This is a genomic window from Paenibacillus sp. MDV22-iso6, from assembly GCF_058408365.1.
Map to the genome: position 1 here is coordinate 356,951 of NZ_JBZVDZ010000002.1, position 57,671 is coordinate 414,621.

Consider the following 57,671-nt stretch of genomic DNA (forward strand, 5'->3'; position numbering starts at 1 on the left):
CGCCTCGACATGAGCGCAGATTTCGGCGGCAAGTCCTGTCAATTTTTTCTCCAAATCCTCTAACGAGTCGTAGGAAGTGATCCTTGGAAGTTGATTAACCACGTGATGAATGCCAAGTTCCGAGGCCGTTTTGAGCATCGTATTCAGAATATCGAAGCAGATGCAGCGCAGCAATGGTACAGACGGCATTTCGGATTTCAGGGTATTCAACGCAGTTGATACCATCTGAACTGCCACATCGTAACTGCCCTGTTTTAAGCTTTGAACCAGCTTCAGCAGCACATCCTTAGGTACCCAGAAGGAAGAATCCTGTGCACCGGAACCGGAAAGGGCGTTAAAGAAGGTAGTGCTGCCCTGTCCGTGCAGCATGGATGCTTCCAGCGCGGTTGATGCCTCGATGTAGGATTGGTTCAGCTGCAATGGAGAACTATAGCTGTTACCGATCCCGATCGCGGGAGCGAGTCCGACGTGTTCTGCCACCATCAATTGTAGTGATTCAACAATAGACTCCATACGAGCATTCAAGCTGGATTCATGCCCGACCTCGGCATCAAATCCGACGATGAGGGCCACTTGGTCTGGCTGTGGAAGCTCCACGCCGTAAGCATAAGCAGACAACTCGGGCAGTTCCATATCGTTGATCAGCTGCATAACAGTACGCTGTTCGGGATAATCTCCGCGGGGAAGATCGTGCATTTCCAATCCCAAGGTCATAACAAAATAATGGGATCGGTTAAAGCGTATGCCGAGATTATCCGTAAACTCAGAAGGGAGCTCTCCGGTATGACCATGCTTCAGTAACATAAGCAGAATATGATTACGAGCGTAGGGCTCCTGAAGGTCCACACGCTGGCTGTAATCATGCAGCGTTTTCTTGATCCATTCCAGCTCGTTGCTGGTTGTGGAAGGTTCAGGATTATTCTTTAAACGGATAAACTCCATCAAGTCTGAAATCGGATGGTATTGTCTTCGGGCCAACAAAATGGCGAGAAAGGTGCCCATCACCACCATGAAGGAGAAAACAAGAACAACAAAGGTACGAATATGGACGATTCGGCTGAAAAATTGATTGCTTGGCATAGCGGTTACATAAGTCCAGCCCGCGTCTGATTTGACGGATACCACCGAATGCGGTTCTTGATTCAAGGAGAGGCTGTGTGTTCCCGGCTCAAGTTCAAACAGGGATTTGACTTCCTGTTCGGTAATGGTTTCCCCCTTATAATTAGCGGCCAGCACCTGCCCATAATTATCGAAAATATAAGTCATCCCATGGTAGTCGCTGAGAATGGAATCAATCAATCCGGTCAGATTGGACTCGTGAATCAGGTACATGACAGTGCCGTGGGCGGGCGTATTGTTAGGTGCAATCGGTACAAGGTAGGCCAGCATGGAATTGGGTACTTTGGTTCCTTGAACGACTTGTTCAGCTGGTCGTATCGTGGGAAACTGAACGTTATTCAAATCCCGGATCATGTCCGTTTTGTTCCATGTATTAAATTTGTAGCGGCCCGTGAATACATCCAGGTTCTCAGAGCCCTGAGACGAGTAGATGCTATCATCTCCGCGGAAGAACAGGAATAGCTCATCGATAATGGAACTGGTGGCTTTGTATTTGACCAAGGCAGCAATTGATTCCCGGCTATAGTAGGGATGGTGAGTCCAATAACGGGTTAGCTGCTCATCATAGGCGATACGAAATGCGATGTCCTGTAATTCCTTCATGCGGTCATCAATGACCGTTTTTGCTTGGGTCAACTGATTGACATTGGTCTGTTCAATCTCTGAACGGAGCGTGTCCACAGCATTGTGATAAATAATAATAGTTAAAATAACAAGAGGTATAAGGAAAATGGAGATATAGGATAGTGTGTACTTAAGCAGAAGCTTGGACTTGAAGTGATTCCATTTCATATCTGCAACCTCCCGTTTTTCTTTAGAGCTGCAGCGATAGCGCTCTCATAAAGACAGTGAAGTATTACCATGATGCCGAGCCGCTGGGTGTTCCTACTAAAAATATTAGGAGAACTTCTCCAATAAATCAATGAATCTTTTCTAAGTTTCAGAGCAAACAGGAAGAAAGTCACATGAAAGAAGAGGAACTCGGTGAGAATAACAGGTGTAAAGCTATGGAAGGGCTTTTTTTATGAGAGGTTCATTTGCTTCTGTACATGAGGAATTATATCGATCCAAGGATCAGCAAACCTTGATTTTTCGGCCATGGAGTAGCATGATATAGACATTCATCCCAACATGAACTATGGAGGGCGAATTGTTGAGTAACGCCTATTTGAATTAGTTTAAAGCCAATTTTCTAATGAATGCGGGTTTAACGATAGCAATTATTTTACCCGGCAGTTCACAAAGGCGTATGGCATGTCTCCCAAAACGTACAGGCAATCTCTATAATAATCCGCTGTGGTGTGATGAACGAAAGAAGGAGGGGTGAGTATGAGAGAAACCTGTGTTCCAACTGGCGTAGCTCTAAAAGATACCGGCTTTGGATATACGCTGTCCTTGGTAAACGGTAAATATAAAATGGTTATTCTGTATTGGCTGTCTGAAAACAAGGTGATGCGACATAATGAATTGAAGCGAAGCATTGGTACCATTTCTCACAAAACATTGAGCGTCATGCTTAAGGAGCTGGAGGAACATGATCTGATTCTACGCAAAGAATATCCCCAAATTCCACCCAAAGTTGAATATTCATTGTCGGAACGAGGACAATCAATAATGCCACTGTTAGATATGATGTGTGATTGGGGAGAAGCCAATATGGTGTCTGCCCCGGGGTTAATGCAAGGCTAACGATCAGGTTGTGAGATTAAAAAATTAAAAAAAGCAGTATCTTCCTGAATCGGAGATACTGCTTTTTTGATCTGCTTGGAGTGAGTATTATAGGTTATCCATGAAACGTAAATAGTTTTGTGCGCTTTGTTCCAATTCATTTGCCGCAGGCTCGTGTTCTGCACCATAGAAGGCAAAGAATGGTCGATAATCGGCATCGCAGTAATAGAAGGTCGTCTCAAAAGGAGTTAGCAGTTGTTCAAGGGTATAGCGATATTTGCCCTCTTCCGTGTAATCCGCCTCTTTAATTCCGGCAGATACGGCCAAGGCGACTTTGCGTTGCTGCAATTTGTCGCCCTTGGAGCCGTAAGCCCAGCCATAAGTAAAAACTTCATCCAGCCATTGTTTAAGAAGGGGTGGGCTGCTGAACCAATAGAACGGAAATTGCAGGACCAGATGGTCATGAGCTTCAATAAGCTGCTGTTCTTGCTGCACATCAATACGTCCATCAGGGTAAACTTTATATAGTTCATGTATCGTATATTTTTCCGGATATTGTTGGAGTTCTTCTATCCATCGTTTGTTAATGACCGACGTTTCCAGGTTGGGATGTGCTACGATGACAAGTGTTTTCAAAATGAATTCTTCCTCCCTAAGCTATAATGTTTCTTGAGTATAAAGGGAGTATTGCCGAGATGTAAGTACGCACTTTTAGTACATGTACTTACCTCAAGGTAAGCACCCTTCCTGAAGAACATCTTGGCGAGATTGGGTGAAAGAAATGAATATAGCCGTCAGTTTCTCAACTGACGGCTGTTTTAATGCTTTATTTTATGATGACAATGTCTATTCGTTGATCTATTCCTCTTGCACATTATAGAGTACACGCGCAAGCAGGTTCTGGCCGTAATTGCCGAAATTTTTACCAAAGATCGTCAATCCCCGTTTGTTCACTGGTCCGTCCGTTACAGCGATTCGAAAGTGGATATCGCTTTTGTAATCCAGGCCAATCTGGTCCAGAGTAACATCGGAGATGCGGCATCCATCAATATAGCTGCCCTCTTGGGTGATGCGGATCAGCTTCAGCATCCCGTATTGATTCAGATGTGGTGGCCACCAGTCTGGATTGAACGTACCTCGGGTATTGCCAAAATCTCCTGGACTCGTCCAACAGCCAATCTCGATGCCGTTGACGTAGAAATAAATATCCGAAGGGTAGTTATCGCAAAAACCTGGTGCTTCTGAACCCAATTCCATGGACAACTGGATTTCGCTGAACGTCTGGTTAGGCTTAAGGTAGTTGGGAATGCGATATTCCAGATAACCTTCGGCCAGCCAAATCATCTCCGCATCAATACGGAGCGGATCAGCAAAGTAACGCGGATCATCGAACTCACCGACGATGCTGTCTCGGGTAGCGAGACCACATGTAGGAGCTGCCTGATAATCGCTATAATGACCTACCTGAATTTCAACCTCGTATCGGTTAAAAATCTCCTGTGAACGCAGGTCTACCATTAGTTTTTCCTCATTGAGATAACAAATCTTCTGAATTCCATGTTTGCCAACCGCAGTATTGATCTCAATCAGGCCGCTTTCTTCCAATTTCTTAATATGCATTGTAATGGCGCCATTGCTGAGCCCCAGTTTGGTTGCGAGATCATTGAGGTTAAGACTCTGGTTCTTGGCAAGCAACTCAATAATCTGGATTCGGATTTCCGAACTGAGTGCCTTGAAAATATTAACGCCAGACATCAGATCTTTAATATAAATCATAGGTGGTTTTCCTTTCCACGTTCTGAACAAAGCCCTTCTGATCCAGGCTTCTGCACATTTATATGGTTTGTTTTAGATAATTATAAATGATTACCGGATGGAAGGGAAGGGCGAGAAAAGAAAGCCGAATCCCTTGTATACATAGCATAAATGAGCGTATTATTCATAAAATTTTGAATATTTACTTTAAAAAATAACTTAAATCATTTCATATATATTTGAAATATACCATTGAAATGTAATGTAACCGCTTTTATAATCCTAGTATACCTAAATTGATTTAATACTTCATGAACCAAATTAACTATTTGATCAGGAGAGGTGGAATTCGGTTTGGAAAAGTTCAAAGGAATGACAGGATTCAGGAAGAAACGTTGGGCATTACCTGCACTGGTTGTACTTGTTTTGCTATTGGCGGGCCAGTCCAGGGCATTCGCGGCATTTTGGAATCTGACCGGCGATATTGCCGTCCACGATCCATCCATCATCAAAGAAGGCAGCTCATGGTATACCTTTTCAACCGGTGCTGGCATTCAGGTACTGAAATCGGATAACGGGTCCTCATGGTACCGCGTTCCGCAGATTTTTCTGAGCAAGCCATCCTGGTGGGCCTCTGCCGTTCCGGGACAGAGTGGTCTGGATGTATGGGCACCTGACGTTGAGCAGTATAACGGAAAAGTGTGGCTTTATTACTCTATCTCTACCTTTGGCTCCAACAGATCGGCGATCGGGCTTGCGTCTGCAACCAGCATTGGAGCAGGCCAGTGGAAGGATGAGGGGTTAGTGCTTCAAACCACAACCGCCAACGATTATAACGCTATTGATCCGAATCTGGTCATCGATGCTTCAGGCAACCCTTGGCTCGCTTTCGGTTCTTTCTGGAGCGGTCTGAAGATTGTGAAGCTCGACAAAACCACGATGAAACCGACTGGAAGCATCTCCTCCATTGCGGCGCGTCCGAATAATGGCGGGGCCATCGAAGCACCAAGTATTGTATACCGTAATGGTTATTATTACTTGTTTGCCTCGATTGATTCCTGCTGCCAGGGCGTGAATAGCACGTACAAAATGGTCTATGGACGTTCAACGAGTATTACAGGTCCGTATGTGGACAAAAACGGTGTGAACATGTTGAATGGCGGCGGAACCATATTGGATTCGGGGAATGCCAAGTGGAAAGGGCCGGGCGGTCAAGATGTGTATAACGGTAATGTAATTGCGCGCCATGCCTACGATGCTGACGATAACGGCAATCCGAAATTACTAATCAACGACTTGCTGTGGGATTCCAGCGGATGGCCAACGTACTGATTTGTTTTAAATAAATATAAAATGTTTTAATAAAGTATTGACTAAAGTGATCTGGATTTGATAAATTTAACAACAGAAATCTTATTTCACCTAATTGAATACGGTTACAAATCCAGATCAGGAGGGGTTCAGATGGTAAAGAAAAAGAGTTTAGTCACACTTATGCTTCTAATGCTGGTAAGTGCACTCGTGTTTGCGGGTTGCGGAGGAAGCAGCGGTTCAAGCGGGGACAAGGAATTGACATTTATGTTCCGGGGCGGCACGGATGAACAGAAGGCATATCAAGCCGTTGTTAAGAAATTCGAAGAAGAGCATCCAGGTGTCAAAGTTAAAATTATCGTTACAGCTGCGGATCAATACGCAACCAAATTGAGAGCTGCCATTACAGGCAACAGCTTGCCGGACGTGTTCTATTTTAACCCTGGCGATATTAAAGCCTATGTGAACAGCAATGTGTTGATGAATCTGACACCTTACGTTGAAAATAATGCGGATGTAGATCTGAATAACATCTGGAAATATGGTTTGGACTTGTATCGCTATGATGGCAAAATGGCAGGTCAGGGCGATATCTACGGAATGCCGAAAGATCTGGGTCCGTTTGCACTCGGTTATAACAAGACATTATTTGAAAAAGAGGGCATCCCATTCCCTGATAAGGACAAGCCTTACACATGGGAAGAATTCATCAAGGTCAACCAACAAGCGACCAAGGATACGAATGGAGACGGTAAACCGGACGTATTTGGTACAGGCTTCAACGTACAATGGGCGCTGCAGTCCTTCGTATGGAGCAATGGTGCAGACTGGTTGGATGATAGCAAAACAAAGGTAACCATTGATGATCCGAAATTCGCGGAAGCATTGCAGTTCTTTGCGGACATGCAAAATAAATACAAAATCACGCCTTCTATTGAGGAAGCGCAGACATTGGATACGTACCAACGCTGGATGAAAGGAGAAATGGCTTTCTTCCCAGTAGGTCCATGGGATATGAGTACATTCGAGAAACTGCCTTTCGAATATGATTTGCTGCCTTTCCCTGCGGGCTCTACGGGTAAATCCGCAACGTGGATCGGTTCACTGGGTATCGGTGTATCGGCCAAAACGAAACATCCAGAAGAAGCCGCAGAGTTGGTGAATTACCTCACAGCTTCCAAAGAAGGCATGCAGCAGTTGGTTGATGCCAAAGTGCAAATTCCGAATCTTCTCGACATGGCTGACGAATGGGCCAAAGATACTTCAACGAAACCAGCCAATAAACAGGAATTCATTGATATCGTAGAAGATTATGGCCGTTCTCTTCCAGGGAACTACACGTACAATGCGGAATGGTATGACCTGTTCTTCACTGACATTCAGCCGGTATTGGATGGCAAAATTACAGCCGCAGACTATGTGAAACAGCAGCAGCCGAAAATGCAAAAGCTGTTAGACAAAGCAGTAGAACAAGAGAAGAAATCTCAGAAATAAGCATTTTATAAAATGCTGAAAAAATGTGGCTGGAAAGATTGAAACATAGGTTCTAGAGAGAATCAGCCTACGCCAAATGGATGAGTAGTAGATTCCGTTTTCAAAAAAAGCCGGTGCCAGCAGCCTGCTATTAACGCTGCTGGCATCATTTTTGGATTCCATACGGGCATGTTGCATGAATTGATCAAGCAGGCATCCATCGATTCATGCAACATGCTGATATTAGAAACAGGGGTGAGCGCAGTGATTACAAAATCTAGTTTGTATCGCAAAGAGAGGCTGTACGGATATTTGTTTATTTTGCCTCCGGTTCTTGGTTTGCTGATCTTTGTTCTGTTCCCTTTCCTTTATTCCTTGTACGGTTCGTTTACGGATTGGGATGGCTTGGGACAGATGAACTTTATTGGTTTAGCCAATTTTAAGGATTTGCTCACGGATGATTTGTTTTACAAAGCGATGTTCAACACCTTTTATTTGATGCTGGGTATCCCGATTGGTTTGTTGCTCGCATTGCTGCTGGCGATGGGTCTGAATCGTAAAATCCCCGGCACAACGACGTTCCGTGTAATCTATTATATTCCGGTCATTTCTTCCCTCGCAGCGGTGTCCATCATGTGGAACTGGGCGTACAACGGGGATTACGGATTAGTGAACCAATTCCTGGATCTATTCGGTATTGAAGGCCCTAACTGGCTCGCAAACAAAGACACAGTTAAACCGGCCCTGATTATTATGACGGTGTGGAAAGGTCTAGGTTATACGATGTTATTGTATCTGGCTGCACTGCAAAGTGTATCACGTACATATTACGAAGCGGCTGAGTTGGATGGAGCAAACGGGTTCCAGATCTTCCGCAACATCACCTGGCCCATGGTGAAGCCGGTTACCTTTTTCCTCGTTGTTACAAACATTATTGGTGGTTCCCAAATCTTCACCGAAATGAACATTATGACCCCGACGGGTGGTCCTGAATATTCATCCGCATCCATTGTCTTCTACATCTGGCAGAAAGCATTCAGCAACCTGCAAATGGGTTATGCCTCTGCGATGGCCATGATTCTTGGTATTTTCATTTTTGTCATTACCTTAGTGCAATTCAAAATGAACGAAAAATCAGCCTATGATGGGGATTAATGGTCTAGGAAAGGAGTGAACCGGAGATGTCATACAGTCAAAAGAGGAAATTAACAAACTCTATCATTTTTATCGTTTTGGCGCTTGGTGCTATTGCGATGATTGCACCACTGATCTGGATGTTGTCCACTTCCGTGAAGGAGAAGCAGGATGTGTTCGCGCTTCCGCCCGTGTGGATACCTGAAGTGTTCCAATTCGGAAAGTATAAGGAAATTTGGGAAGCAGGTCCGTTACTCAGCGGGGTCAAAAACAGCTTGATCGTGGCGGTCAGTGTTACCGTTGTCGGGACCTTTACGTCAAGTATCGCTGCCTTTGCTTTTGCCAAATTGAGATTTCCGCATAAAAACAAACTGTTTCTAGCTTTGCTCGCATCGATGATGATTCCGTATCCGACAGTCATGATTCCGCAATTCATCATGTTCTCGAAGCTGGGCTGGGTGGACACACTGCTGCCGCTTATTGTTCCAGGATTATTTGGTAACGTCGTCATGATCTTCTTCCTTCGTCAATACCTGCTTAGTGTGCCTGATGCCATTATTGAAGCAGCGAAAATTGATGGCAGCTCCTATTTCCGACTGTACTCGAGCATTACGTTTCCGCTCATTAAACCGGCGATTGCAGCTCAGCTGATTCTCTGGTTCATGGGCATCTGGAACGATTATCTAGCACCAATTATTTATCTGAATTCACCTGAAAAACAGACCTTGCAGCTCGTTATAGCAAACTTCAATGCCACATATGCGATCCAGACGGATTACCCGCTAATTATGGCAGCGTCCATTGTTGCTCTGTTGCCGGTATTGATCATCTTCCTGATCTTCCAGAAACAGATTATTGAATCGGTAGCAATCTCTGGAGTGAAAGGATGAATCTGCGGAGAACATTCCGCGGGTGGACGAATTCAGGAAAAGGAGTTGTTGCTTCGATGTTGCTGCTGTTGTTGGTTGGGGCTACAGGCTGTTCTGGAGAAGGAGCAGGGGAAGCGGTGTCCCCGCCGGTCTTTCCTGAGGCTCCCCAAGATACCCAATTGTATGACACCTCCATTCTGGACGATGAATCCCGTTGGACGGTGAACAATGCGCATGATCCGGCCATTATCAAAACAGATCAGGGATATTACGTTTATTCGACCGATGTTCGTGTAGCAGGAGAAGCGAAACCCGGCGTCATGGTACGCAAATCGGATGATCTGATCAACTGGTCATGGGTAGGTCAGGCTTTGCCGGGTATTCCGAAGGAAGCCCTCGATTGGACTGGGGCAGTAAATCTGTGGGCACCGGATGTGATTCAGGTTGGTGACACCTACCGGATGTATTATTCGGCTTCATCTTTTGGTAGTACGCGTTCGGCTATTGGTTTGCAGACATCCTCGTCCCCAGAGGGTCCTTGGACAGATGAAGGGTTGGTTGTTAAAACATCTGAGAACGAAAAGGATAAGTTAAATGCCATCGATGCCAATCCGGTATTGGATGCCGAAGGCAATTCGTGGATGGTCTACGGTTCCTTTTTTGATGGGATATACATTGCACCTCTCGATCCGGAAACCGGAAAGTTCAAGGAAGAGGGGTATGGTACACGCATTGCCGCCCGTGATCGTGCTACGGAAGAAGGTGCGGTGGAGGGGCCATATATTGTGTATAACCCGGAGTTCAAAAAGTATTATTTATTCGTCTCGTATGATTCTTTATTCGAAGATTATAACGTGCGTGTAGCCCGTGCTGATTCGATTACAGGCCCCTACACGGATGTAAATGGCATGAACATGCTGGATACAGAGCATCTGCCTCAATACGAAGTCGGGACCAAAATTCTGGGTGGCTATCGCTTCACCGAAGGTGAGGGCTGGGTTGCACCTGGACATAACTCCGTCCTTAAGGATGGAGACGATTATTATATCGTGCATCATGCGAGAGGTGAGACCGATAAAAACTGGCCGTATCTGCATGTACGTAAAATGCTGTGGACCAAGGACGGCTGGCCTGTTGTGTCACCGGAACGTTATGCAGGTGAGTACGCACAGGACATTCCGAAGTCGATGATCGCCGGGGAGTGGGAAGGCCTAGCTGTTGACCCGTCGGTGGACGGACAGGTGCAGGCAGTGCCTTACACTTTGCAAGCCAATGGCAAAGTGAAAAGCGAAAACGGTTCAGGCAAATGGACGTTTGACGGCAAACAAACACTGACGTTGGAGTGGAAAGAAAGCCCGTGGGGCGGAGCTTCCACAGAGGAGCTGAAGCTGCTCCCATCCTGGGACTGGGAGCGAAGCCAGCCAGCCCTTGTAGTTACCGGCCTGAGCGACCGCGGAATTGCCGTCTGGGGCAAGCAGATTAGCGCAGCGGAGAAATAGAGAGCCGTAGATATGGCTCGAAGTTTGGAATTGGAGCTGGCCGAGAAAATACGGCCAGCCATGCATTTAGTGGGGAGAGTCGCCTGAGCGAAGTGGGCGACCCCATAGATACAGAGCCACACTGATGGCTCGGAGTTAGATTTGATTCCAGCGAGCGCGGTTAGAGCGAAGCTGTTGTTTTCAAGGTGCACAAGCAGCGAAGGGGGAGGAAGGAGCCGAAGGAGCGTCTTTGGCATCCGATTTCAACCGCCAAGAGCGGTGGGGAAAAAGAAATCGGAGGACAAGAGAGCGACAAGGCCCTGCCACCCCCGAAGCGTCCGCGGTGCACCAAGAGCTGGCCCGAGAAAAAAGGCCAGCCATGCATTCAGTGGGGAGAGTCACCCGAGCGAAGCGCGACCCCATAGATACAGAGCCACACCGATGGCTCGGAGTTGGATTTGGTTCAGCGAGCGCGGAAAGAGCGAAGCTGTTGCTTTTAAGGTGCACAAGCAGCGTAGGGGGATGAAGGAGCCGAAGGAGCGTCTTTGGCATCCGATTTCAACCGCCAAGAGCGGTGGGGAAAAAGAAATCGGAGGACAAGAGAGCGACAAGGCCCTTCCACCCCCGAAGCGTCCACGGTGCACCAGCAAAATAGTTTTTGCACTTTATCCATCAACTGTTTTCAAATCTTCACTCCGAGCCATACACACACATTTGAAAGGGGAGCATTCCCATGACTGATTCCATTACATTTACCAATCCCATCTTGGAGCAGCGAGCTGATCCGTGGGTGTACCGTCACACAGACGGGTACTATTATTTCTCAGCTTCGGTGCCAGCCTTTGACCGGATTGAGATTCGGCGTGCACAAACCCTGGAAGAGTTGAGAGATGCCGAGCCGGTAACGGCGTGGCACAAACATGATACAGGACCGATGAGTGCCAACATTTGGGCACCTGAAATTCATTTTATCGATGGAAAATGGTACATACATTACGCTGCAGCCCATACCAGCGAAACCAATGAGGGCCTTTTCGACCACCGCATGTATGTGCTGGAAAATGACTCGGCCAACCCGCTCGAAGGCGCGTGGGTAGAGAAGGGACAGATTCGGACGCGTTGGGAGACGTTTGCCTTGGATGCAACGACGTTTGAACACAAAGGTACCCGTTATTTGGTATGGGCGCAAAAGGACCCGGACATTCCGGGTAACTCCAACCTGTACATTGCTGAAATGGAAAATCCGTGGACTCTCCGTGGTGAGCAGGTCATGATTTCTACACCGGAATATGATTGGGAGATCATCGGCTTCAAGGTAAATGAAGGGGCAGCAGTGTTGCATCGCAATGGGCGGATCTTCATTGGCTACTCAGCGAGTGCGACCGACTATAATTATTGTATGGGTTTGCTCACTGCGGATGAGGATGCCGACTTGCTTGATCCAGCGAGCTGGATGAAATCGCCTAAGCCGGTATTCCAAACGTGTGAAGCGAATGGTCAATATGGTCCGGGTCACAACAGCTTTACGGTATCACCGGACGGCAAAACAGATATTCTGATCTATCACGCACGAAACTACAAGGACATCGAGGGAGATCCTCTCTATGATCCAAACCGTCACGCCCGCGCGCAGGTTATTCGCTGGAACGAAGATGGCACACCTGACTTTGGAGTCCCTGTTCCAGATGGGAAGGCTGCGGCTGAAGCGAAATAATAATACTGCTAAAGTTTTAATATAGTAAGCCCTTAGTCAGCGAGCCATGCTGATTAGGGGCTTTTACTTATGTACACATTGAGAAGGGAGACTTGAAGACATAAAGACGGATACGAGGGTCTGCATATTAGCAACCATCCCGTGACCAATGCGTATGAGGAGTATACAATTCACTATACACATAATATTAGGAGGCCATATATGGATTCACGCGAGACATTGGACCGGGAGCTGGAACAGATTTTAAAATGGGAAAAAGGGCAGAAGGACTTGTTTATTTGGGACAAAATTGGACGTTTGCCATTTGCCATGCTGGATAAAGTTATGCCCAAAGCGCTGAAACAGAAGATTGGAGACTCGCTGAACGAAGTTGGTCAGTATGTGCAGAATGGTGGGAAATTTCTCGTCCAGAAAAAGAAGGTAGCGGAGCTGCTCCAAGAGGAAGCGATCAAATCCGGTTATTCCATGAAGGCCGATACCTCTTACGATGAACAGGATGGAGAGGCGAAGAATACGACGAAAATCCACAGTGTGGAAGGTTTACCGCTTGAAGTATTGGATCGCACTGCTGATAACATTACGGACAGTCGAACGAGGTTTGCTGCTGCACAAGGGGCCGCAACAGGTATCGGCGGCATTGTAACGATTGCGGCGGATATTCCGATGGTGATGGGGCTTTCCCTGAAGGTGCTGCAGGAGATGGCGTTATGCTACGGATATGATCCCGACGAACCCCAAGAGCGCATATTTATCGTCAAATGTCTGCAATTCTCCTCTGCTGATATTGTGGGCAAAAAAGCAATAATGGATGAACTCGCCGATTACGATAATCCGGACAAGCAGGTTGAGGTTATCTCTCAAATGCAGGGCTGGCGGGAGGTTTTTAATTCCTACAGTGAATCGTTTGGTTGGAAAAAGCTGTTTCAGCTTATTCCGATTGCCGGCATGGTATTCGGTTCGGTAAGCAACAAAAATACGATTCGTGATGTTGCGGAAGCCGGAAAAATGCTGTACAAAAAACGGCTCATTCTTCAGCGTTTGAAATAATGTTACAGAAAACTTAACTGGAAGAGATGCATTTACATGTTAAACAAACAAGGTTTCTATGATCTTTTAAACCGCAATAACATAGTTTACGAGAGCTTTGAACATCCAGCAGTATACACTATGGAGGAAATATTCTCTCATAATGTTCCACATACAGAACATATCGTTAAAAATCTATTTCTACACAAAGCGGCGACCTCTCCCCGATGGAATTCGGGAAAAGGTCGCCGCTTTTATCTTTTTTTATTGCTAACTTGAGGAGTTATGACTAAACCAGATTGAGGCGAAAACCCCTTTTCAAGTGGCTGAATGTCTATATTCCTTATTCTTCGCTACCGTTCTCTTCAGCCCAGCGGTTCAGCAACTTATCCGATGGAAGCAGGAAGGTGAAGATACCGATCAGTGGCAGGAAGCTGCACATCTGCATAACTGGAGATACGCCGAACACGTCGATCCAGTTCCCCAGCACGAGTGCTCCCAGACCGCCCATACCAAATGCCAGACCAGTAATCAGGCCGGAGACGGTTCCGATTTTGCCTGGAATCAGCATTTGCGCATACACAACGGTCACCGAGAAACTGGACAACATGATGAACCCAATAATACTCAGCAACACGGCTGTCCAGAACAAATTGGCGTAAGGCAGCAGAAGCGCCAGTGGAGCGGCCCCGGCCATCGACAGGAAGATCATGTTACGTTTACCGAAGCGATCCGCCAGTGGACCACCAAAGAACGTACCAAGAGCCCCAGCCGCCAGGAACAGGAAGATATAGATCTGTGCGTCCTCTGTGGACAAGTTAAATGTATCCTTCAGGTTAAACGCATAGAAGCTGCCGATCGAAGCGACATACCACGAACGGACAAAGACAAGCAGAATCAAAATGGTTATGGCAGCAGCAATCTTTTTACGTAATGCTGGATTGGGTGCACGACGAGCTGCCGCCTGTCTGCGCAAATATCCTCCCGATTGCAGCATGCGTCCATACCAGCGAGCGATATAGATTTGGACCGCAATTCCCGCAGCTGCAATGCCCGTGAATCCGATGGCACCAAACAACCCAAACGGGATGAAAATCCATCTGGTGAGCAATGGGGCCAGAGACTGACCGGCATTACCACCCACCTGGAAGATCGACTGAGCCAGACCTCTACGAGGCCCTGAGGCCATATGGGATACCCGTGAACCCTCTGGATGGAACGCCGCCGAACCGAGACCAACAAAGATGACGGAGATCAGGACGGCCATATAACTGTCGGCGAAGGCAAGCAATAGCATACCGGTAAACGTAAAGCCCATGCCGATGGGCAGAATGGAGGGTGTCGGTTTTTTATCAGCAAAATAGCCTACAACAGGCTGCATGATGGACGCAGTAAAGTTTATTGCAAACGAAATCCATCCGATCTGTGTATACGTGAGATGCATGGAGTCTTTCAGAATTGGAAAAATAGCTGGAATGACAGATTGGATTGAATCGTTGAACAAATGGACCAGACTGATGGCAATTAAGATCCGATAAACGGTACCTTGAGCATCCAATCCGGGTGGAGCTTTTGAACGCGCAGCGGCGTCTTTGGATAATGAATTTTGCATGGACATGAACAGTTCTCCTTTGGTCGCGGTCACGAGGGATCAGCGCCTGATGATGTGATGTGCCTAAGCATATTGTTACATAATAGGACAGATTTGAAAGGTCGACAAGGGGAACAGGGGAAATTAACATTCTCATTTTAATGTAAACTATTGATATACTTTAAAGAATCTACTATTAAATTTCTACTAAATCAGAAATGATAAAGGACTGATCCATATGAAATCGCTATCACCATATGTTCTTGCCAAACGTAATTTGGCGATGACCATTCTATTTATGGCAGTCATGACTTTTCTGGCTATCTATGTTGCATCGACGTCTCTGTACTTTGCTATCGGATTTTTTGTGGTTGTTCAGTCTATAGGTGTACTTATGCTGAGACATTACATCAAAAAAGTGAAAGAACTGAAGGAAGACAGTAACCCTTGAATGCTAGTCCAATCCATACGATTGGTTGCAAACGCTCACGTTCCATAGCATACAAAAAAACAAAAGCCGAACTTCTTCAGATCGAAGAGTTCGGCTTTTGTGTGTTCAATAATTTTATTTTGTACAAAGCATAATTGGTGTATCTACCAAATCAACGATTATCTATCGTCTCTGGATACATATCATGGTTCATCATGCGGTGCTCGGCCATTTGCTCATACTTCGTCCCCGGTTTACCGTAGTTGGTGTACGGATCGATGGAAATGCCGCCGCGCGGCGTGAATTTGCCCCATACTTCAATGAAGCGTGGGTCCATCAGCTTAATCAGGTCGTTCATGATGATGTTCACACAATCCTCGTGGAAATCACCATGGTTGCGGAAGCTGAACAGGTACAGCTTAAGTGACTTGCTCTCCACCATTTTCACATCAGGGATGTAGCTGATATAGATCGTTGCAAAGTCCGGCTGACCCGTGATCGGGCACAGGCTGGTGAACTCCGGGCAGTTGAATTTGACAAAATAATCCCGGTACGGGTGTTTGTTATCGAAGTTTTCCAGAATACCTGGATCATATTCAAACGTATATTTTACGCCCTGGTTACCCAGCAACGTTAGATCTTGCATTTCATCAGGTTGTCTCATGGATTCGTAAACGCTCCTTATTTCCGGCGACGCACGAAGCTGACCGGTATATATGATAGGCCATCTTAGCCTTAGTATGTTCCCAAAATTACATCATGCCGCCCATTATTCCATCCAAATAGCCCATCAGACGCCGCGTTTGTTGCCCCAAACAAGGGTATGCAGCTGTGGCAGCACACGAACGTCGTTCAGATCATCGGAAGCACTGACTTGATCAATCAGCCACTCATAGCGAGCAAGCAGCGAAGACGCCAGATCTGGCGTATCGGCAGAAGTGACATCCGGGTTCCCGGTTTGCAAAAATAAATCCGTGCCCGGATAACGTGCATGCACACGGCGGGCATAGTCCAAGTCTGTCTCATCGAAAATTACGATCTTCAGACTGTGGCTTCGTTCCACCGGACGAGCAGCCAGTCGGTGGATCAGATCATCCAGCACAGCCCAGTCAGTGTTCATGCCTGAGCTGAGAGGCTTGGGCGAGACGGTGACTTCGTCAATGTCCGCCAGCCAAGACTGCCAACGAGAGCCCTGCGTTTCTACAGCGGTGCGGATGCCGTTCTCCCGAAGCAGCTTAACCAATCCGCCCAGCGAAGCGAGCAGGGCGGGGTTGCCGCCTGAGATGGTCACATGAGAGAAGCGTGAGCCGCCAACACGACGCAATTCCTCCCACACATCCTCCGGAGTAATCATCCGAATCAGGTCCTTGCCACTGCCGTCCCAAGTAAAGGCCGAGTCACACCAGGAACAGCGATAATCGCAGCCCGCGGTGCGGACGAACATCGTTTTCTGCCCGATAACCATGCCTTCACCTTGAACCGTCGGGCCAAAGATCTCCATCACAGGAATACGAGCCTCTTTGCTACGTTCCACGCTACTCATCGATCATCCACTCCCGTCTGGCCTCAGCGTAACTGGTCGGTGTCTCATATAAGCGGACAAACTCTGTTCGACCACCCTCGGTCAGTGCTGAATACGGTTCGGTCTGCAAGGCGTGTTCCATCTGCTCGAACAACCAGACGACCATATTTTCAGCAGTTGTGTTCATGAGGGGAAGGGTTTCATTCAAATACTGATGATCCAGATACCCTTCAATTTGTGTTTTCCATATATCCTTGATATGTCCAAAATCAACCGTCAGTCCGGTCTCACCCGGGTAACCGCTAATGCCAAAAACAACTTTATACGTATGTCCGTGCAAGTTCTTGCACTTGCCTTCATAACAATGCAGATGATGCGCAGCGTCAAACGTAAACTCCTTGCTGACAAGCACGCGTTTGCGATGATAACGAAGCTGGGCAGGAAGGATATCTTCCCCAATCCGCTGCAACCGCTCCACAATACGGAATGTTCCAGGCTCTCTCATCAAACATCCGCTCCCGCAGTTCCAACAGTAGCAGAATTCGTGCGTTGCTCCAGATAGCGATCCAGTCCGGCTTTGCGCAGTTTGCAGGCAGGACATTCTCCGCAGCCATCGCCGATAATTCCGTTATAACAGGTCAGTGTGCGCTCCCGCACATAATCGAAGGCACCGAGCTCATCCGCCATTTTCCACGTCTGGGCTTTGTCCAGCCACATCAGTGGGGTGTGAATGACAAATGGGTAGTCCATCGATAGATTCAGCGTAACATTCATCGACTTTACAAACGAATCCCGACAATCCGGGTATCCGCTGAAATCCGTTTCGCATACACCTGTGACGAGGTGACGAGCCCCTTTTTGCTTCGCCATAATGGCTGCAAAACTGAGGAACAGCAGATTCCGTCCATCGACAAACGTACTTGGCAGTTCGCCTTCTTCATGCGTAATCTCCATATCCGTACGGGTGAGTGCATTAGGCGCGAGTTGGTTTAACAAACTCATGTCCAGTACCGTTTGCTGTACACTCAGATCGCGAGCGATCTCTGCGGCGCATTCAATCTCCAGCTTGTGACGCTGGCCGTAATCGAAGGTAACCACTTCAACCTCGGCAAATTGCTGTTTGGCCCAGAACAAACAAGTTGTACTGTCCTGACCGCCGCTAAATACAACGACTGCTTTTTCTTCGTTCAACATAAAAAAACCTCTCCATCTTCTTAAGATCAATCCATGCACATAGGCACAGAGTGTCGGAAGAACAGAGAAGTTCATGAACTGGCATCCATCAAAAAACACACCTTCTCGTAGGCTGCTTCAAAAAAGCAGGACGATCTAGTGTCCTTAGTTTTTTACGTACGTTGTTACCTAAAATGTACGCAAGACTTAATGACCTTAATGAAGGTCGAGTCTTATAGAGGGAGTTCGCGAACCTCTCCCATGCCATAGGCATGGATTTTCTTCTGCAATTGTCCGGTACAGTATATCACATTTCCAATACGGTGAGCATGCTTTCCATGAGAACCCATTTATAACCGAGCCTAACGTCATCTGGACTTATTTGATTAATACATTTCCAAAAGGAATGACTTCCTTCAGAATTCGCTTAAATAAGCCTTCATCGTTCATATCCTGTTCCAGTCTATGATTTTCACGACCGGCCTGAAAGAGTACAGAGCCATGTCCTGTCATCTTCCAATGATAGTTCATATGCTGGCTGGCAAGGTTGTTCCCGTATACGGTAAGTTCCAGCTGCGCGTTCTCAGGATAGGCGATAATACTGCCTGCATCCACGTATAGTGGGGCGGTAGGGTGCAGTTCCTGTTGGCAGACCTGACCTTGTGTCAGCAAACCAATTTTGCCTTTGCCCGAAAACTTCATTTTCACGGCATCCCGAGTGATGAGCATGTTTTTGATTTTCTGAATTTTGGTATGCATCGTGACGCCGTCGGAGTAGAAGAAAAGGTGACGGAAGTCATACAGCAGATCGCTGTTCTCACTCAGTTCAACTTCCTTCATGGTGAATCCGGGAGGCAGGGCGGCCACAAATTGACAAGGACCGGTAATTTCGGATTTGATGAGCTTTTTTTTGCGATAGATACCCGAAATATTCATGAATTTATCATTGCGACTGCTGCTTGGGCCGCGAAAAGCGACAATTTGCTGGGGGTGGAGAATATGCAGGCGGTCGTCCTGAATCAACGAGAACGTGACCACTTGTCCGGCTCCGCCAGCTTCGGCATTATTCAGGTGTATGTGCATGCGGTTGCTCCTGTTCTTTTATACTCGGCCAGAACGGCGACGCATTCCCCAGCGCATCACCCGAATCAGAATAAAGTATCCCAATATGAGTGAAACGGCTGTGATAATCATCGTTTGAATGCGTTTGGCAGTTGCCGTTTTGGCATCCTGATCATTTTGCAACTTGCTCACCATGTCGGTCAGTTTTTCGTTTTGTGCCAGCAGCAACTCGTTCTGGGCCTTGAATGCTTCGACATTTGCCTGGGCTTGTCCCAATTGGGCAGAGGTCTGATTTAACTGCTCCAGCGTCTGTTTATAGCTTTCCTGCAAGGCGTTCACTTCTCCAGGAAGCTCGGAGACTCGTTCCCATCCACTATAGATATCGGAGAATATATTGGCATTTGCTGCACTGACTGTAGAAGTCAAAGAAACAGTAAACAATACACATGTGGTGAATAACACCCGAATGAAATAACCCTGAATGGGTTTTGGCATGAATGGCACCTTCTTTCGGTTACATAATCGTTTGCCGATTTCGTCGTCATTTGTTGAAATACGGCTCTTACATTATACGTCAAAACCGGGACAATGGGTTCAAGATGATGTAGTTTTAATTACCCTATATGAGAATAAATCAATACATGTGGACAGCTGTTTAATTTCTAGGGCGCCGGGGTAATAGAAGGACAGGGCAGCACTTCGGACGGTCTTGATCTCATTCTTTTACTTCAGCTCCGGGTGCCTGCTATTCATAATAACGAAATTTGTAATTTAATGAGAGAAAACAATATATCCGATTTTTATGAAGATCGTGAATACGAAGGGGTAGAAACGTATGTACACAACTGAACAAGCTGCAACAACCAAAACGATTATGATCACTGTAAATGGTGAGCCGATCGGGCGTGAATTGATTATCGACAGTATTACTTATGCTCCAATCACAGAACCTGATTCTGTACAAAGTTTACACAAAATGGGAATTGATCCATCTACGATTTAAGATAGGACTTGTCATATAAAAGTGGTCTAAAAGCTTGGCATACTGCCAAGCTTTTTCGTCGTTTATTGTCGTAATTACGCGGATTTAGGGATGAGAAACTAATATTATGGAAAAATTTCCTACGAACATATGTTCCGTGACAATATAGTGTCCATTTACCCTGATAACTTAGAAGATAATACATATAAATCGGGGGAGAGACTACCAGTGAACTCAGTCTTTGAAGTATCTTATTCGTGGAATAGAGAGGCCATACCGACAGGGGGAGCCGACCCCGTATATATGATGGTGGAGTGGCGTAACGGAGCCCCTGCCAAAAGACTCAGGAAAATAGCACCCAAAATTGTGTCACGAGACTTGGAACTTTTGCTCAAACCGGAATTTGGAATTCAGCTCAAGGGCATCTACGGCTGTCGTTCCAAAGAAACGGATATCGGTTGGGTTTTAAGACTTGGTGATGTATACAAGGGAGAGAGTAAACAAATCTTACTCGAATTCGCCATGGGACCGCGTGTATCGGGGAAAAGTGCCGTATGTTCAGCTTATTGGAGTACGCGAAAGTTGAAACAAAGCCAGAGAGTGCTGCTGCGCAGAGAACAGTTGTATATTCAGTATACAAGTCATCTGGGCATGCTGCGTCAGCCGGAAGATCCCAAGGTAGAGAAGACAATCAAATTAAACGAAACAGTTCCTCTGATTAAACAAGCTTTGCGTGCTTATGAAAGAGGCCGTACACAAGAGGGCAGTGATATGCTGCGTCGTCATGCAGATGCTTTGTTAATTGAAGCGGCTCGCAAACAGGATCTAGATTATTATGAGGAAGCCGAAATATTGGAGAAACTTCGGCACCATTACGGGATTACTTTTAATTCCATGGTTCATAATCGCGGAAAAACGATGTTAGGTGAATAGGGATAAAGAACTAGGGAAGATGGGGCGGAAAGGAATGTTTCTACATAATTTTTTGAAGGTGAAGTCAAGGAATAAGTCGAATGTACTAAACAACATAATAATAAAAAAATGGATGGAGTTGTATCGAATTTATTGAAACAACATCGTGGAGGGTCCGGCAAAATGACAGACCGACTGATCCGATTAATGCGCATTATAACTCTTGTGCAGGCCAAACCGGGTATTCTGGCCCGTGAGCTTGCCGAGCGGTGCGAAACAACGGAAAGGACGATATACCGAGACATGGAGGCCCTCAGTGCAATGCATATCCCCATCGCCAATATGGGACACGGGAGAGGATACATGTTTATCAGCCATTTTGCCATGTATCCGCTGAATTGGTCTGATGAAGAAGCTCAAGCCTTTATGCACCTGGCAGAAGTCATGGAGAATATTCGTCCGTTGCTGAAGCCTGCTTTTGAGAGCGCGTATGAGAAAGTGGTTGCTTCGAGTCAGAAGAACAAAACAGAGCGAGTGGAATGGTCTGAGCAAATTAGTGGGTTGTTCAAAGTGGGTACATCTGCTTGGCAAAATGAAAGTACCGAACTTCTGAATCATTCCCTGGTGACCTTGCTTCAGGCCGGAATTTCCCAGAACACTATTGAAGGAGAATATCTGTTTCAAGGTAAAAAGGGGATTGCGCGAATGGATCCCTACTGTCTTATTCCTCGTGAATACCGATTTGATCTGTTGGCATATTGTCACCTGTCAGAAAGACTAAGAATATTTCAAGTGAATCGTTTGCACAGGGTTCGGATTTTGCCACGCACGTTCCGCAAAGATGATTACCTTTTACAATCTCACTTCCGCACGCCACAGGAACTTAGCGGCAGTACGGAGTGGACTGCATTCAAGATCAGATTCTCGCCGCACGCCGTGGAGCGTGTCATGCAGGAGCAGTTTTTTGCACGCCCCATCTTGACGATCGAACCGGAGGGTACGCTGTTATTTGAGGCCATACTGAGTGATGAACAAGGGTTTCTAACCTGGTTGTCTCAATATGGACCCGATGCCGAAATTCTGGAGCCTCAGAGCTACCGTCTTTTGATGAAGGAACGTCTGGAACGTTGGAGAGAGATCTACAACTGAACGTCAGTGCAGATCATGGCTGGTCTGCCTTTGTTCAACATGCGTTGTATGCAATTACTCTTTGGTCTTGAACAGGTGTGCAAGGTTACCAAAAGGGGAATCTTTCTCGTCATCTTCTACACTGCTGGAATAGACCACTTTGGATGTGATGCCCTCATCATCTGCGGCGCAATTGGTTTCCAGTTTGAATTGATCAAATTGATGCATGAATACTTTGGCTGTATTAATCGCATCATCCAAAGCGCGGTGCTGAGTGCCATCGAATTCAATACCACAAAGTTCCAGAGCCTGAGCGAGTCCAAGCTGACGGAATTTTCCTTCCTTACGCACAGTTCGCGACCATTGCTGCTGAAGATCATTGTGGTTGGTGATCCAGGCTACATCGAGCTGATGAGTGCGACAATGAGAGATCAGTTTGGTGCGGTCATCCGGTCCCCAGGAGCACATGTAATAGGATTCACTTCCCATCCATGCAATAAATTGATTCAGTGCTTCCGGAAAAAGAGGGGCTGCGTCGATGTCTTTCTGCGTAATACCCGTAAACTGAATTGTATCGGCGGATAGCACCGATTTATTGGATGGACGAACATAAGTGTGGAACGTATCCGACACGAACAGGCCGTTCTCACCTTCCGTTACTTTGACGGCACCGATATCTATAATTTCAGAAGAGTAACGTGTATTGCGACTTACCGTGAATTCAAGATCGTAAATAATATATGGCATAGGACAAACTCCTTTATCAATTAATACATGGTTTCTATTTCTCTATATTACAGGGAACGCACAGCCATGTCAGCCATCGCCCAGCAATTCATTTTAACGTAAAGCTGACAACAGTGTGGTTGACAACTTCTTGTAAATACACTATGGTGATCAAAAATGATAACAGCGATCAACGAGGACACAATTACGTTAGCCAGCTTCTACAGAGAGGAAACCGCTTAGTGCAAGGTTTCTGTTGCTGTTTCGTTATTCCTACCTCGCGAGCTGCGGAGGAGAAGGCCCGAACGGCCTGTAACCTTCGCCGGATGGGCCCGTTATGCCCTGAAGGACTGCGCGTTCACGTTTTGCATCGGTTGCAAACGTAGAACCGGTTTATGGCAAATGACCTGATGATTTGAAGTCAGGTCAACCGGCAAAGTGCAGTTAAATAAGGGTGGTACCACGACACATTCGTCCCTTGACGGATGTGTTTTTTTGCTGTTTATAACCAGATTTACAATATCGATTAGAAGAATAAGGGGTGTGACAAGATGCGTCAAAGTGAAATGCTTGTTCCAACATTACGTGAAGCACCAGCAGAGGCAGATGCAGCAGGGCATCGCTGGTTATTGCGCTCGGGTATGATTCGCCAACTCGCAGCAGGGATATACAGTTATCTGCCCTTGGGGCGTCGTATCTTGCTGAATGTCGAACGAATCGTTCGGGAAGAAATGGACCGTGCAGGATGTCAGGAAGTATTGCTGCCAATCATGCAGCCTGCTGAGTTATGGGAAGAATCCGGAAGATATACTCAGTATGGCCCTGAGCTGATGCGTCTGAAGGATCGCCATGCACGAGAATTCGCCTTGGGTCCAACCCATGAAGAGGTTGTGACTGCACTGGCTCGTGACGAGGTTAATTCTTATCGGAAGCTGCCGTTTACACTTTACCAGATTGGAACCAAATTCAGAGATGAACGTCGCCCAAGGTTTGGATTATTGCGGGGACGGGAGTTCATCATGAAGGATGCGTACTCTTTTGCTTCCGATTGGGAAGAGCTGGATCGCACCTATCAGGCCATGAATACGGCGTATTCGCGTATTCTGGAGCGTTGTGGACTGGAATATATTCGAGTGGAAGCCGATGCAGGCACTATTGGTGGTCAGGGGGAGACCCACGAATTCATGGCACTTGCTGATGTGGGAGAAGATACGATCGTAACCTGCAAACATTGTGGATATGCCGCAAATCTGGAGAAGGCGGGATATCGGACTTCTAAATCTTCTGCTAAGAATCCAGAAAAAGCAGAAGCTTCTGCTGACCTGAAAACGGTTGAAAAAGCTGATGGGAATACCGAGGGTGACACGTTGGTTCGTATCCAAACGCCAGGTGTACGTACGATCAATGAGTTAAGCGTCTTTGTGGGCAAGGATGCCCAGCATATGATCAAAACATTGCTTTATCAGGCTGATGGTCAACTGGTCGCTGCGCTTGTTCGTGGGGATCATGAAGTGAATGATATCGCGCTGAAGCAGGTATTGGGTGCAGAAGAGCTAATTCTAGCTGATGAAACTGCCCTTGCAAGTCATCCGAATTTAACTGTAGGTTTCCTGGGTCCTATTGGACTGGATCTGCCGATTGTAGTAGATGCGGATGTAGCTGCAATGGAATATGCCATTACAGGAGCGAATGAAGTTGATGTACACTATTCGAATGTACGTCCGGGTAAAGATTTTGCTTTGGACAAAGTAGATCGAATCCGTTTTGCTGCTGAAGGTGACGGCTGCCCAACCTGTGGAGAATCGCTTGTATTCACAAAAGGAATAGAAGTTGGGCATATCTTCAAACTGGGAACCAAGTACAGCGACGCTATGGGAGCATCCTTCCTGGATCGCAATGGACGGCAGTGCGCACCTGTAATGGGTTGTTACGGTATCGGTGTGTCTCGTCTGATGGCCGCTATTGCTGAACAATATGCCGGAGAGGAAGGCATCCGTTGGCCAGCAGCCATTGCGCCTTATCATGTACATCTGATCGCAATGAGCTGGAAGGACGAACAGCAACGCGAACTCACGCTGGAACTGGAACAACAACTAGTAGATGCCGGATACAGTGTACTGATCGATGATCGGGATGAACGGCCAGGGGTGAAGTTCAAGGATTCGGAATTGATTGGATTGCCTGTCCAGATTGTTATTGGCCGAGGTGCGGCGGAGGGACAGGTGGAATTTGGATCGCATGTTCTTGCAGCACAAGGTGAATCCAAACGAATCAGTATGACGGCACAAGAGGCTGTAAGTCAGGTGAAGGAACAACTATAGTCCAGAATTAAAAAAAATCCTTATGAAAACCATGCTACGTGTCTCTATATAATAGAGCGATGTATAATAGGTCCAGATATTATGCGGTAAGAGATGTTTGTGGTTATGTAACGGATTAAAGCGTTAAAAAGAGGGCTATAGTCATATAAGTATGCAACACTATTTGCGTATTGTCATACCAAATTACTAGAATTTGAAAAATTGTATTCTGTATACAGTCGGTTTGTCCATAAGAGCTTCTAGCGAACCATGTCAGGAATCTATGCATGTGCAAATACGCAAATCATGGAACGAGAAATATATCGTTTGAATGTGAAATAACCGCATGAGAGTGGCAATTTTGGAGATAGCTTCTATAGTCCATGGTAGAGGGCATGGGATGAAGTGATTTCTTAAAGTGGCTTTGGGGATTTATTTTTGCAGCAAAGCTATATTCATGTAAACATGGATGTGCAACTCGGTAGGTTAACTACTGAGTGATGTAATTTGTAAAATAAAAAAGGGTGTCCATCAGCCAGTTATGGCTTGAGGGACACCCTTTCTTTGAATCTTATTGGTACAACTATCTGCTCTTCTCAGAACTTAAGAGGCTGCAGGCAGTTTCAATTGTTGGCCTGGATAAATCCAGTGTGGATTTTTGATCTTATTCAGCTTTTGCAGAGCTTGCCAAGTGGTACCGTATTGTTTGGAGATGGAATACAGGGAATCTCCGGATTTTACAACATGCACTTTGGCTGGAGCTGGTTTACTTGGCGTCGGTTTCGACGGTGTTTCTGGTTTTGGTGTAGTTGGAGCTGGTGTTTCCGTTACTGGAGCTTCCGGTTCAACCGCAGGAGCCTTTGCTTCCTTGATTCGACCGTCTGTTTTGATTTCTACAGCGCCCAGTTTTTGCATGTATTCGATCAACGCTTCATCCATAGCACCGTACATGCCGGACGTTGTGTATTTCGCAAACATCGTGTACTCGTCACCACCAACAGCAGTGAAATCATTCGTAGCCATTGTGTACGTTGCTTTTGGATCAAGGGCTTTATCTCCGATCATGACGGAGTGTACACGGCTGCCTTTTGCAGCGGAAGAATCAATACTGAATGTCATGCCGGATACTTGTGGGAATCCGCCACTTGGTTCTGGATAAGATCCTACTCCGTTTTCAAGGGCTGCGAGTACATCGGAGCCTTTTACTTCAAGCGTTACAACCTGATTACCAAAAGGAAGTACAGTGATAATATCACCTTTAGTTACGATACCTTTTTCAATAGAAGAACGAATACCGCCACCGTTTGTGAGTGCGATATCGGCTTTGCTGATGTCACGGATGGCATCTGCCAGCAGGTCACCCAGGTTCGTTTCACCTGCACGTACTTGTTCACGTTTGCCGTCCAGCAGAATCGCTGTATTGGCTACTTCTTCTTTCAGAATGGGTTCTTGCTCTTTCTGAATGGAGTTTACCAATGCGGCAACTTTCTCATTCGGTTTGATGTCTTTTGCTTCCGTTTCATCAATCAGTGTTGCTTGTTTTTTCGTTACTTTGCCGCCGTCAACCCACAGGTCGATCACGCCTACAAAGTTTGTATATTCTCCAGCGCTGGCGATCAGTGTTCCGTTATCCGATACAAGTCCATCTTGCAGAACCGTATGGCTATGACCGTCGATGAATACATCAATGCCAGGCACTTCTTTTACAACTTTGAAGCTAGTATCGGTGCTGGACGCGTCTTGTCCAAGGTGTCCCAATACAACAACAACATCTACTTTGCTGCGAATTTCGTTCACGAGAACTTTGGCTTCTGCAGTTGGGTCTGTAATATCAAGACCTTCCACATTTTTCGGATTCGTTTTATACATCGTTTCCGGTGTAGTCAGCGTAATGATACCGATCTTCACGCCGTCTACTTCTTTAATGAGGTAAGGATCGAAGAGACGAGTTCCGTCTTTCTTTTTCACATTGGCACTGAGCATGGGGAAGTTCATCATATCCGCAAGTTCGATGAGGCGCTCGGAACCGTAGTTGAATTCGTGGTTACCCGGTACAATCGCCTGATAACCGATTTCATTCATTACTTTGACAATGCTCTCACCGTTAACGAGTGTAGCAAAGGTTGTACCATGCACTGCATCTCCGGCATCCAGCAGAAGGGTATTTGGGTTTTCGCTACGGTATTTGTCCGCAATTCCAGCAACTTTGGCGAAACCCATCGCAGGTGAGGACTCAACTGCGCGTGCGTGTGTGTCATTCGTATGTAGAATAGTAATGTGCTTACCTGTGCCCGGAGTGGTATCCGTTGCAGCAGCGGCAATGCCCACACTGCCAAACAGCAGACAGAGCGTTAGCACAAGTGAAACATAAGTCTTCCAGATTTTCATATGAATCAGTAACCTCCCCAAAATAATAATCTACCTGAGCGTTTGCACAACTCATGTTGTATTTTACCAGACTACTATTAGGAAATCTCGTGATTTGTGTAAAAATAGGTAACCTGAAAGTGACATCTGATTTTCATAGTGGAAGATTAAGAGAGAACTTCACTTGTAAGGAACGTATGTTCTTAAAATGGCTAAAAAAAATGCTGCACTTCACGTGGCAGTCCTGTACGCAAACAAAATTTCTCCAGTGATTCATCCGGCTCTGGCATCAACCCTGAAGTTAGAAGCTGTATGGCAAAACGATTGGCCTGTCTTTCCAGCTTGCCTGGGGCAAAATAGGAGTGTTCCTCCAGAAAGAACCGGTTTATGCCTTTGTGCAATCGGTCATGTCCAAGTTCATGGGCACACACGAAGCGCTGCCATTCCGGCGGTAAATCATTGTGAATGACGATAAATCTGCGACGGAGCTTTCGGAAATACAGTCCTTTGGTGGACTTGCCCAGATTGGTGAACCGGATCTGTATTCCAATGGCTCTGGCAATGCTAAAAGGGCAGTTTGTCCGGTGTTTTCGAATCAGCTTTGTTACAATGTCATCCATATCATCTCACCTGCTGCTTTAGTTTGTTCAGCTTGAAATGCTTCATGGGCGCTCGTCCGGATCGTTCGTTTTTTTGCGTTTGTTCATCTGTTTGGCTTCCCAGAACAGACCTGTCAGGACATCCTTAATTCGTTTCTTATCCTCATCATCCAGCGGGATGCCGTCAAACATCAGATCATCCTCGTCCTCGAGCATCTTTTTAAAGTCCCGACGGTCCTTATAGGTTGCCCATTCTGGAGCGTCATGGAGCTCACTTGCTGTATTTCCGGTTTCCAGATAGCCGGCCTGTTTCATCATATCCGCGTATGGAACCGAGAGTGCGTCCGAGATTTTGCGGATGGTAGCAGGCTTGGGAACTCCGCGAACCCCATTCTCAATGCGTGAAATTTGCGAGTTGCTGATTCCTGCTGCTTCGGCGAGCTGATTGATGCTGTATCCCTGTTGCTCGCGCAGTTGTTTCAGATAAGGACCAAAAGTGTGCTCCACCATTCATTCCACTCCTTTGATTCGTACAAGTGCTTGAATTATAAAGAAGCTAGTTGGATGAGGGAGATAGATGTGCGTTCTATGCCCGTTCCGGATTCGGATCGTTCTTTTGATCGCTGTTATCCCCGGATTTCCTATTTCACTTTCTAAAGGGAGAAATCCGGGGATAAAGGCGAACGCTTCGCTTCTTCAGAATCGATTCCGTCTCCTTCACTGCGTATGCGCGTGACCATACTTCTAGCCCATCGTCCAAAACGGAGTAGCTTCTTTATAAAAGTCAAATGACTTATACGAGGATCTTTAATTATCTGTACTATATCGTATATATACCATTAGGTAAAGGGATATGAAACAATTATGCCAAAAGGTAAAGGAAATGAGAGCGCGGGTTTTATTTTATAGTTAAAACGACCCAAAATGAAGGTTTACGCCGATCCCCAGAAAGTGGTATCCTCAAATAGAAATACGAACAAAATACGAACAAAATGTAAAGTTGAGACAAGTTGGATGATGAGGAAAATGAATTATTCCTGCTTCATACCTGACTTTAACTGATTCCAAAAGGCAACAGAAAAAACTTGAAGAATGCCGTTACTATTTGAGAGAACTGGATAACTCTAATAAAAGGAGTATTTTGTATTAATCCCAAAAGCGATTCAAATTAGCAATAGGTAGATCGAAAAGCTTCTATTCGTCTAACTATTGTACCCGTAAGCGACTGGAACCGAATAATACAAAATACCAAAGATGAGATGAATGCGAGTTTAACTTTTATAGAATGAACTTTAAGTTACGCAAACGAAGAGGACAGAAAAAAGCTGGAGAAGCGTAGCGTTCGCATTTATCATCGGATTTTTACATTAGAAAATATAATCAAAAAAATCTGGGGATAACAGCGATCGTAAGATTTTTCTGTCATCAGAGTGGAACATGCGAAGCTAATAGACTTTCATTCTATAACGAATGTTAAAGGAGGAGAATGAATATGGAACTGATGCTGCCCGAATTGGACCGACGCAAAACACAGACTGCTGTTGAAGCCGCGCTGGAAAAATACCGGATTTATAAAACGATTGCTTTTGAAGAACGAGAGGTGATGGTGACGGCGAGTTACGCTGAGCGTTTCCATGGTGCAACGAATGTGACCGGGGATTCCACTGCCAGAACGGCAATCTATAATGTGGATGTACAGCGCGCACGTCAGGCGTACTGCGATACGATTGATTTTGTGGTATCTCGACTGAGTGAGAAGGAACGTGTACTTGTCAGAGAACGTTATCTGAAGGATGACGATGTATTTGACTATAAAGTGTATAACCATGTGTTTGACCCGCCTGTCAGCAAGGATACGTATACGAAGATTCGGACACGTGCTTTCTATAAAATGGCGCTGGCTCTGTCGGATCGGGGTCTGATTAATATGGAGCCTTTATCTGCATCTCGCAAAGAGCGACAGAAGCTGGGCTAGAGGTGAAGCAAGAAGTTCATCCTTTTATATCCTTCGCTGATTGTATACAATAATTGAAAACAATATTAAGGATCAGTCAAAGGAGAGGAATCCGCATGACGGAACAAGCCGGAATGCAGGAGATGTACACACTGAAGACGATCGCGGAAACGCTCAATACATCCAACGACCTGAATCTGATGCTGGATACGGTACTCGGTAAATTGTTGGAACTGACGGGATTGACTACGGGCTGGGTATTCCTGATCAATAATCAGGGAGAGTACTCCTGTATTGCTGATTACAGTTTGCCTCCTGCTCTGCTGCATCATGACAAGGAGCCGATGCGCTGTGGGTCTTGCTGGTGCGTGAATCGCTTCCGGGACGGGAGATTGGATAATGCCGTCAATATTATTAATTGCAAACGCCTAGAGGATGCCGTCGATCATCAATGGGGAGATACCCATGACATCACCCATCATGCAACGGTTCCGCTCCGCTCGGGGGAAAAGATGCTGGGACTGCTGAATGTTGCTGCACCCGGGAAAGAGCATTTCAGTGATAGTGAGCTGGCGCTTTTGCAGGCTGTAGCTTATCAGATAGGCAGTGCAATGGAGCGGATGCGATTATATAGCGCAGAGCAAAGGCGAGCGGATCTGTATGTCAGGCTGGGGGAGTTCAGCCGATCGCTGGGCGTGACGGTCAACGATTGCAGCAGTGGAGACGATATGGCCAAGATGGTTGTAAAGCTGCTTGGGCATCATTACGATTGGCCTTTTGCCGCACTGTTATCCCAGAAAAACGGAAGTTTTATGGTACAGGCCGCTTATGCTCATGGCAGGTCCGAAATGATGACAATATCTGGACTCTCTCCAGAGTTGCAGACTCGCATGCATCGTGTGATTGATTCTCATCGGGCTATGGTATTGTCGGCAACGGAAATCCAAGATGTTTCTGCCATCTGCAATACCGGGCTCCCTAAGTCTGTTTTGGCTTCGGGCTTGGCTGCTCCCATCCCATTAAGTTCTCCTGGCGAAACGGCAGTACTGGTGGTTGGATTGGGCTCGGCCAATGGCTTCCTTCAGGCAGATCGTGAGGTTTTCGATGCACTCGCTGAACATATTACAGCCTCGTGGGAGAGTCTGAGACTGGTATACAAACGGCGGGAATTGACCCGACTGGAGGAACGAAACCGTTTGGCTCGGGATTTGCATGATTCGGTGAACCAAATTTTGTTCTCCCTGTCTCTCACAGCCAAAGGGGCAGAGAGCATGTTAGCCGGATCACTACAGCTGCATCCGGCTGCGGAAGCGATGAAGGATATACGTTCCTTGTCGCAGGAAGCATTGAAGGAAATGCGTGCCTTGATTATGCAGCTTCGTCCGGCGGGTTTGGAGTCTGGTCTGCTCAGTGCATTGCAGGAATATGGTACAGGACAGGGATTGCAGGTCGTTGTACATCGGACGGGTATGCGCTCCTTGCCTCAAAGTATTGAGGAAGGCTTATGGCGTATTGGACAGGAAGCACTCAATAATGTGCGTAAACATGCGGGAGTCCCTTCCGCTGAGATATCCCTCCAGCTAAGCGATCAGGAAGCGATATTAATCGTTACAGATCGAGGAAAAGGGGGGGCCAAAAACCGTGAGGCTTTGCCTGCCAGTTCACTTGGTCTGTCCATCATGAGGGAACGGGCCCAGTCACTGGGCGGCAGACTTGAACTTGTGAGTTCATCCCGAAAGGGAACATCGGTAACGGTCGTCATTCCACTTCCGTCCGAATCTGTATAAATCAGGGGGAAGAAGACATGCCGATTACGATTTTACTCGCGGACGATCATGCAATGGTGAGGCGCGGGTTGCACGTTTTTTTGTCCACTCAGCCAGATATGGAAGTCGTCGGAGAAGCCTCGAATGGACAGGAAGCACTGGAACAAGCAGAACAACTGCATCCGGATGTGGTATTAATGGATCTGCATATGCCCGTGCTTGACGGGATCGAGACGGCGAGAAGGCTTCGTTCGATCTTGCCTGGAATCCGTATCATCGTACTTACGTCCTTTTCCGATCAGGATCATGTCGTACCGGCCGTACGCGCAGGAGTGAAGGGATATCTGCTAAAAGATATTGAGCCAGAGGATCTTGCCGTTGCCATTCGTAATGTGCATGCAGGTCAGGTAGAGCTTCATCCTGCAGCAGCAGGACAATTAATGCATGTGATGGCATCGTCTGAACTGTCGATGAATGAAGCGCATGAGCGTGCAAATCCCCATTCGTCTACTCGGCTTCCAGAGCAAGAGCGGATAGGGCTGGGAAAAGAAACTTCTCATAGACCGGACATGCTTACTCGCCGGGAACGAGAGGTTCTGGGGCTGATTGCACAAGGATTGAGTAATAAAGAGATCGCCATAAAGTTAATCATTACCGAGAAAACAGTGAAAACCCACGTCAGTCATCTTTTAGACAAATTGGGACTGGCAGACCGGACACAAGCAGCGCTTCATGCCGTAAGAAATGGTTGGGTCGTCTGATCCATCTTCCTATTCTCAGACTAAAGTTGTAGAAACTCAACCCAAAGGTTGAGTTTTTTTGTGCTGCAAGTTAAGTCTATCTGCCGACGATTCCGAGGTAGAAGCAAGGTAAGATGAGAGTAGAGAAAGTTGAATCGAAGAGAAAGAATGTTTTTATAAAATCGAAGGAGAGTGACATAGATGAATATTATCATTTTGGCAGGCAGTAATCGGAAAAATGCAACCAGTACACGTTTAGGGGAATATGCAGTGGAGGTAATCAGCGGTCAGAGGCATGAAGCCAGCTTGTTCGATTTATATCAGACACCGCTCCCATTCTACGCACCGGATGAAAAACAGAATGAAGATCAGAATCTGTCTGACCTGAACACACGTATGCTCGCCGCAGATGCCATTATTCTGTCTACGCCAGAGTATCATGGCAGCATCAGCGGTGTACTCAAAAATGCATTGGATCACCTGAGTCAGGCTCATTTCAGTGGTAAACCGGTATTGTCCATCAGCTCAGCAGGAGGTGCGGTGGGCGTAAGCTCGCTTTTGCAGCTGCAGGTGATTATTCGCAATTTGCATGGTATTAACGCGCAGGAGTGGATTTCCATTGGTGGTGCACAGCGCAGAAGATTTGAAGCAACGTTTGACGGATACGAAGAATTTGAAGGCAGTCAGGATATTGAGGATCGGATCAAACGCGTGATTGGTTCATTTTTGCACCTTGCCGAGACGTTAACTGCAGTACGGAAACCATCTGAGAGTTAAGAGAAAAGAGGTTTTCATCATGATTAAAGGCATATTTGAGACTCATCTGAATGTAACGGATCTGGAGAGATCCCATCATTTTTATGAACAGATCGTTGGATTGCAGCATGCTTATGGGCAGAAGGAACGTGGGAACTCCTTTTACTGGATTGGCGGTGAAGGCAACGCGATGCTCGGACTGTGGCAAAAGGACCCTTCCGAGGTGCAGCGGCAGCATTTTGCTTTTCAGGTATCGTTGGAGGACATGAAGCAAGCTGTCACTTACCTGGAGGATAAAGGAATTAATACGCATAACTTTCAGGATGATGATATTGGCGAGTTATATGTATTTGGATGGATGCCGGCTGTGTCCGTGTATTTTACCGATCCGGATGGTCATTCCCTGGAATTCATATCGATGCTCCCGGATGAAGCGAAGCCGGAACTTGGCATGGTGCCATGGAGTGAGTGGGAGAAGATGCACGGTCGGGTGAAGGGGGACACAGCATGATTTTTGAAGAGGTCAAATTATATACAGCACGATTGGAAGACATTAAGCACTTTTATATCAACACACTGGGTTTGAACATGGCTGAAGAGTCCGAGCATGCCTTCACGCTACAGATTGGTTTAACGAAAATGATATTCATGCGAAGTGAAACAGACCAGAATCCGTTTTACCACCTGGCCTGGATGATTCCAACCAATCGTTTTCAGGAGGCCAAGGCATGGGCAGCGGCACGTGTCCGTCTAAGTAGGCATGAAGGTGAGGATGAGACCTATTCAACGAATTGGAACTCGAATTCGCTCTATTTCGAAGATCCTGTCGGTAACATTCTGGAGCTGATTGCTCATCATACCGTTCATAACGAAAATGATCGCCCCTTTTCGGAGAAAGATCTGCTGCAGGTGTGTGAGGTGGGACTTGTCACGGAAGATGTGCTTTCTGCAGTAGATGAACTTGAGCAGATGGGATTGAAACGATGGAGAGCGATTAGCGATACCTTTGCCCCTATAGGGGATGTGAACGGTTTGTTTATTGTGGTGAGAAAGGAGCGAACCTGGTTCTTTTCGGAGCAAAAAGCAAACATATATCCGCTGGAAGTGTCCATACGTGATGTTGGGAGACTTCGAATCGGCTAAAATGCGCGGAACAGCAGGCAAAACGGTCATATGTGCACCATCTGAATCATCTTATAGAAGTAAACGCTTTAAAAAGAGTGTTTTGCTAAAAAAACTGTTGCTGGTTGTGCGTGTATCAGGGTTCGCATCGATGAAGGGTGGTGGCATGTTGGATCGACGTTTGTTGGAAGAAGGGCTGGCTGTTATTGTGTCCAGTCGGGAGCGTACAGGAGATTTGTGGCACGCCCATTATGGGGCGGGAGCTATTGCGGCTTATTTTTGGGTGAGGGAAAATCGTCTCACTGCCCTTGCGGCGGGCAGTGTTACGGCTGAAGCAAAAGCCATGCTTCGCCAGCACGGGTTGAATGATGGCTTGAACTCCCGGAATGGAGAGGTTTTGCCAAGGGAAGAGGCCGAAGCGCGTATTACAGCAGCGCTGGATCGAACCATCGGAGAGCTACACTGGGTGGGTCATCAGGCCATCTATGGTGCCCTTAGTCTAAAAGCCATTCGTGAACTGGATGGTTGGGGCACGGAGCATGACATGGATCAGATGGTTGAACTTATTGATTCTTTTGAACGAACCATTCCAGGTAGATCCTGGGTAAACACAACTGTGAAAGAAATTCGCAGCTTGAAGTTAAGTGAGGCAGACGGATTCCCTGATATAGAACGCCCGGAACAATTGTCCCGGCTGATTCTGGATGAGCTTGGCGCATTTCGTACCATCTATCAGGCAGAAGCACATCATGATCTGATCGGCCACATGCTAACCTACGGGCACGCGCTTAATATATTATTTGAACTGGATTACCCTGCTTTGTTCCATAAAGGCATTCCGCCTTTTCTCAGGATGGTCAAGGCGCTGCGACTGAGCCGGGATGTGGATGCCGAACAGGAGATGCCAACGCTGCAATCTCCAGTTGATCGTCTGCCATTGATTCGTGCAGAACGCTCTGTTGCACTTCCACATGAACTGGAATACTGGCTCACCGACAGACGTTCCCGCGATTGGCATGGAGGTCATGTGTTCAAATTTCCATTCAGCTTCTACCATCATGCAAGAAACGGAAATTCAGTTCCGGAAAGCTGGGAAAACTTCCGCTATATTATCGCGTGAGCAAAATACGTTTAAGAGAGCACAGCCTGAGATGGCTGTGCTTCTTTTAATCTTTTTAACGGGACCAAATTTCAAGGATAAACAGGATCAAAATGACTCTGGATGCCAGCATGTATGGTGATTTTCGTATGGGCTGACGCGCTGTCCATATTCCCCAGGAACTCATAAGTGCAATACTTCCCCAGAACATCCATAAGGGAATGCCTTCAGGCGTAAATGGAAAGGACAGCGAGGGCAGACCTGTATTGCCAGCCCCAAGAAGAACAGTGGTCATATAGACGAGCAGAAGGAAAAGTAACTCAAATAGCAGGGTTTGCAGCCAGAAATAATAGATGTGCAGCACTCGAAGCAGAATGACTGTGACCAGGATAAACAGGATACCAACGGATGAGAATGTTGCAGCGGTCCATCCAATGAGTGAAGTAGTTAGAATATCTGTTTCCTGATAAAAGGTGTACATTGTCAAAGCGTACATAACGGGGCCAGCCATGTAACTGGTAATAGCGATCCACAGATAGAACCAGAGCTTTTTTTTCATGATCGTATCCATCCTTTATCGTAAATAAGGTTTGAAAGGCTGCTTATTATCATATAAACAGCATCAGGAATGGATTTGTTGGGTTATCTGGAGGAAATCTCTGCAAGAAACCGACGTTTAACCGCCATGATTGCGACAACAAATAGACGTAATCCATACGGACAACCGTCAGCGCGACCGATTTAAACATGTAAGATTGTATTATCGGATCAGTAGCAAGTGACATATCCCGATAAGCACATACGCTAATGTACAGACCGGCCAGGGGCCGGTTTTTTTATGCGGTGATTGCACACTTGCTCTGATCGGGTACTAAAGAAAGACTGAATATATCTAACAGGAGGTTTTAGGATATGAAAACAGTATTGTATGTTCCACTGGATGATCGTCCAGCGAATCTGGATGACGTCGTTGTACAAGGAAAAGCAGCCGGTATCCATATCATTACACCGCACCTGGGTGACATTCAAAATCGTCTGGATTCCGAGAAAACGGTAGAAGGCACCACATTGCTTGGAACGTCTACGCCTACGTATGCGAAACCGTCCAATATTCATGATTTCATTTTGAAAAATGCCGCTAAAGTGGATGGCTTCATCATCTCTTCGGATATGCTGGCTTATGGTGGTCTGATCGGCAGTCGTCAGTTTCGTGAAGATGGAGGCGGAACATATCCTGATTACGACCAGGACACTACCCGTTTGCTCGATGTGATCAAAGCGATTAAAGGGAAATATCCAAGAAAACCAGTGTTTGTGATGGATACCATTATGCGACTCGCTACCACCTCTTTTGCAGATGGTCTCGCATTGGATGCCTACAACGAGTCACGTGCACTGATGCAGCAGCCACGCCAGTCCTTTACGGCATTCGAGGATATTGTGAACGGGTACAACCTTTCTCCAGAGTCTACGGAATATGGGGAAACGACGTATTTTAATAAAGAACAGTACTACAACACCAGACAACATAAATTCAAAACGAATCTATACATTCTGGATAAGCTTGCTCGCAAAGGATATATTGATTTCCTCGCCGTAGGCGTCGACGATGCGAATACGCAAGGCGTTCAGATCAACGAAATCAATTATGTGGAAGCACGGATCAACGAATGGCTCGGTGGGACGGATGGACAAAATCCCGATCGGGTGATTATCCTTCCAGATGCGGATGGCCTGGGTCACGCTCTGTTGGCCCGCATGGCTAACCAATTGCTTCGTGGTGGGAAGAAGACGCGTTATGCAGTGAAATATTTTGGCCCGCATGGTTCCACGATTATCAATGCCTATGAATATATGAATGTGCACGAGAATGTGGTGCGTCATGTGGATATTGTTGGTGGTGTGGTTGTAGCGGATTCCGCTTATCCACAGCCTGATGTGGTAACGGATACAACTCCCGATATGGAAAATGGAAATGAATTAACGAATGCTACATCTGTTGATGAAGCTTCTTCGTTTGATATGGCTTCTGAGCTGGATCGCATGACGAACCGTCATCCAGGCAAACCGGGTAATAAATCGGTGGACATTGAGATTATTGCTATTACGGCGCTGGATCAGGTGCAAGCGGCTGTGGCGCAATTGACGAGTAATAGTGAGAAGGGTCTTCCTTCGGTGCTGATTGATTTTGTAGGAAAAGGTCCAGCCAACGTCGATGTAGCCGAAGCACTCCTGAACAGTCCGTATACGGGTCGGGTCCTGGGGTACAGTGCCTGGAATACGCCGGGGAACAAAATCGGTATGGCTGTGGGTATGGGACAATCCCGTTATGCTCTGATTACAACCGAAACACATGCCCATACGTTGCGAGATGCCATGAATGCACATGGTTCATTGTTGTTCAAACGTTTCCTGAAAGATTACTACTATAAAGCAGTAGCGATTGCAGATATCCGCACGTATTCCAGAGCGCATGCGCTGTATACCAATGTGGCAACCCTTGCGGATCAGAATATGGTGTTGTTTAACTCAGAAGCAGATTATGCTCATTTGCAGACTTTACTCAGGGATCTGATGCAGACCCACACCACGGCACTGGCGAACAAAACAGCATTTGCTCAAGGGAACGTAGCGATAAAGCAAATTTGTAATGGCGAAGCAGCTTATGCGGAGTATTGCAGTGCACTGCTGGATTATGCGAACCCCGATTTCATCTGGGGACGTGCGTTTGAGATCACGTTGAATCCGAAGGTTACGCTGAAATAAGGTGTTAACGGTATGAGACGCGCTGAGTCGTCTTTTTTCCACCCCGGATACACCCTTATTCGCACCGAAGTCGTACGAATCACCATCCGCGCTAGGGATGAAAGGGTGTAAGATTGTATTATCGGATCAATAGCAAAGGACACACACCGAAAGCACATACGCTAATGTAAAGATCGGCCACAAGGGGCCGATCTTTTTGTTGCGGTGATTGGTGTCCAGCTTTGGTGTCGGTAGATACGCAGAGGCTGAGTTAAAGGGGGAATTCACTGCTGCACATTGTCGCTGCACAATGTGGGCAGATCGCAGACTTGCAGCTGAAGGGGGCGAAATGAATGTGTCTATGAGTAGTGGGTTAAACAGCACCGCCAGCACAGGGCAAGTGAGCAACGTCATCAGGCGAACGCTGAAGCAGAAGCTGGAGGCTCTTGTCCCGGCATGGAATGGCCGAGTACAGGATATTCCTACACCGGGAGAGGTGTTAGCCGGACCCTGTGCCGTGATTGCTTTTGCAGAAGAAGTACCGAAGTCTGCTTGGGCGGGATATAGGAGAGTCATCAAAATCTCTCCATATGCACGCCCCGAAGATGGAGGTGCTGAACAAGTAGAAGTATGGTCAGCAGCGCTGATGGAAGGACTGCATCAGGTCAGGCTGGAGGATGAAGAAGGCGGGGCATTTACCTGTATTTATCTGGGTTCTTCAGATTGTGATCGTGTGGATGCCAGTTCTGGACTGGTTACGCGCAGCCTGCGATTTGGGGTGTATGTTCCGGAAACGGTGGAATATGCTCAGGCTGAAACCACAGATTCGTGGATGGCTGCACTTCAGGGCTGGACACGAATTCAGCTCGGACAGGAATGGTCCGTATATGGGGATGTCTGGCCTGGAGGTTATACGACCAAGTCCATACTGTGGCGATTGACGGGATGCAGCACAACCACCGCAGGGACTTCTGCGCTGGAGATTCGTAAGCAGTGGATTGGGCATGTACTGGCTACGAATGTGGTAGATGTCCGTCAAACTGCAACACATCTGGTTGAACAACTGGCTGTGCAACCCCGTATTGCTTTGACGGATACAGACGGTACGCGATATGTGACGGTGGATGAAGTTTCTGCCGACTTGCAGGCAGACGCTTACTTGAACGGGCAGATTCGTCTGACGTTGCAGCAGCGTATTCGCCGTCCGGGTACGGATGTGCCATTAATCCGTGAGATTCACCATAGCAAAGGGATAGAGTAAGCGCTAGTCGAGAGGGACTCTAGATGGGGTTCCAGATGAGAAATTCAATATCATACTTTAGCTTCAAATTCATAGGTTCATAGTTTCGTAGGTTCATAGGGACAAAAATTCATAGGTCAAAATTATGGTGCAAAGATCAGGTTCAACGAATTCAGTAGTCAAACAATGAGGTGAGATGGCCATGGCAAGCTCAGTGAAAAAAAATAAACAGACTGCCCCGCAATACACGCGGGCCGAGCTGATGAATCATGCCGAAGCCCTCTTTGCCGTTAAGGCAGAGGTGCTGTATGGTGCGCTGTACGAAGTAGCGCAAGAGACGTTTTCCATTGCGGAAGCGAAGGAACGCATCAACCAATTTATGAAAGCGAAGGTGAAGGGATAATGGCAGGCGGAACTTGGGAGCAAACGAATCGTCCGGTACTTCCGGGCTTATATATGAATTTTCAGGCGGCAGCGTCTTCGGCTATTCAGGCTGGTAATCGCGGAACGGTTGTTGTGCCGATCAAGGCCAACTGGGGTCCGGTGGGCACTTTTGTAGAAGTCGGCAGTGAAGCTGCAATTGAGCGTATTTTCTCGGCGCATGCCCAGGATAATGGAACAGCTTATACATCCTTGAAGCTCGCTCTGTTGGGTGGACCGAAAAAGCTGCTCGCTTATCGGGTAGCCGGAGAGACGGCGAAAGCAGCCACGCTTACGCTGAAAGACAGCAGTGATACAGCCGTTCTGCAACTGGACGCCAAGTATCCGGGTGACCGGGGTAACGGGTTCTACGTCACCATTCAACCGGGTGTAATTGATAATACGAAGCATGAAGTGCGCTTGTTTGAAGGCAACCGGATGCTATATGCACTGCTGACTGCGGATATTTCGGCAGCGTCGCTGGCAAAAGAGATCAACGCGGATGAAAGCAACATTTGGATTAACGCGCAGGCGATTGGCGAGGGTACAGGTGTTGTTGCAACCGTTGCGGGAGCGGCGTTCAAAGGTGGTGCAAGTGGCAACGATGGACTGACCAATGCGGAGTATATTGCCGTGCAGGGCGCGCTGGAAGGCGAGCAATTTGACGTATTGGCATTGGATCATGCGGCGGATGCGCCTTTGCTGGCGAGCTTTGCAGCTTGGGTGAAACGTGTGCGCAATGAGGGTAAACCCGTGATGGCTGTATTCGGTGGTACTACGGCAGACGACACCTCTGCGACTGCAGCACAGAAGGCAGCAGCACGTTCACTTACGTTGAATCATGAGGGTGCGATTAATGTTGGTACGGGTGTGCGTCTGGGAGATGCGTTCTACAGCTCGGCGGAAACGTCTGCTTATGTTGCGGGTCTGATTGCCGGACAACGTCTGAATGAATCCACCACATATGCACCATCTCCGTTCGATGACGTGACGCGTCGCTGGACGCGAGCAGAACAGGAGCAGGCGGTTCAGAATGGTGTATTTATTTTCTTCCATGATGGACGTCAGGTGAAGGCGCTTCGCGGAGTGAATACACTCGTGACCCCTGCTGCAGGACAGAATAATGCCTGGAAAAAAATCCGTTCGATTCGCGTGATGGATGCGATTAACACGGATTTGCAGCGTTCGGCTGAAGATACTTATATCGGCAAAGTAAACAATACGGAAGAAGGACGTCAGGCGCTGATCGGTGCGATGAAAGCCTATCTGGCGCTGCTCGCACAGAGTAATGTCATTGAAGCTGAGGGATACGATGTCGTTCTCGACCCGGCGTATTATGGTGCTGCACCAATTCTCAAGCCAGAGGCGGATCAGGTATTCCTACAATGGAATGTGAAGCTGACGGATGTGATGGAGCAGTTGTTTGGAACGTTTTACGTGCAATAAGGTTTGTGTAGGAGAGAAGATCGGTTATTAGATTGACTAAAATTATTTGAGCTGGTGTTTTACACGATAACGTAGAGGGCAGAAAAAATCTGGAGAAACAAAGTGCTCGCCTTTATCTCCGGATTTTCCCTTTTGAAAAGAGGATCAATAAAATCTGGGGATAACAGCGATCGGAAGATTGTTCTGCCCGCGGAGTTATACCGTGTAACAATGATCAGCCAACCATTTCAAGGAGGAATTGTCATGTTGGATGCGTCAAGAGTCATTCTCGGTACCCATGGTCAGCTGCATATCGATGGTGTGTGGCAGACGAATATTAATAAGCTGGAGGCCAGCGTTGAAATTGAGAAGCGTGAGCTGAATCTGGTCGGCAACGACTGGAAAGTACACAAGAATGGTGCGAAAAAAGGAACAGGTACCATGACAGGTTACAAAGTAACTTCGGATATGATCCAGCGGGGCTTCACCAAGTTCCAAATTATCTCGAAGGTAGACGATCCAGAATCATACGGTCATGAGAGTGTTTTGCTGAAAGGTTGCATGGTGGACAAAATCCAGCTCGCCAACTGGACTGGGGGTGAGGAAGTACCGGAGGAAACAAGTTTTACATTTGAAGGATTTGAATTGTTGAACCCGATTGTAGCGAATTAAAGATGGAATGACTTCGAACTTCGGAAAGACCTCGTAACCAAGCTTGTTTAATCAGGCATACAGCAACGAGGCTTAACAGAAGTGGGATACACAGGCAGGCCGAGAAATTCTCGGTCTCTTTGTTGTCCCTGAATATGTAGATGTGTTAACCCAATTGTGAAATGAGAAGGAGATCGCACCCCATGAGTATGAATGAGAATATGTCTGAAGAACAAATTTTGGATCAGTTGTTTGAAGCAGCAGAACGTTTGCCGGAAGAGAATGTACGCATTCAACGTTTGGATCTGTTGCTGACTCTGCGTGGATTGACTTCCTCCAAAGTGGATCAGATTCGCGAACGCTGTACCATTCGCAAAACAGTTAAAGGCCGTACTGAGGAAAAGGTGGATACAGAAACATTTAACGCGCTGCTGATTTCCGAAGCTACTGTGAAAATGAATGTACGTGGACTCGAACTGTCAGGCTGGGGAGACAACCGCATCACGGGTCGCATGAAGCTGTCCGGTGGGGAACAAGCGGTTCGCCGCATGTTACTCGCGGGTGAGCTGGATGCCGTTGGCGACAAGGTACTTGAGCTGTCAGGTTTCGGTGTGGAGATTGAAGACCTAAAAAACTGATTCACTCCGGCGGGATGACCACGTTCTTATATCACATGTGGGTTCGTCATCATCTCCGGCCCGGAGAATTCTGGTCTTTGCCGCGCGGGGAGCGCTCACTGTTGATTGCTTTCTCGGAAGAGGAAATGGCAGCGATCACCTCGCAATTGAATCGATAACTAGATTGGACAGGGGGTGAAAGAAATGGCAGAAATGATTGTGGGCTTGTCCAAATCAAACGCGGAAATGCGAACGACCATCCAATATCTGGATCAGATACAGCGTTCTACGGAACGACTGGGCAGAGTTCGCTATCAGAGTTTGATTAAAGTGAATAATGAGCTTAGAACAACCGGGCGTAGACTGGAAAGCATTTATAGTACGGCTGTGCGAATCAGCAGGCTAAGGATTACGCCCAAAATTGGATTGGATGACCAACTTAGTCCGGCACTGGATCGCGCACTAGTGAAACTGAATAGCTTCAGGAACCAGATGGTTAGGGCTTCGGGGGATTTTTCTGTGATGGTTCAGCAGAAGGTTGAATTATCCATAGGGGAACTACCTAGTACACTGACAACAACGAATGGAGAACTGGCGAAGCTCACTATGTCTAATCAGGATTTGGCGATTAAAGTGCAGGAGAATACTGCTAAGCTGGGGATCACAACCAATATTTCTGGGGCGGGAACAGCAAAAGCTGAAGAAGACAAGGGTTGGTTTCAGAGTATTGTTGATGGAGCTGAAAAATTTAATCATTTAGCTGATGCAGTTAAGAATACTAGTGAAGGAATAAAGTTCGTAGGAAACCTATTTAAAGGTAAAAAATCAAAATTAGACGGAACTGCAAGCTCTGGCTCCCAATGCTGCTGCTGTTCTAGTGGAAGTTTGGTGGGAAGACTCTCAAGAGGTGGAGTGAAAGGTAGCAAAGCAAAAAAATTAGGTGGCGGCAGAGCTAAAAGTGTTGCAACTTCTGAAAGTAGTAAAAAAGGTTCTTACAAGAGCGGTTCCAGATCCTATCAAGAACGTGCAAGTGGAACTGTAGCATCACCAGCTTCCGATCCCACAAAAAAAATCATCACCAACATCTCTCCAGCAGAATCAAAAAAGCTCAGAATTGATTTTGATCAAAAAATGAATCCGAATCGACTGGGCCTTAGCGCTAATCAACCCTCTACTTCATCAATGTCCAAGCTCTTCTCAGGCAATGGCATGTTCGGCAAACTGAGCGGAGGGCTTGCTAAGGGGGCCGGGAAATTACTTGGGCCAATCAGCATGCTCGCTGATGTAGCGAATGTTGCAACTGCACCTCCCGAGGAGCGGGGCCGAGCTGTAGGCTCAATGATTGGCGGCACAGCAGGTACAGCGATTGGTAGCGCTATCGGTAGTGTTCTTTTGCCTGGGATAGGAACATGGGTTGGTGGTGCAGTAGGCGGTTGGGCTGGCAGTGCAGCAGGCGGCTGGATCGGCGATAATGCTAAGGATATTGGGAAGTTTATGTCCAACGCTACCGAGGGTGTGGGTAATGCATTGTCGGGTGCAGCGGATTACGTCTCTGAGAAAACGAAAAACATCACCGATGGCATATCCAGTTTCTTCGGTTTTGGCTCGGAGAAGGAGGACAAGACCGCATCCGCGGCAACGGTGGCTTCAACGTCGCAAATAGTAACAGGTCCTCAGATGCCACCTGCCTATATTCCACCGGCACTGACAATGACGGGTCCAGCAGCATATATGAACAATAAGGTCGGCCAGTCTACATCTGCTGGTTTTATGGGAACAAGCGTGATGCAGACACAAGCCATGGGTCTAGGTAACGGAGCTCAAACGAATGCTAATGGCAAATCGTCCACGATGACAGTACAAATATCCGAAGACCAGATGAGTAGTCTGTCCGGTTACCTGAAGGATTTCAAAACTGAGACGACCAACCAGATCTCCGTAAACGTACCACAAGGAGCTGTGCAGGTGACTGTCCGGGAGAATGCTATCGACTACGATGCCATCTCACATCAGGTTGGAATGAGATTTGCAGGCGAAGTGCGCCGTGCGATGGAAAATCGAAAAACGATTATGGCCTAAGCAGAAAGGAGGCCTGTCATGACTGTATTTAAAGATAACGTGGAAGGTATCAAAATGGAATTTACCCTGATCGATGGGAAAACGAAGTTTCAATTCCCGGTGAAACCGGAAGAACTGACGATCTCCCGATCCAAGGGATACGAAACGATTAATATGCTGGAATATGGCGAGTTTGATTTTGCGCAGGGAGAGAAGGTGAAGGAGATCACCTTCTCTTCTTTTTTTCCCAAAGAATATGATGCGTCCTATTGCATGTACGAGCCTTTGCCTGATCCGCGTGTAGCGATGAATATGCTAAATACGTTTCTTGTATCGAAAAAGCCGCTGCGCTTCATCATTACCAACACGGGGGTGAACGTGCCGGTGTATCTGATCTCGCACAATACGACCTTTCGGGGCGGTGAGAGCGGGGATATTTGCTTTGACATTACGCTGCGAACGTGGCGGGATTCCAAAGTGGAGAAGGTTGGCGCGGCTACATCTGCGAGCAAGTCTGGTTCCCGTACTGATCTGAAAACGAGCAGCAAGACCTACACCGTCAAATCTGGCGATTCCCTGTCCAAAATAGCAAAGCTTGAGCTGGGCAGCAGTTCCAAATGGAACGAGATTTATAAGCTCAATGTGAAGACCATCGGCAGTGATCCGAACCGGATCAAGCCCGGACAAAAGCTGGTGATGCCATGACCTACAAGGTCATTGTGGACGACAAATATGACATCACCAAATTGGTGGAGACGATTACGCTGAAGGACTCGCTCGACCAGATTGCGTATCAGGCCAACATCCGGTTGACGGTGTCTGCTTCTTCGGGTCTGCCTGCGATCTCACCGGGTATGGCGGTGCGGATCAGCGGGATTCCTTTTGGTGAAAAATCAATGGTTCACTTGCTGCATCCTGCGGTCATCTGGGAAGTGGAAAGCTCCAACAGCGGTACCAAGCGACTGTCCCTGACCGTCTACGACCGGATGATTTATCTGGAAAAATCAGAGGATGAGTTCTTGCTGCCGAAAGACCAGACTGCCACGCAGCGACTCAAAACGTATGCTAAGGAATGGAAAATCCCATACGCCGCTCTATCGGATACCAAAACGAAGCTGAGCAAAGCGGTGTATCGGTCGCAGACGATTTTTTCGATGATGTTTGCCGATCTGAAGGAAACGGTGAAGTCTGGTGGAGATATGTATCATCCGCGGATGACGCCCGGCGGGCTGCAGCTGTTCAAGGTGGGCAGCAATGCGAAAGTGCATGAGTTGGATCGGCTGATTGATCTGACCCAGATGCGTACGCTCGAAGGCGCGGTCACCAGAGTTAAAGTGATGGCGGCCTCGGAGTCCAGCAGTGGCAAAGAAGTTCCTTCCAAAGTGCTCGCGATTGAGCAGGATGGTGTAGCCGAACTGGGCACACTGCAAAAGCTGATAGAGGACGATCAGGTGAAAACAGCGACTGCGGCCAAGAAGTTGGCGAAAAGCCGTCTGACGGGTATTCAGGAGACCTTTACCGTAACCGCACCGGATGTGAATACGATTCGTGCCGGAGACGCGGTGCTGCTCAAAGGGCTGAAACTGATCGTCATGTCGGTCAGCCGTGATCTGTCTGCCGGACCTGGAACAATGACATTGGAACTGGGGACAGCCGAGCTGGTGAAAAGGAGGTTTTACCTTGAATAAAGATGATCCGTATGGGCATTTTGCCGAGGTCATGCGGGGTGCGATGAGTACCCATACTCGTCAGGCCGTGAGCGGTCTGGGAGCAGTACTGGGTACGATGACTTCATCAGGTGTGAAGCTGGATGATTTCAAGCACGAAGTGCAGGATTATCTCGTGGCCGAGCTGCCGGGCACGCTTGGACTGCCGGAGCGCGAGGCTGCTGGCGCAATCTCCGGGATACCTGACGTGGCGAACGGCGGAACGACGGGCACGGGAAGGTTTCTTTTGCAAAAAGGGGAAGTGGAAGAAGCGGTGTGGTCTCTGAGGAAAGGCTTGAAAGCCGGTGACCGTGTGCTGGCGATGCGGGTGAATGGCGGTAACGACATTGTGGTGCTGTGTAAGGTGGTGAGTTCGAATGCCTAGTTTATTCCCAGAAACGGGTGTGGTATGGGGAGATGAGGAGGATCTGTCGGGGGCGGCTTCGGAAGAGGTGCGGTTTGGACGGAGCTGGCGATTCGATTACGATGCGGGGGATTTTGTGCTGACTCCAAGTGGCAAAGTTGCTGCGGCGGGTGCGCATGAAGCCTGGGTGCAATGGTGCATTAAGGCCGTGAAAACGCCGCGGTACAGACATGTGATCTACTCCCGAAACTATGGATCGGAGCTGGATGAGTTGGTGGGTCAGGGGGACAGTCGGGGTGTGATGGAAAGTGAGATCACCCGGATGGTAACGGAGACGCTGCTGGCTGATCCACGCACGGATTCGGTGGACCAGTTTACGTTTGATTGGAATCGGGAGCAGTGCATGTTCTTGTGCCGGGTGGGGAGTGTGCAGGAAGAGATGTTTATTCTGGAAAGTGAGGTGATCTGACGGGATGGCTGAGATTTCGCGTTATTTGGAGGACCAGACGGAGGAACAGATTATGCAGCGCATGCTGGATCGTCTGCCCGCGGATCTGGACAAGTCGGAGGGTTCGTTCCTGTGGGATGCGGAGGCTCCGGTAGCTTTTATGCTGTCTGAGGCTGCATTGTGGGCGCAGGAATTACTGCGGCGTGGGTTTGCGAGTACTGCGGCGAGCAGTGATCCGAATTTTCGTTCGGAAGAGCTGGATCTGCGGGCGGGAGAGCATGGGCTTACGAGACGAGCTGCGGTAGCGGCACAAGGTTCGGTTAAATTTGCGGGTACGCCGGGCAAGGTGATTCCTGCGGGTACGGTTGTGGCTACGTTGGCAGATGAAATCTCCGGTGAGGCTTCGCTCGAATATGAAACCGTTGGTCGTGTGGAGCTGGGGGAAGATGGTCTCGGTAGTGTTGGCGTGCGGGCGCTCGTTGCCGGAAAAGAAAGTAATGTGCCTGCGGGCACCGTGACCGTGCTGTCTACACCCGTGAGTGGCGTTACATCTGTGGTGAACATGGATGTTATCAAGGGCGGTGCGGATATCGAGGCAGATACGGCGCTTCTGGAGCGCTTTTATGCCAAAGTCCGCAACCAAGGGACAAGTGGCAACAAGGCACAGTATGTGCAATGGGCCAGTGAAGTGCCGGGAGTTGGTGCAACGCGTGTTATTCCGTTGTGGCAGGGGCCGGGTACGGTAGGATTGTATCTGCTGGACACGGACAAGCGTGCTGCGGGTAACGATCTCGTGGCGGCTGTCCAGAAATACGTGGACCCAACGCAGGATGGACAGGGTGAAGGCGTTGCACCCGCTGGCCCGGTGGTGACCGTGATGCCGGCAGAGGAAGTGCCGATGAACATTCAGGTGAAGCTGACACTGGCAAGTGATGCCACACTGGCAGATGTAAGGGTGTTGATTGAGCGCGGGGTGACTGCGTATTTGAAGCAGTTGGCTTTTGCCGATCCACTTGTGCGCTATACCCGAATTGCAGCGATCCTACTCGACATTCCGCCGATTATCGACTATTCGGAGCTGACCGTGAACGGTGTAAGCGACCAGAATATTGAGATGACCGCGAGTCAGGTCGCTGTGCTGGGGACGGTGGATGTACATGAGTAGTGTTGGGCAGATGGTGGATGAGGAAGTAATAGGGGAGTGCCGAGACCAAGAAAGATTGGGAGAAATACGCCGATCCGGGTTAGAGCTGGTGAGCGAGACGCTTCATGTTGATGTGAAAGGAAGGGAGGGGACAGGGCATGAGTGCTCCTTCTATTGTAGATGTTGGACTGACGAGTGAGAAAGGGCGGGAGCTGTTCTCATATTTGCCAAGGTATTATGAGACTTCACGTGTCATGCAGGCGGATATGCAGGCCAAAGGCACCGAGATGGATCTGCTGTATCAGGCGTTAGATGAGACGTTGGAGCAGTTTTTTGTCCGTACGGCAACGTGGGGCCTGGATTTCTGGGAGCAGGAGCTTGGCATTGAGACGGATCGTCTCAAACCTGTGGAGCAGCGGCGTGCCGTGGTGGAGTCCAAGCTGCGGGGTGCCGGGAAGTTTTCGGGAAAATTGATTGAGAATGTGGCTGAGGCGTACGCTGGAGGCAAGATGGATGTAACGTTTCAACCGGAAGCGTGGAGCTTTACGGTGAGCTTTGTGGACACGATGGGCATTCCGCCAAATATTGACGATCTCAAACGCGCGATTGATGAATTGAAACCGGCCCACATGGCCGTGGAATATGAGTATCGCTATCTGATCTGGGACGATTTGGACAACAAACAGATGACCTGGGATGAACTGGACGCCGCGTCCCTGACGTGGAATGAACTGGAGGTGTGGGCGTAATGCCACAAGAAACGGATCGACTAAAATTGCCTCTGCCCTTGGGGAATGAGAACGTAACCCGGGAGAGTATTAACGGGATTTTTGAAAAGATTGATGCAGGAGTCGCGACACGTGATGAAGTGGAAGCATTACGCCAAATGATGAGCGAGATGGACATCCCTGATGCTTCTCTCACTCAAAAAGGTAAGGTTAAGTTGACGAATGAGACGACTAGCCAGAGCCAAACGCTTGCGGCGACTGCAAAGGCAGTGAGTGATGCAAGGCAGGCGGCTGTTACGGCAGCACAAGTCCACTCCGTGGAAGTTATACTTCCGCAAGCTAACGTCAATGCTCAGACTTACGTCAATAATAGGCCGTGGCAGAAACACAAGCTGACAGAGGACACAGGATACGCGCAGTCACTTACTGGCGGCCCTATTACAACTCTGAACCAATTAGTTAAAACAGGAATTTATTTTGCTGGTGAAACAATTGCAAACAGACCAGAATCAAGCAGTTATATCGTGGAGGTTTTAGCGATGTCATCAAGCAACTATGTACAAAGGGCCACCGATTATAATGGGAGCGGACGTACTTTTTCAAGGCTCGGGAACACGACCAACTGGTCTGCGTGGGTACTGATATCACAAAAACAAAACGCATGGGGGGGGATTTAGATGGCTGATGTCATAAAACTATTGACGCAGATTAGTACGCCTACGGGAAGTACATCATCGCCAGGAACCGAAACTTTGTACCAAGCTCCCACAGGTAAAAAAATCATTCTGAAGTCATTGATTATTTCTAACGCTACTAACAGTGACATAACTCTCACTATTAACATTGCAGGCGTCATCTTCATGAACCAAAAGACAATAAAGGGATATGATTCATTGATTATCAGGGATCTTGACTTGATTATGAACGCCGGGGAATTAATTACTGCGACGAGTTATAGTTTTTTTCTCGCAAGTTTCCATTTGAGCGGGATCGAATGCGATACAAACAGCGGATTGTATGTCCCTGCAATAAGGCTCGCAAACGCAAACGAAACAACTGCTTACTCGGTGATTACGCCAACTTCAACAAGCATCAGGCTAGTAAAAACGATTGTGGTCACAAACAAAACAGCATCGGAAGTTAACTGCGGAATATATCTCGGAAGTTATTCGGTATTCGTTAAAAACTTTAATCCGTATGAAACAATCATCATACCCGACATTGATCAGATTCTACCCGCAGGAAAAGAGATTAAAGCTTATGGCGCGGGTTGTTCAGCTATAATAACCGGATGGACGGTGGTGACCTAATGCCGAAACTTGATAATTATTCACTTGGCAATTACGGGTTGGGTGGGCTTCTTGATGGGACGGTAAAATACGAATCCGGTTCATATACAATAACCTCAACGGCACGTAATTTTCTGAGGGATAGCGGGGGCGTAACGCAATCTTATAGATACATCTATGTTACCGGGTTGTCCTTCAGACCCAAAAAAATTGTAGTGAGGACTTCAAACGCAACTACTATGATGGGTGTGTTTTATGATTACAACAGCAGAAACAACCCTCCATCGGCAACCAACAACAATTACAACCTATGCACTTTGAATAATGTAGACGGTGGAACGATGGCTATTTTCAAAGTGTACGAACTTGAAACAATCAACGTAGGCACAAGTTCCAATGCAGCAGTATCTAACGGAGCGTTTTTGTTGCCTGTTAATGGGGGTTCAGGTGGAAATGCAGGGGATGTTGTTACCTGGGAAGCATTTGGTTGATATAGAGAGATAGCAGGGGAAAGGGTGTGACGTTTTTGAACCGGGGTAACTTATACCGCATACTCATTTACGTCATACTTGCATTAACGTTTTCCGCAAGTCTCATGGCGCATGTGTATGGCGGCGTACCTGAAAACGTACTATATACATAAATGTTGGACACAGAGCGGTAGTGGCGTTTCAGGGGTAAATATAATAACGCCAGTTTCGGGGCTTTAAAGTCTATGCCGGGCATTGGGGATGTCTTAGCCCAGAGGATCATTGATGGCAGGCCGTATGCTGACGTTTATGATCTTCTCCGGGTTGACGTCGTATCGGGACGTTGGAAAAGTAAAGGCTGCGTGGCCACACTCATTGAACGTAAAACTCGTCTGTATATCATGCCAGATCGTACCGCATTGTCCATGGAGATCGCGCTAGGTGTAGCCATCTCACAGTACCCCAAGGGAACCTTTATAACAGCCACAGCTGACCGAGGAAAGGAGTTTGCTGACTCGTACTCATCCTGGCAACGTGGTTCCAACGAAAATGGGAATGGGTTACTTCGGGAGTTCCATCCCAAGGGTATCGATTTCGCTCAAGTAGAAGATGAAGACTTAGCCCGCTCCCTTAATTTAATCAATCAAAGGCCAAGAAAATGCTTAGGTTGGAAGACTGCTCACGAATCTTTCACATAGGAACGGTCGCACTTGACTTGACAAACCGTCATATTTAAAAACCAAAGGAGGTGAAAACCATGGAACGATGGGACACCCTATGGAAATCGGGGATTGCCCTCCTAACCAGTTCAGCAACCTACTTCTTCGGTGGCTGGTCAGGCGTGCTCGGTGTCTTACTAGTTTTCGTCATCCTCGATTACCTAACCGGCATCGCGGCTGCGGGGGCGAGTGGCAAGCTCGAAAGTAATATCGGTATGTTCGGCATCGCCCGAAAGGTATTTATATTTGCAATGGTATCGGTGGCTCATCTGGTGGACGGTGTTCTGGGAGACGGACATTTGTTCAGGGATGCGGTCGCCTTTTTTTATATCGCGAATGAGTTGTTGTCTATCATTGAAAATGGGGGCAAATTGGGCGCACCGATCCCGCCTGCGATCCGGCAGGCTATTGAAGTACTCAAGGGCAAGGGAGGAACCGGGGAACTCCCCAGTAACTTCTCCCCGAGTGCCAAAGACACTTTTTCACAGGCAGATCCAGATGACATAGATTCACAGGCTGGAGATAACAAGAAGTAATGCGACTATAGCGTGCTAGCACGTAAAACTACACATAACTCAACACATCAGGACACGCACACAAGCAACCCCTGACCCCCAAGCATTAACTATATACAAACGGCAATTTGCCGCATAAAGGGTGTGAGAAACATGCAAACGAGAAGCTCGGGCAATACGCAGGGCATTGACGTCTCCCGTTACCAAGGCAATATTGACTGGGCCAAAGTGAAGGCAAGCGGCATGACATTTGTGTTCATCAAGGCGACCGAAGGGCAGACGTATACCGATCCAAATTTTCAAACCAATGTAACCGGCGCACTGGCGGCAGGCATGCTGGTCGGAACGTACCACTTTTTTCGCGCAACGACTACCGATGGTGCGAAGGCTGAAGCGGCGCATTATGCCACGACTCTGCAAAAAGTAGGAGGCGCCAAGGCGCTGCAATTACCTCCTGTCATGGACTACGAAAACAATCCGGGTAACCTGAGCAAAGCTCAGATCAACACGGTAGCCAAGGCTTTTTTAACGGAATTGCAACGTCTCACGGGTGTGAAACCGATCATATACACAGGCAATTCATTTGCCAGCAATTTTGAACCTTCGATGAACTCATACGATCTATGGATTGCGCGTTACAGCAACACACGTGTACCAGAAGACCAGCCGGCCTGGAAACGTTGGACGTTCTGGCAGTATACGGACTCGGGCAAGGTGAACGGGATCAGCGGCAACGTGGATATGAACGAGTTCCAAGGATCGGCAGCGGAATTGAAAGCAAAATATGCAACAGCAGCACCAAAGCCGCCAGAGCCATCTGAACCAACCAATCCTACAAATCCCACGAATCCAACCGAACCACCGAAAGGGGGCGAACCGATGACAGCCGAAGAGAAAGCAGCGTTTGATGCGCTGAAATCCCAGGTCGATAAACTGCAGGCACGCCAGCAGATGGAAGTTCCAGTCTGGGCAAAAGCTGCCGTTGACGCAGCGCTGGCATATGACACCAAAAATCCGTTGTTCAGCATCGATAGTGGGGCGAGTTATGATTTTTACCGTTTTATCACGGTCATGTACCGCAGAGGTTTATTCAAAAAATAAGCTGACCTAACATAAAAATATAAGTTGGACCTGGTTTTAAAAGAGGGAACACAACAAGGGACACACGACGCTTTTTGTCGAATAGTGTTCCTTTTTTGTGTTTTATGTAAATGATATTAACATATATAATAAAGTTGAAGACTTATGTCCGTAAATCTCTTGTCTATTTGATGAATGTGATGTAAAGTTAGTTACACGAAATCGATTTTCACCACTGTTTATTTACACAATCCTCCTCATCATGACAAGACTTTAACATCAAAAGTTATTGTAATGTCTCCCTGTTGTAAAATCCAACATCTCTAGATCAATTTCACAACGTTTTGAAACAATCCAATCCAACCTGCTTGAGAAACCACTAAAATGTTCTGTTTACCAACTTTCTGTTACAGCTAATTGCCACCATTGGATTTTAAGCCATTACATTTTAGCCTTGACGTTTAACTCTAAGTCAAACATTAAGCCAAACTCCATACCAAACAACGCCACCATTCTCTCTAAATCAGCCTTGTTGGCCGCCACCAAGTCCGTACCCTTCTACTGTTGCTTATTGACCTAAGTTCAATTATTACGCAACAACCACAGGCATTTACAACTCGTCACATCATCCGAAAAAACTTACAAAATGTGTACGGTTACATCCGTTTTTACATTTCATATATACTCCTTAACTTATCTAAACATCTATCCCAGGTATAAAAGGCATTTAAAGCCTTTCATATGATACAAAGCACCAAACCGATCGATTGTAATCATTGGAGTTTTTTCACGCCAGTATCACACACATTATGAGACAGGGAAGGGTGTTGTACGTATGCGAATGAGAAAAAAGTGGTTATCCGGGGTCATGGCAATGGCCATGAGCACAGTGTTGATTCTGTCAGGCTGCTCCAGCGCCAGCAACGAGGGTACAGGCAATTCCCCCGCTCCGGCGGAAGGTAGCGAGCCTCCCGCAGAAGTGGCAGCACAGGATACGATGATTATGGGACGCGGCGGAGATTCCGTGGCACTGGACCCGGCAATCGTTACGGATGGAGAGTCGTTGAAGATTGGACATCAGGTATTCGACTCATTGCTGGACTACAAGGAAGGTGGAACCGAGGTTGTTCCTGGACTGGCTGAGAGCTGGGAGATTTCGGCGGATGGACTCAAGTATGACTTCAAGCTGAAGTCCGGCGTGAAATTCCACGATGGTACCGACTTCAACGCAGACGCTGTGGTGTTCAACTTCAACCGATGGAGTGATCCGGCCAGTGAATATAAATTCGAGGGAGATTCCTTCGACTATTATGATTCCATGTTTGGTCCGGAAGATGGACGTGTGATCAAGGAAGTAAAGGCGATTGACGAGACAACGGTCGAGTTCACACTGAACCAGCCACAAGCGCCTTTCCTGCAAAACATAGCGATGACGCCATTTGGCATTGCAAGTCCAACTGCGATTCAGGAGAAAAAGCAAAATTTCAAGAGCGAGCCAGTAGGCACAGGCCCATTTGTATTCAAAGAGTGGAAGCGAAACGACTCCATCACCCTGGAGAAGAATCCGAATTATTGGAAAGACGGACTGCCGAAGCTGAACAAAGTGATCGTGCGTTCGATTCCGGATAACACGGCACGCTTCAATGCGCTGCAAAACGGCGAGATTGATATCATGGAGGATCTGAACCCGGATGATCTGTCCATTCTTGAGGGAAATAGCGAGCTGCAAAAAATCGAGCGTCCACCATTTAACGTGTCATACATTGGTTTTAACTTTAAGAAAAAACCGTTTGATAACGTGAAAGTAAGACAAGCCCTCAACCACGCGGTAAACAAACAGGGCATTATCGATGCTTTCTTTGCCGGACAAGCGCAACCAGCGGTAAACCCGATGCCGCCAACGCTGTGGGGGTATAACGATAGTATTGAGGACTATGCTTATGATCTGGAAAAAGCAAAAGCATTACTTGCCGAAGCCGGCTACCCTGACGGATTGCCTGACCCGGTAACATTCTATGCCATGCCAGTATCCCGGCCGTATATGCCTGACGGCAAGAAGGTTGCCGAAGCGATCCAGGCCGATTTTGAGAAAGTCGGAGTGACCGTCAACATCGAATCACCGGAGTGGGCGACGTACTTGGATGATGCCAAAGCTGGGGAGAAAGACGACATTTACATGCTTGGCTGGACCGGTGATAACGGTGACCCGGATAACTTCCTGTACACGCTGCTCGATAAGGATGCAATCCCGGGCAACAACCGCAGTTTCTACGTAAACGAAGAATTGCATACGTTGCTGACGAGTGCGCAGAAAGAAACGGATCAGGACAAACGTGCGGAACTGTACAAGCAAGCGCAAGTGATTATTAAGGAAGATGCTCCATGGATTCCACTTGTGCACACCACTCCTATTCTGGCAGGTAAAGCGAACCTGAAAGATTTCGTGCCGTCCCCATTGGGCACGGAATCCTATGCCAATGCCTACTTTGAATAACTTATATACGAGCTGAACTTAGTATTATCACGATCCATTAGTTTAAAGCGCTGGCGTACACGCAATGCTTGGCAGAACCCACATCAGGATGTAACGATCTAAAGCATGCATGTCTGCCAGCGCTTTTTATACGTTAAAGGCAGGTGAATGAGGAGTGAACAGTTACATCGTCAAACGTGTACTCGTGTTACTGCCCGTGCTGCTGGGCATGACCCTGATCGTCTTTTCCATTATCCACGCCATTCCGGGTGATCCGGCTGAGACCATACTCGGGCAAAAGGCAACCGAACAATCCAAGCAAGCTCTGCGTGATCAGCTTGGACTGGACAAACCATGGTTTCAACAATATTTCGCATATCTGGCCGATCTGTTTAAGGGAGATCTGGGCACATCCATCCGCACCAAGGTTCCCATTACCCAGGAAATTGTGCCCTATCTGACGGCGACCCTCGAATTAACAATGGCGAGTATGTTGTTTGCGATCATCATTGGCGTGAATGCCGGGATCGTCAGTGCTTGGAAACATAACTCGTGGTTTGATTACTGCTGCATGGTCATTGCATTGGTGGGTGTATCGATGCCAATCTTCTGGCTTGGGTTGATGGAACAGTGGCTATTTGCGAATAAACTGCACTGGCTGCCATCCATCGGAAGAATGAATGCGCGTGATCCCATTGAAGCCATTACAGGTTTGTATGTGCTGGATACGATGATTGCCGGACGCTGGGATCAGTTGTGGACGGTAACGAAACATTTGCTGCTGCCAAGTATCGCTCTCGGAACAATTCCGATGGCCGTTATTGCCCGGATGACGCGTTCCAGCATGCTCGAAGTGATGAGTTCGGATTATATCCGAACCGCGAAGGCGAAGGGACTCGGCCCGTTTTTTGTTATTTATGGGCATGCGTTGAAAAATGCGTTTATTCCCGTGCTCACCGTCATCGGCATACAGACCGGATCTTTGCTGGGTGGAGCTGTGCTGACCGAAACGATCTTTGCCTGGCCCGGTGTAGGTCGCTATATATATGAAGCAATTAGTTCTAGAGACTATCCGGTGATCCAGAGCGGCATTCTGATCGTGGCATTTTTCTTCGTAGTGATCAACCTGATTGTGGACTTGCTGTACGCCGTATTCGATCCACGTATTAGTTATAAATGAGTATGAACAGAAGGGAGACGCCGCATGGCCAAATTATCGACCAATACCGGACCATCCATTGACTCCACTTCAGCACCTGCATCAGGTCCATGGCGGGAAGCCTGGAGAACGTTTCGAAGAAATCGGCTTGCGCTGGCAGGTTTGATCATTATCGTTTTTTTCATCCTGTTGGCCTTTGCTGCCCCGTATGTTGCCCCGTATGACTACAAAGAGCAGGTGCTCGCAGATCGTCTGCAAGCCCCTTCGGCAGAGCATTGGTTTGGTACCGATGATCTCGGACGTGACGTATTTTCCAGAGTGCTGCATGGAGCGCGCATTTCATTGTGGGTTGGTTTCTTTTCTGTTATTGGCTCTATTATTGCGGGCGCATTGCTCGGTCTGATTGCTGGATATTATGGAAAATGGGCAGACATGCTCATCTCGCGTTTGTTCGATATCTTGCTTGCTTTCCCCGCTATCCTGTTGGCAATTGCCATTGTGGCGATTCTCGGTCCGTCTTTGCAAAATGCACTGCTCGCGATAGCGATCGTGAACATCCCGACCTACGGACGATTAGTGCGTTCAAGGGTACTTAGCTTGAGGCAGGAGGAATTCATTACGTCTGCGCGTACGCTCGGGGCTAG

57 protein-coding genes and 2 pseudogenes (2 of these 59 running past the window's edge) are annotated in these 57,671 nt (G+C 47.5%); 44 read left to right on the forward strand and 15 right to left on the reverse strand.

Annotated features, from left to right (window positions below):
- Positions 1-1,911, reverse strand: the 5' portion of a protein-coding gene (locus tag AC4PM4_RS07810) for a helix-turn-helix domain-containing protein (RefSeq protein WP_072735210.1). 390 nt of this gene lie to the left of the window's left edge; the window shows 1,911 of its 2,301 coding nt (coding positions 1-1,911); it begins with the start codon at positions 1,909-1,911; its stop codon lies off the left edge, out of view.
- Positions 1,912-2,316: 405 nt separating this feature from the next.
- Between AC4PM4_RS07810 and AC4PM4_RS07815 the strand changes: the two are divergent.
- A pseudogene (locus tag AC4PM4_RS07815) lies at positions 2,317-2,406 on the forward strand (helix-turn-helix domain-containing protein); the annotation flags it as partial.
- Between the two features lie 42 nt (positions 2,407-2,448).
- Positions 2,449-2,808, forward strand: coding sequence for a winged helix-turn-helix transcriptional regulator (locus tag AC4PM4_RS07820; protein WP_063564580.1), 360 nt, complete (start codon positions 2,449-2,451; stop codon positions 2,806-2,808).
- 87 nt (positions 2,809-2,895) lie between these two features.
- Here AC4PM4_RS07820 and AC4PM4_RS07825 read toward each other — a convergent pair whose 3' ends face one another.
- Together AC4PM4_RS07825 and AC4PM4_RS07830 are read right to left on the reverse strand one after the other, a co-directional pair.
- Positions 2,896-3,423 carry an NAD(P)H-dependent oxidoreductase gene (locus tag AC4PM4_RS07825; RefSeq protein WP_274569885.1) on the reverse strand — a complete coding sequence of 176 codons (528 nt, stop codon included), beginning with the start codon at positions 3,421-3,423 and terminating at the stop codon, positions 2,896-2,898.
- 222 nt (positions 3,424-3,645) lie between these two features.
- The gene (locus AC4PM4_RS07830) at positions 3,646-4,563 is read right to left on the reverse strand and encodes an ArsR/SmtB family transcription factor (RefSeq protein ID WP_063564578.1); all 918 of its coding nucleotides are present in this window, start codon (positions 4,561-4,563) and stop codon (positions 3,646-3,648) included.
- Positions 4,564-4,914: 351 nt separating this feature from the next.
- Between AC4PM4_RS07830 and abnA the strand changes: the two genes are divergently transcribed.
- The 7 genes from abnA (at position 4,915) to AC4PM4_RS07865 (ending at position 13,568) form a co-directional block, all read left to right on the forward strand.
- Positions 4,915-5,874, forward strand: a complete 960-nt coding sequence (gene abnA / locus AC4PM4_RS07835; RefSeq protein ID WP_072734463.1) for an arabinan endo-1,5-alpha-L-arabinosidase AbnA — start codon at positions 4,915-4,917, stop codon at positions 5,872-5,874.
- A 132-nt stretch (positions 5,875-6,006) separates the two neighbouring features.
- Positions 6,007-7,347: an ABC transporter substrate-binding protein gene (locus tag AC4PM4_RS07840; protein ID WP_063564577.1), complete on the forward strand. Its 1,341-nt coding sequence runs from the start codon at positions 6,007-6,009 to the stop codon at positions 7,345-7,347.
- Positions 7,348-7,590: 243 nt separating this feature from the next.
- Positions 7,591-8,481 carry a carbohydrate ABC transporter permease gene (locus AC4PM4_RS07845; protein WP_062324023.1) on the forward strand — a complete coding sequence of 297 codons (891 nt, stop codon included), beginning with the start codon at positions 7,591-7,593 and terminating at the stop codon, positions 8,479-8,481.
- A gap of 26 nt (positions 8,482-8,507) precedes the next feature.
- Positions 8,508-9,350 carry a carbohydrate ABC transporter permease gene (locus AC4PM4_RS07850; protein ID WP_063564576.1) on the forward strand — a complete coding sequence of 281 codons (843 nt, stop codon included), beginning with the start codon at positions 8,508-8,510 and terminating at the stop codon, positions 9,348-9,350.
- A gap of 56 nt (positions 9,351-9,406) precedes the next feature.
- Positions 9,407-10,828: an arabinan endo-1,5-alpha-L-arabinosidase gene (locus tag AC4PM4_RS07855; RefSeq protein WP_491613411.1), complete on the forward strand. Its 1,422-nt coding sequence runs from the start codon at positions 9,407-9,409 to the stop codon at positions 10,826-10,828.
- A gap of 712 nt (positions 10,829-11,540) precedes the next feature.
- Complete coding sequence (locus tag AC4PM4_RS07860; protein ID WP_072734404.1) at positions 11,541-12,521, forward strand: glycoside hydrolase family 43 protein; 981 nt, start codon at positions 11,541-11,543, stop codon at positions 12,519-12,521.
- A 201-nt stretch (positions 12,522-12,722) separates the two neighbouring features.
- On the forward strand, positions 12,723-13,568 hold the full coding sequence (locus tag AC4PM4_RS07865; protein WP_491613283.1) for an EcsC family protein: 846 nt from the start codon (positions 12,723-12,725) through the stop codon (positions 13,566-13,568).
- A 322-nt stretch (positions 13,569-13,890) separates the two neighbouring features.
- Here AC4PM4_RS07865 and AC4PM4_RS07870 read toward each other — a convergent pair whose 3' ends face one another.
- Entirely contained in the window at positions 13,891-15,159 is a 1,269-nt protein-coding gene (locus AC4PM4_RS07870) for an MFS transporter (RefSeq protein WP_072734461.1), read from the reverse strand.
- A gap of 217 nt (positions 15,160-15,376) precedes the next feature.
- Here AC4PM4_RS07870 and AC4PM4_RS07875 point away from each other — a divergent pair, with 217 nt between their 5' ends.
- A complete protein-coding gene (locus AC4PM4_RS07875) occupies positions 15,377-15,589 on the forward strand; it encodes a hypothetical protein (RefSeq protein ID WP_090807974.1) in 213 nt (70 codons plus the stop codon).
- A 151-nt stretch (positions 15,590-15,740) separates the two neighbouring features.
- Here the strand turns inward: AC4PM4_RS07875 and queF are convergent, their stop codons facing one another.
- The 6 genes from queF to AC4PM4_RS07905 form a co-directional block, all read right to left on the reverse strand.
- Positions 15,741-16,232: a preQ(1) synthase gene (gene queF / locus AC4PM4_RS07880; RefSeq protein ID WP_063564570.1), complete on the reverse strand. Its 492-nt coding sequence runs from the start codon at positions 16,230-16,232 to the stop codon at positions 15,741-15,743.
- Between the two features lie 126 nt (positions 16,233-16,358).
- Positions 16,359-17,111 carry a 7-carboxy-7-deazaguanine synthase QueE gene (queE, locus tag AC4PM4_RS07885; protein ID WP_491613284.1) on the reverse strand — a complete coding sequence of 251 codons (753 nt, stop codon included), beginning with the start codon at positions 17,109-17,111 and terminating at the stop codon, positions 16,359-16,361.
- Positions 17,104-17,595 carry a 6-carboxytetrahydropterin synthase QueD gene (gene queD, locus AC4PM4_RS07890; RefSeq protein ID WP_099855749.1) on the reverse strand — a complete coding sequence of 164 codons (492 nt, stop codon included), beginning with the start codon at positions 17,593-17,595 and terminating at the stop codon, positions 17,104-17,106. The genes queE and queD overlap by 8 nt, the downstream gene beginning before the upstream one ends.
- On the reverse strand, positions 17,595-18,281 hold the full coding sequence (gene queC / locus AC4PM4_RS07895; protein ID WP_491613412.1) for a 7-cyano-7-deazaguanine synthase QueC: 687 nt from the start codon (positions 18,279-18,281) through the stop codon (positions 17,595-17,597). Before queC ends, queD begins: the two co-directional genes overlap by 1 nt.
- A 360-nt stretch (positions 18,282-18,641) precedes the next feature.
- Positions 18,642-19,346, reverse strand: coding sequence for an AIM24 family protein (locus AC4PM4_RS07900; RefSeq protein ID WP_063564567.1), 705 nt, complete (start codon positions 19,344-19,346; stop codon positions 18,642-18,644).
- An 18-nt stretch (positions 19,347-19,364) separates the two neighbouring features.
- Entirely contained in the window at positions 19,365-19,820 is a 456-nt protein-coding gene (locus AC4PM4_RS07905; RefSeq protein ID WP_024632428.1) for a hypothetical protein, read from the reverse strand.
- Positions 19,821-20,160: 340 nt separating this feature from the next.
- Here AC4PM4_RS07905 and AC4PM4_RS07910 point away from each other — a divergent pair, with 340 nt between their 5' ends.
- From AC4PM4_RS07910 to AC4PM4_RS07920, 3 genes are all read left to right on the forward strand, one after another.
- Positions 20,161-20,328: a hypothetical protein gene (locus AC4PM4_RS07910; RefSeq protein ID WP_491613285.1), complete on the forward strand. Its 168-nt coding sequence runs from the start codon at positions 20,161-20,163 to the stop codon at positions 20,326-20,328.
- 207 nt (positions 20,329-20,535) lie between these two features.
- Entirely contained in the window at positions 20,536-21,240 is a 705-nt protein-coding gene (locus tag AC4PM4_RS07915) for a hypothetical protein (protein WP_139295681.1), read from the forward strand.
- 132 nt (positions 21,241-21,372) lie between these two features.
- Positions 21,373-22,368 carry a helix-turn-helix transcriptional regulator gene (locus AC4PM4_RS07920; protein ID WP_491613287.1) on the forward strand — a complete coding sequence of 332 codons (996 nt, stop codon included), beginning with the start codon at positions 21,373-21,375 and terminating at the stop codon, positions 22,366-22,368.
- Between the two features lie 54 nt (positions 22,369-22,422).
- On the opposite strand, the gene AC4PM4_RS07925 is transcribed toward AC4PM4_RS07920, so the two are convergent.
- Entirely contained in the window at positions 22,423-23,094 is a 672-nt protein-coding gene (locus AC4PM4_RS07925) for a 3'-5' exonuclease (protein WP_063564564.1), read from the reverse strand.
- Positions 23,095-23,624: 530 nt separating this feature from the next.
- Here AC4PM4_RS07925 and AC4PM4_RS07930 point away from each other — a divergent pair.
- Positions 23,625-25,394, forward strand: coding sequence for a proline--tRNA ligase (locus AC4PM4_RS07930; protein ID WP_491613288.1), 1,770 nt, complete (start codon positions 23,625-23,627; stop codon positions 25,392-25,394).
- A 582-nt stretch (positions 25,395-25,976) separates the two neighbouring features.
- On the opposite strand, the gene AC4PM4_RS07935 is transcribed toward AC4PM4_RS07930, so the two are convergent.
- The 3 genes from AC4PM4_RS07935 to AC4PM4_RS07945 all read right to left on the reverse strand — a co-directional run bounded on the left by AC4PM4_RS07935 (position 25,977) and on the right by AC4PM4_RS07945 (position 28,849).
- Positions 25,977-27,761: a 5'-nucleotidase C-terminal domain-containing protein gene (locus tag AC4PM4_RS07935; RefSeq protein ID WP_491613289.1), complete on the reverse strand. Its 1,785-nt coding sequence runs from the start codon at positions 27,759-27,761 to the stop codon at positions 25,977-25,979.
- 191 nt (positions 27,762-27,952) lie between these two features.
- Positions 27,953-28,360, reverse strand: coding sequence for an ImmA/IrrE family metallo-endopeptidase (locus tag AC4PM4_RS07940; RefSeq protein WP_053783399.1), 408 nt, complete (start codon positions 28,358-28,360; stop codon positions 27,953-27,955).
- Between the two features lie 42 nt (positions 28,361-28,402).
- The gene (locus AC4PM4_RS07945; RefSeq protein WP_491613291.1) at positions 28,403-28,849 is read right to left on the reverse strand and encodes a helix-turn-helix domain-containing protein; all 447 of its coding nucleotides are present in this window, start codon (positions 28,847-28,849) and stop codon (positions 28,403-28,405) included.
- A gap of 982 nt (positions 28,850-29,831) precedes the next feature.
- Between AC4PM4_RS07945 and AC4PM4_RS07950 the strand changes: the two genes are divergently transcribed.
- The 7 genes from AC4PM4_RS07950 to AC4PM4_RS07980 all read left to right on the forward strand — a co-directional run bounded on the left by AC4PM4_RS07950 (position 29,832) and on the right by AC4PM4_RS07980 (position 35,797).
- Positions 29,832-30,314: an ArpU family phage packaging/lysis transcriptional regulator gene (locus AC4PM4_RS07950; protein WP_064640192.1), complete on the forward strand. Its 483-nt coding sequence runs from the start codon at positions 29,832-29,834 to the stop codon at positions 30,312-30,314.
- Between the two features lie 95 nt (positions 30,315-30,409).
- Positions 30,410-32,080 (forward strand): GAF domain-containing sensor histidine kinase, encoded by a 1,671-nt coding sequence (locus AC4PM4_RS07955; protein ID WP_090807986.1) that lies wholly within the window; start codon positions 30,410-30,412, stop codon positions 32,078-32,080.
- A gap of 17 nt (positions 32,081-32,097) precedes the next feature.
- Positions 32,098-32,820 carry a response regulator gene (locus AC4PM4_RS07960; RefSeq protein ID WP_063564559.1) on the forward strand — a complete coding sequence of 241 codons (723 nt, stop codon included), beginning with the start codon at positions 32,098-32,100 and terminating at the stop codon, positions 32,818-32,820.
- Positions 32,821-33,000: 180 nt separating this feature from the next.
- Positions 33,001-33,576 carry an NADPH-dependent FMN reductase gene (locus tag AC4PM4_RS07965; protein ID WP_063564558.1) on the forward strand — a complete coding sequence of 192 codons (576 nt, stop codon included), beginning with the start codon at positions 33,001-33,003 and terminating at the stop codon, positions 33,574-33,576.
- A gap of 19 nt (positions 33,577-33,595) precedes the next feature.
- Positions 33,596-34,066, forward strand: a complete 471-nt coding sequence (locus AC4PM4_RS07970) for a VOC family protein (RefSeq protein WP_072734393.1) — start codon at positions 33,596-33,598, stop codon at positions 34,064-34,066.
- Positions 34,063-34,698 (forward strand): VOC family protein, encoded by a 636-nt coding sequence (locus AC4PM4_RS07975; RefSeq protein WP_063564556.1) that lies wholly within the window; start codon positions 34,063-34,065, stop codon positions 34,696-34,698. Before AC4PM4_RS07970 ends, AC4PM4_RS07975 begins: the two co-directional genes overlap by 4 nt.
- Before the next feature lie 82 nt (positions 34,699-34,780).
- On the forward strand, positions 34,781-35,797 hold the full coding sequence (locus tag AC4PM4_RS07980; RefSeq protein ID WP_491613292.1) for a hypothetical protein: 1,017 nt from the start codon (positions 34,781-34,783) through the stop codon (positions 35,795-35,797).
- 55 nt (positions 35,798-35,852) lie between these two features.
- On the opposite strand, the gene AC4PM4_RS07985 is transcribed toward AC4PM4_RS07980, so the two are convergent.
- Positions 35,853-36,335, reverse strand: a complete 483-nt coding sequence (locus AC4PM4_RS07985; protein WP_063564555.1) for a hypothetical protein — start codon at positions 36,333-36,335, stop codon at positions 35,853-35,855.
- A gap of 353 nt (positions 36,336-36,688) precedes the next feature.
- Here AC4PM4_RS07985 and AC4PM4_RS07990 point away from each other — a divergent pair, with 353 nt between their 5' ends.
- The 23 genes and pseudogenes from AC4PM4_RS07990 to nikC form a co-directional block, all read left to right on the forward strand.
- A complete protein-coding gene (locus AC4PM4_RS07990; protein ID WP_491613293.1) occupies positions 36,689-38,542 on the forward strand; it encodes a DUF4127 family protein in 1,854 nt (617 codons plus the stop codon).
- A 211-nt stretch (positions 38,543-38,753) separates the two neighbouring features.
- A complete protein-coding gene (locus AC4PM4_RS07995) occupies positions 38,754-39,782 on the forward strand; it encodes a hypothetical protein (protein WP_491613294.1) in 1,029 nt (342 codons plus the stop codon).
- 193 nt (positions 39,783-39,975) lie between these two features.
- Positions 39,976-40,164 carry a YqzN/YkzM domain-containing protein gene (locus AC4PM4_RS08000; RefSeq protein WP_491613295.1) on the forward strand — a complete coding sequence of 63 codons (189 nt, stop codon included), beginning with the start codon at positions 39,976-39,978 and terminating at the stop codon, positions 40,162-40,164.
- The gene (locus AC4PM4_RS08005; RefSeq protein WP_491613296.1) at positions 40,164-41,627 is read left to right on the forward strand and encodes a phage tail sheath family protein; all 1,464 of its coding nucleotides are present in this window, start codon (positions 40,164-40,166) and stop codon (positions 41,625-41,627) included. The genes AC4PM4_RS08000 and AC4PM4_RS08005 overlap by 1 nt, the downstream gene beginning before the upstream one ends.
- A gap of 243 nt (positions 41,628-41,870) precedes the next feature.
- A complete protein-coding gene (locus AC4PM4_RS08010) occupies positions 41,871-42,278 on the forward strand; it encodes a phage tail tube protein (RefSeq protein ID WP_491613297.1) in 408 nt (135 codons plus the stop codon).
- Positions 42,279-42,460: 182 nt separating this feature from the next.
- Positions 42,461-42,895 (forward strand): phage tail assembly chaperone, encoded by a 435-nt coding sequence (locus AC4PM4_RS08015; RefSeq protein WP_053783415.1) that lies wholly within the window; start codon positions 42,461-42,463, stop codon positions 42,893-42,895.
- 35 nt (positions 42,896-42,930) lie between these two features.
- Complete coding sequence (locus AC4PM4_RS08020) at positions 42,931-43,053, forward strand: hypothetical protein (RefSeq protein WP_491613426.1); 123 nt, start codon at positions 42,931-42,933, stop codon at positions 43,051-43,053.
- Positions 43,054-43,078: 25 nt separating this feature from the next.
- Positions 43,079-44,953, forward strand: coding sequence for a hypothetical protein (locus AC4PM4_RS08025; RefSeq protein ID WP_491613298.1), 1,875 nt, complete (start codon positions 43,079-43,081; stop codon positions 44,951-44,953).
- A gap of 54 nt (positions 44,954-45,007) precedes the next feature.
- Entirely contained in the window at positions 45,008-45,637 is a 630-nt protein-coding gene (locus AC4PM4_RS08030; RefSeq protein WP_491613414.1) for a LysM peptidoglycan-binding domain-containing protein, read from the forward strand.
- Entirely contained in the window at positions 45,634-46,620 is a 987-nt protein-coding gene (locus AC4PM4_RS08035) for an XkdQ/YqbQ family protein (RefSeq protein ID WP_090953066.1), read from the forward strand. Before AC4PM4_RS08030 ends, AC4PM4_RS08035 begins: the two co-directional genes overlap by 4 nt.
- Entirely contained in the window at positions 46,613-47,023 is a 411-nt protein-coding gene (locus AC4PM4_RS08040) for a hypothetical protein (RefSeq protein WP_491613299.1), read from the forward strand. Before AC4PM4_RS08035 ends, AC4PM4_RS08040 begins: the two co-directional genes overlap by 8 nt.
- Positions 47,016-47,471, forward strand: coding sequence for a DUF2634 domain-containing protein (locus AC4PM4_RS08045; RefSeq protein ID WP_491613300.1), 456 nt, complete (start codon positions 47,016-47,018; stop codon positions 47,469-47,471). Before AC4PM4_RS08040 ends, AC4PM4_RS08045 begins: the two co-directional genes overlap by 8 nt.
- A 4-nt stretch (positions 47,472-47,475) precedes the next feature.
- Positions 47,476-48,615 (forward strand): baseplate J/gp47 family protein, encoded by a 1,140-nt coding sequence (locus AC4PM4_RS08050; protein WP_491613302.1) that lies wholly within the window; start codon positions 47,476-47,478, stop codon positions 48,613-48,615.
- A 137-nt stretch (positions 48,616-48,752) separates the two neighbouring features.
- Positions 48,753-49,343: a YmfQ family protein gene (locus AC4PM4_RS08055; RefSeq protein ID WP_491613303.1), complete on the forward strand. Its 591-nt coding sequence runs from the start codon at positions 48,753-48,755 to the stop codon at positions 49,341-49,343.
- Positions 49,343-49,999 (forward strand): pyocin knob domain-containing protein, encoded by a 657-nt coding sequence (locus tag AC4PM4_RS08060; protein WP_491613304.1) that lies wholly within the window; start codon positions 49,343-49,345, stop codon positions 49,997-49,999. The genes AC4PM4_RS08055 and AC4PM4_RS08060 overlap by 1 nt, the downstream gene beginning before the upstream one ends.
- Positions 50,000-50,632, forward strand: coding sequence for a hypothetical protein (locus AC4PM4_RS08065; protein ID WP_491613305.1), 633 nt, complete (start codon positions 50,000-50,002; stop codon positions 50,630-50,632).
- Positions 50,632-51,102: a hypothetical protein gene (locus AC4PM4_RS08070; RefSeq protein ID WP_491613306.1), complete on the forward strand. Its 471-nt coding sequence runs from the start codon at positions 50,632-50,634 to the stop codon at positions 51,100-51,102. The genes AC4PM4_RS08065 and AC4PM4_RS08070 overlap by 1 nt, the downstream gene beginning before the upstream one ends.
- 308 nt (positions 51,103-51,410) lie before the next feature.
- Positions 51,411-51,779: pseudogene (locus tag AC4PM4_RS08075) on the forward strand (IS30 family transposase); the annotation flags it as partial.
- A gap of 59 nt (positions 51,780-51,838) precedes the next feature.
- The gene (locus AC4PM4_RS08080) at positions 51,839-52,336 is read left to right on the forward strand and encodes a phage holin family protein (protein WP_491613307.1); all 498 of its coding nucleotides are present in this window, start codon (positions 51,839-51,841) and stop codon (positions 52,334-52,336) included.
- Between the two features lie 132 nt (positions 52,337-52,468).
- Entirely contained in the window at positions 52,469-53,416 is a 948-nt protein-coding gene (locus AC4PM4_RS08085) for a glycoside hydrolase family 25 protein (RefSeq protein WP_491613308.1), read from the forward strand.
- An 820-nt stretch (positions 53,417-54,236) separates the two neighbouring features.
- Positions 54,237-55,889, forward strand: coding sequence for an ABC transporter substrate-binding protein (locus AC4PM4_RS08090; RefSeq protein ID WP_090953378.1), 1,653 nt, complete (start codon positions 54,237-54,239; stop codon positions 55,887-55,889).
- A 154-nt stretch (positions 55,890-56,043) separates the two neighbouring features.
- A complete protein-coding gene (locus AC4PM4_RS08095; RefSeq protein ID WP_491613309.1) occupies positions 56,044-57,048 on the forward strand; it encodes an ABC transporter permease in 1,005 nt (334 codons plus the stop codon).
- A gap of 24 nt (positions 57,049-57,072) precedes the next feature.
- A protein-coding gene (nikC, locus tag AC4PM4_RS08100; RefSeq protein ID WP_491613310.1) for a nickel transporter permease crosses the window boundary here: on the forward strand, positions 57,073-57,671 show its 5' portion. 301 nt of this gene lie beyond the right edge of the window; the window shows 599 of its 900 coding nt (coding positions 1-599); it begins with the start codon at positions 57,073-57,075; its stop codon lies off the right edge, out of view.

Excerpts from the sequence above, each read along its gene's own strand:
- AC4PM4_RS07990 (WP_491613293.1), top strand. The coding sequence starts at position 36,689 with ATGAAAACAGTATTGTATGTTCCACTGGATGATCGTCCAGCGAATCTG.
- AC4PM4_RS07950 (WP_064640192.1), top strand. The coding sequence starts at position 29,832 with ATGGAACTGATGCTGCCCGAATTGGACCGACGCAAAACACAGACTGCT.
- AC4PM4_RS08020 (WP_491613426.1), top strand. The coding sequence starts at position 42,931 with ATGTGGGTTCGTCATCATCTCCGGCCCGGAGAATTCTGGTCTTTGCCG.
- AC4PM4_RS08045 (WP_491613300.1), top strand. The coding sequence starts at position 47,016 with ATGCCTAGTTTATTCCCAGAAACGGGTGTGGTATGGGGAGATGAGGAG.
- AC4PM4_RS07960 (WP_063564559.1), top strand. The coding sequence starts at position 32,098 with ATGCCGATTACGATTTTACTCGCGGACGATCATGCAATGGTGAGGCGC.
- AC4PM4_RS07955 (WP_090807986.1), top strand. The coding sequence starts at position 30,410 with ATGACGGAACAAGCCGGAATGCAGGAGATGTACACACTGAAGACGATC.
- AC4PM4_RS07910 (WP_491613285.1), top strand. The coding sequence starts at position 20,161 with ATGTACACAACTGAACAAGCTGCAACAACCAAAACGATTATGATCACT.
- AC4PM4_RS07970 (WP_072734393.1), top strand. The coding sequence starts at position 33,596 with ATGATTAAAGGCATATTTGAGACTCATCTGAATGTAACGGATCTGGAG.
- AC4PM4_RS07965 (WP_063564558.1), top strand. The coding sequence starts at position 33,001 with ATGAATATTATCATTTTGGCAGGCAGTAATCGGAAAAATGCAACCAGT.
- AC4PM4_RS07905 (WP_024632428.1), bottom strand. The coding sequence starts at position 19,820 with ATGCCAAAACCCATTCAGGGTTATTTCATTCGGGTGTTATTCACCACA.
- AC4PM4_RS07940 (WP_053783399.1), bottom strand. The coding sequence starts at position 28,360 with ATGGATGACATTGTAACAAAGCTGATTCGAAAACACCGGACAAACTGC.
- AC4PM4_RS07925 (WP_063564564.1), bottom strand. The coding sequence starts at position 23,094 with ATGCCATATATTATTTACGATCTTGAATTCACGGTAAGTCGCAATACA.
- AC4PM4_RS08070 (WP_491613306.1), top strand. The coding sequence starts at position 50,632 with ATGCCGAAACTTGATAATTATTCACTTGGCAATTACGGGTTGGGTGGG.
- AC4PM4_RS07875 (WP_090807974.1), top strand. The coding sequence starts at position 15,377 with ATGAAATCGCTATCACCATATGTTCTTGCCAAACGTAATTTGGCGATG.
- AC4PM4_RS07850 (WP_063564576.1), top strand. The coding sequence starts at position 8,508 with ATGTCATACAGTCAAAAGAGGAAATTAACAAACTCTATCATTTTTATC.
- AC4PM4_RS07930 (WP_491613288.1), top strand. The coding sequence starts at position 23,625 with ATGCGTCAAAGTGAAATGCTTGTTCCAACATTACGTGAAGCACCAGCA.
- AC4PM4_RS08085 (WP_491613308.1), top strand. The coding sequence starts at position 52,469 with ATGCAAACGAGAAGCTCGGGCAATACGCAGGGCATTGACGTCTCCCGT.
- AC4PM4_RS08035 (WP_090953066.1), top strand. The coding sequence starts at position 45,634 with ATGACCTACAAGGTCATTGTGGACGACAAATATGACATCACCAAATTG.
- AC4PM4_RS08010 (WP_491613297.1), top strand. The coding sequence starts at position 41,871 with ATGTTGGATGCGTCAAGAGTCATTCTCGGTACCCATGGTCAGCTGCAT.
- AC4PM4_RS08005 (WP_491613296.1), top strand. The coding sequence starts at position 40,164 with ATGGCAGGCGGAACTTGGGAGCAAACGAATCGTCCGGTACTTCCGGGC.
- AC4PM4_RS07830 (WP_063564578.1), bottom strand. The coding sequence starts at position 4,563 with ATGATTTATATTAAAGATCTGATGTCTGGCGTTAATATTTTCAAGGCA.
- AC4PM4_RS07855 (WP_491613411.1), top strand. The coding sequence starts at position 9,407 with ATGTTGCTGCTGTTGTTGGTTGGGGCTACAGGCTGTTCTGGAGAAGGA.
- AC4PM4_RS08090 (WP_090953378.1), top strand. The coding sequence starts at position 54,237 with ATGAGAAAAAAGTGGTTATCCGGGGTCATGGCAATGGCCATGAGCACA.
- AC4PM4_RS07935 (WP_491613289.1), bottom strand. The coding sequence starts at position 27,761 with ATGAAAATCTGGAAGACTTATGTTTCACTTGTGCTAACGCTCTGTCTG.
- AC4PM4_RS07900 (WP_063564567.1), bottom strand. The coding sequence starts at position 19,346 with ATGCACATACACCTGAATAATGCCGAAGCTGGCGGAGCCGGACAAGTG.
- queD (WP_099855749.1), bottom strand. The coding sequence starts at position 17,595 with ATGAGAGAGCCTGGAACATTCCGTATTGTGGAGCGGTTGCAGCGGATT.
- AC4PM4_RS07870 (WP_072734461.1), bottom strand. The coding sequence starts at position 15,159 with ATGCAAAATTCATTATCCAAAGACGCCGCTGCGCGTTCAAAAGCTCCA.
- AC4PM4_RS07865 (WP_491613283.1), top strand. The coding sequence starts at position 12,723 with ATGGATTCACGCGAGACATTGGACCGGGAGCTGGAACAGATTTTAAAA.
- queE (WP_491613284.1), bottom strand. The coding sequence starts at position 17,111 with ATGAGTAGCGTGGAACGTAGCAAAGAGGCTCGTATTCCTGTGATGGAG.
- AC4PM4_RS07975 (WP_063564556.1), top strand. The coding sequence starts at position 34,063 with ATGATTTTTGAAGAGGTCAAATTATATACAGCACGATTGGAAGACATT.
- AC4PM4_RS08080 (WP_491613307.1), top strand. The coding sequence starts at position 51,839 with ATGGAACGATGGGACACCCTATGGAAATCGGGGATTGCCCTCCTAACC.
- queF (WP_063564570.1), bottom strand. The coding sequence starts at position 16,232 with ATGAGACAACCTGATGAAATGCAAGATCTAACGTTGCTGGGTAACCAG.
- AC4PM4_RS08065 (WP_491613305.1), top strand. The coding sequence starts at position 50,000 with ATGGCTGATGTCATAAAACTATTGACGCAGATTAGTACGCCTACGGGA.
- AC4PM4_RS08025 (WP_491613298.1), top strand. The coding sequence starts at position 43,079 with ATGGCAGAAATGATTGTGGGCTTGTCCAAATCAAACGCGGAAATGCGA.
- AC4PM4_RS08050 (WP_491613302.1), top strand. The coding sequence starts at position 47,476 with ATGGCTGAGATTTCGCGTTATTTGGAGGACCAGACGGAGGAACAGATT.
- AC4PM4_RS08060 (WP_491613304.1), top strand. The coding sequence starts at position 49,343 with ATGCCACAAGAAACGGATCGACTAAAATTGCCTCTGCCCTTGGGGAAT.
- AC4PM4_RS08055 (WP_491613303.1), top strand. The coding sequence starts at position 48,753 with ATGAGTGCTCCTTCTATTGTAGATGTTGGACTGACGAGTGAGAAAGGG.
- AC4PM4_RS07820 (WP_063564580.1), top strand. The coding sequence starts at position 2,449 with ATGAGAGAAACCTGTGTTCCAACTGGCGTAGCTCTAAAAGATACCGGC.
- abnA (WP_072734463.1), top strand. The coding sequence starts at position 4,915 with ATGACAGGATTCAGGAAGAAACGTTGGGCATTACCTGCACTGGTTGTA.
- AC4PM4_RS07985 (WP_063564555.1), bottom strand. The coding sequence starts at position 36,335 with ATGAAAAAAAAGCTCTGGTTCTATCTGTGGATCGCTATTACCAGTTAC.
- AC4PM4_RS07860 (WP_072734404.1), top strand. The coding sequence starts at position 11,541 with ATGACTGATTCCATTACATTTACCAATCCCATCTTGGAGCAGCGAGCT.
- AC4PM4_RS07945 (WP_491613291.1), bottom strand. The coding sequence starts at position 28,849 with ATGGTGGAGCACACTTTTGGTCCTTATCTGAAACAACTGCGCGAGCAA.
- AC4PM4_RS07840 (WP_063564577.1), top strand. The coding sequence starts at position 6,007 with ATGGTAAAGAAAAAGAGTTTAGTCACACTTATGCTTCTAATGCTGGTA.
- AC4PM4_RS08030 (WP_491613414.1), top strand. The coding sequence starts at position 45,008 with ATGGAATTTACCCTGATCGATGGGAAAACGAAGTTTCAATTCCCGGTG.
- AC4PM4_RS08015 (WP_053783415.1), top strand. The coding sequence starts at position 42,461 with ATGAGTATGAATGAGAATATGTCTGAAGAACAAATTTTGGATCAGTTG.